The 57671-nt window shown below is 68.8% G+C and carries 53 protein-coding genes and 1 tRNA gene (2 of these 54 running past the window's edge); 21 read left to right on the top strand and 33 right to left on the bottom strand.

Annotation, left to right across the window (positions count from 1 at the left end):
- Both T333_RS06040 and T333_RS06035 read right to left on the bottom strand, forming a co-directional pair.
- Positions 1-87: the beginning of a cytochrome ubiquinol oxidase subunit I gene (locus T333_RS06040; protein WP_355000308.1), read on the bottom strand. Its footprint begins 1410 nt before the window's first position; 87 of the gene's 1497 nt are visible here — the first part of the coding sequence; the start codon lies at positions 85-87; its stop codon lies beyond the left edge, outside the window.
- Between the two features lie 130 nt (positions 88-217).
- Positions 218-1138, bottom strand: a complete 921-nt coding sequence (locus tag T333_RS06035; protein ID WP_355000309.1) for an aminodeoxychorismate lyase — start codon at positions 1136-1138, stop codon at positions 218-220.
- Positions 1139-1295: 157 nt separating this feature from the next.
- On the opposite strand from T333_RS06035, the gene ygfZ reads away from it, so the two are divergent.
- From ygfZ to T333_RS06015, 4 genes are all read left to right on the top strand, one after another.
- Positions 1296-2411: a CAF17-like 4Fe-4S cluster assembly/insertion protein YgfZ gene (gene ygfZ, locus T333_RS06030; RefSeq protein ID WP_355000310.1), complete on the top strand. Its 1116-nt coding sequence runs from the start codon at positions 1296-1298 to the stop codon at positions 2409-2411.
- 66 nt (positions 2412-2477) lie between these two features.
- The gene (locus T333_RS06025) at positions 2478-3176 is read left to right on the top strand and encodes an MOSC domain-containing protein (RefSeq protein ID WP_355000311.1); all 699 of its coding nucleotides are present in this window, start codon (positions 2478-2480) and stop codon (positions 3174-3176) included.
- Positions 3173-4123, top strand: coding sequence for an asparaginase (locus T333_RS06020; RefSeq protein ID WP_496423867.1), 951 nt, complete (start codon positions 3173-3175; stop codon positions 4121-4123). The genes T333_RS06025 and T333_RS06020 overlap by 4 nt, the downstream gene beginning before the upstream one ends.
- A 175-nt stretch (positions 4124-4298) precedes the next feature.
- Entirely contained in the window at positions 4299-4511 is a 213-nt protein-coding gene (locus T333_RS06015) for a DUF3073 domain-containing protein (RefSeq protein ID WP_068055885.1), read from the top strand.
- 287 nt (positions 4512-4798) lie between these two features.
- Here T333_RS06015 and purM read toward each other — a convergent pair whose 3' ends face one another.
- The 5 genes from purM to T333_RS05990 all read right to left on the bottom strand — a co-directional run bounded on the left by purM (position 4799) and on the right by T333_RS05990 (position 11719).
- A complete protein-coding gene (gene purM / locus T333_RS06010) occupies positions 4799-5875 on the bottom strand; it encodes a phosphoribosylformylglycinamidine cyclo-ligase (RefSeq protein WP_355000313.1) in 1077 nt (358 codons plus the stop codon).
- Positions 5876-6302: 427 nt separating this feature from the next.
- Positions 6303-7985, bottom strand: a complete 1683-nt coding sequence (locus T333_RS06005) for an ABC transporter ATP-binding protein (RefSeq protein ID WP_496423866.1) — start codon at positions 7983-7985, stop codon at positions 6303-6305.
- A complete protein-coding gene (locus tag T333_RS06000) occupies positions 7978-8976 on the bottom strand; it encodes an ABC transporter permease (protein WP_357246604.1) in 999 nt (332 codons plus the stop codon). The genes T333_RS06005 and T333_RS06000 overlap by 8 nt, the downstream gene beginning before the upstream one ends.
- An 83-nt stretch (positions 8977-9059) precedes the next feature.
- Positions 9060-10070 (bottom strand): ABC transporter permease, encoded by a 1011-nt coding sequence (locus T333_RS05995; RefSeq protein WP_496424152.1) that lies wholly within the window; start codon positions 10068-10070, stop codon positions 9060-9062.
- A 95-nt stretch (positions 10071-10165) separates the two neighbouring features.
- Positions 10166-11719 (bottom strand): ABC transporter substrate-binding protein, encoded by a 1554-nt coding sequence (locus T333_RS05990; RefSeq protein WP_355000315.1) that lies wholly within the window; start codon positions 11717-11719, stop codon positions 10166-10168.
- A 526-nt stretch (positions 11720-12245) separates the two neighbouring features.
- Here T333_RS05990 and T333_RS05985 point away from each other — a divergent pair.
- Complete coding sequence (locus T333_RS05985; protein ID WP_496423865.1) at positions 12246-12602, top strand: hypothetical protein; 357 nt, start codon at positions 12246-12248, stop codon at positions 12600-12602.
- On the opposite strand, the gene purF is transcribed toward T333_RS05985, so the two are convergent.
- Complete coding sequence (gene purF / locus T333_RS05980; RefSeq protein WP_355000317.1) at positions 12542-14122, bottom strand: amidophosphoribosyltransferase; 1581 nt, start codon at positions 14120-14122, stop codon at positions 12542-12544. The genes T333_RS05985 and purF overlap by 61 nt on opposite strands.
- Before the next feature lie 213 nt (positions 14123-14335).
- On the opposite strand from purF, the gene T333_RS05975 reads away from it, so the two are divergent.
- Positions 14336-15607 (top strand): YhgE/Pip domain-containing protein, encoded by a 1272-nt coding sequence (locus T333_RS05975; protein WP_496424151.1) that lies wholly within the window; start codon positions 14336-14338, stop codon positions 15605-15607.
- 121 nt (positions 15608-15728) lie between these two features.
- On the opposite strand, the gene T333_RS05970 is transcribed toward T333_RS05975, so the two are convergent.
- The 3 genes from T333_RS05970 to T333_RS05960 all read right to left on the bottom strand — a co-directional run bounded on the left by T333_RS05970 (position 15729) and on the right by T333_RS05960 (position 18665).
- Positions 15729-16127, bottom strand: coding sequence for a sterol carrier family protein (locus tag T333_RS05970; protein ID WP_496423864.1), 399 nt, complete (start codon positions 16125-16127; stop codon positions 15729-15731).
- 91 nt (positions 16128-16218) lie between these two features.
- On the bottom strand, positions 16219-16935 hold the full coding sequence (locus T333_RS05965; RefSeq protein WP_496423863.1) for a CPBP family intramembrane glutamic endopeptidase: 717 nt from the start codon (positions 16933-16935) through the stop codon (positions 16219-16221).
- Complete coding sequence (locus T333_RS05960; RefSeq protein ID WP_496423862.1) at positions 16932-18665, bottom strand: alpha/beta hydrolase; 1734 nt, start codon at positions 18663-18665, stop codon at positions 16932-16934. Before T333_RS05960 ends, T333_RS05965 begins: the two co-directional genes overlap by 4 nt.
- A 160-nt stretch (positions 18666-18825) precedes the next feature.
- Between T333_RS05960 and T333_RS05955 the strand changes: the two genes are divergently transcribed.
- Positions 18826-19113 (top strand): YiaA/YiaB family inner membrane protein, encoded by a 288-nt coding sequence (locus T333_RS05955; protein ID WP_355000321.1) that lies wholly within the window; start codon positions 18826-18828, stop codon positions 19111-19113.
- 72 nt (positions 19114-19185) lie between these two features.
- On the opposite strand, the gene T333_RS05950 is transcribed toward T333_RS05955, so the two are convergent.
- Positions 19186-20913, bottom strand: a complete 1728-nt coding sequence (locus T333_RS05950) for an alpha/beta hydrolase (RefSeq protein ID WP_496423861.1) — start codon at positions 20911-20913, stop codon at positions 19186-19188.
- A gap of 18 nt (positions 20914-20931) precedes the next feature.
- Positions 20932-23256, bottom strand: a complete 2325-nt coding sequence (gene purL, locus T333_RS05945) for a phosphoribosylformylglycinamidine synthase subunit PurL (protein ID WP_496423860.1) — start codon at positions 23254-23256, stop codon at positions 20932-20934.
- Positions 23257-23585: 329 nt separating this feature from the next.
- Here purL and T333_RS05940 point away from each other — a divergent pair, with 329 nt between their 5' ends.
- Entirely contained in the window at positions 23586-24914 is a 1329-nt protein-coding gene (locus T333_RS05940) for a glycosyltransferase 87 family protein (protein WP_496423859.1), read from the top strand.
- Between the two features lie 40 nt (positions 24915-24954).
- On the opposite strand, the gene T333_RS05935 is transcribed toward T333_RS05940, so the two are convergent.
- Complete coding sequence (locus tag T333_RS05935) at positions 24955-26238, bottom strand: M18 family aminopeptidase (protein WP_496423858.1); 1284 nt, start codon at positions 26236-26238, stop codon at positions 24955-24957.
- Positions 26239-26371: 133 nt separating this feature from the next.
- Between T333_RS05935 and T333_RS05930 the strand changes: the two genes are divergently transcribed.
- A complete protein-coding gene (locus tag T333_RS05930; protein WP_496423857.1) occupies positions 26372-27445 on the top strand; it encodes an ABC transporter substrate-binding protein in 1074 nt (357 codons plus the stop codon).
- 62 nt (positions 27446-27507) lie between these two features.
- Here T333_RS05930 and T333_RS05925 read toward each other — a convergent pair whose 3' ends face one another.
- Positions 27508-27933, bottom strand: a complete 426-nt coding sequence (locus T333_RS05925) for a MarR family winged helix-turn-helix transcriptional regulator (protein WP_355000327.1) — start codon at positions 27931-27933, stop codon at positions 27508-27510.
- Between the two features lie 53 nt (positions 27934-27986).
- Here T333_RS05925 and T333_RS05920 point away from each other — a divergent pair, with 53 nt between their 5' ends.
- Positions 27987-29063, top strand: a complete 1077-nt coding sequence (locus tag T333_RS05920; protein ID WP_496423856.1) for a substrate-binding domain-containing protein — start codon at positions 27987-27989, stop codon at positions 29061-29063.
- A 77-nt stretch (positions 29064-29140) separates the two neighbouring features.
- Here T333_RS05920 and purQ read toward each other — a convergent pair whose 3' ends face one another.
- On the bottom strand, positions 29141-29818 hold the full coding sequence (purQ, locus tag T333_RS05915; RefSeq protein WP_355000329.1) for a phosphoribosylformylglycinamidine synthase subunit PurQ: 678 nt from the start codon (positions 29816-29818) through the stop codon (positions 29141-29143).
- On the bottom strand, positions 29815-30051 hold the full coding sequence (gene purS, locus T333_RS05910) for a phosphoribosylformylglycinamidine synthase subunit PurS (RefSeq protein ID WP_067791321.1): 237 nt from the start codon (positions 30049-30051) through the stop codon (positions 29815-29817). Before purS ends, purQ begins: the two co-directional genes overlap by 4 nt.
- 112 nt (positions 30052-30163) lie before the next feature.
- Here purS and T333_RS05905 point away from each other — a divergent pair, with 112 nt between their 5' ends.
- Complete coding sequence (locus tag T333_RS05905) at positions 30164-30808, top strand: MBL fold metallo-hydrolase (protein ID WP_496423855.1); 645 nt, start codon at positions 30164-30166, stop codon at positions 30806-30808.
- A gap of 39 nt (positions 30809-30847) precedes the next feature.
- On the opposite strand, the gene T333_RS05900 is transcribed toward T333_RS05905, so the two are convergent.
- The gene (locus T333_RS05900) at positions 30848-32209 is read right to left on the bottom strand and encodes a dipeptidase (RefSeq protein WP_496423854.1); all 1362 of its coding nucleotides are present in this window, start codon (positions 32207-32209) and stop codon (positions 30848-30850) included.
- 332 nt (positions 32210-32541) lie between these two features.
- Here T333_RS05900 and gad point away from each other — a divergent pair, with 332 nt between their 5' ends.
- Entirely contained in the window at positions 32542-33951 is a 1410-nt protein-coding gene (gad, locus tag T333_RS05895) for a glutamate decarboxylase (protein WP_357246290.1), read from the top strand.
- Positions 33952-34032: 81 nt separating this feature from the next.
- On the opposite strand, the gene T333_RS05890 is transcribed toward gad, so the two are convergent.
- The 3 genes from T333_RS05890 to T333_RS05880 all read right to left on the bottom strand — a co-directional run bounded on the left by T333_RS05890 (position 34033) and on the right by T333_RS05880 (position 37414).
- Entirely contained in the window at positions 34033-34734 is a 702-nt protein-coding gene (locus T333_RS05890; protein ID WP_357246293.1) for a DUF2334 domain-containing protein, read from the bottom strand.
- A 108-nt stretch (positions 34735-34842) separates the two neighbouring features.
- Complete coding sequence (locus T333_RS05885) at positions 34843-36996, bottom strand: S9 family peptidase (RefSeq protein WP_355000334.1); 2154 nt, start codon at positions 36994-36996, stop codon at positions 34843-34845.
- A gap of 10 nt (positions 36997-37006) precedes the next feature.
- The gene (locus T333_RS05880; protein WP_496423853.1) at positions 37007-37414 is read right to left on the bottom strand and encodes a MerR family transcriptional regulator; all 408 of its coding nucleotides are present in this window, start codon (positions 37412-37414) and stop codon (positions 37007-37009) included.
- Positions 37415-37468: 54 nt separating this feature from the next.
- Between T333_RS05880 and T333_RS05875 the strand changes: the two genes are divergently transcribed.
- Entirely contained in the window at positions 37469-38557 is a 1089-nt protein-coding gene (locus T333_RS05875) for an alkene reductase (protein WP_496423852.1), read from the top strand.
- Positions 38558-38572: 15 nt separating this feature from the next.
- Here the strand turns inward: T333_RS05875 and T333_RS05870 are convergent, their stop codons facing one another.
- The 6 genes from T333_RS05870 to T333_RS05845 form a co-directional block, all read right to left on the bottom strand.
- Positions 38573-39529 (bottom strand): alpha/beta hydrolase, encoded by a 957-nt coding sequence (locus tag T333_RS05870; protein WP_496423851.1) that lies wholly within the window; start codon positions 39527-39529, stop codon positions 38573-38575.
- Positions 39530-39664: 135 nt separating this feature from the next.
- The gene (locus tag T333_RS05865) at positions 39665-40099 is read right to left on the bottom strand and encodes an HIT family protein (RefSeq protein WP_496423850.1); all 435 of its coding nucleotides are present in this window, start codon (positions 40097-40099) and stop codon (positions 39665-39667) included.
- A gap of 209 nt (positions 40100-40308) precedes the next feature.
- Positions 40309-40845, bottom strand: coding sequence for a hypothetical protein (locus T333_RS05860; RefSeq protein WP_355000339.1), 537 nt, complete (start codon positions 40843-40845; stop codon positions 40309-40311).
- Between the two features lie 254 nt (positions 40846-41099).
- On the bottom strand, positions 41100-42521 hold the full coding sequence (gene purB / locus T333_RS05855; RefSeq protein ID WP_357246311.1) for an adenylosuccinate lyase: 1422 nt from the start codon (positions 42519-42521) through the stop codon (positions 41100-41102).
- A 6-nt stretch (positions 42522-42527) separates the two neighbouring features.
- Positions 42528-43166, bottom strand: coding sequence for a TetR/AcrR family transcriptional regulator (locus T333_RS05850; RefSeq protein ID WP_355000341.1), 639 nt, complete (start codon positions 43164-43166; stop codon positions 42528-42530).
- Between the two features lie 129 nt (positions 43167-43295).
- The gene (locus T333_RS05845) at positions 43296-44465 is read right to left on the bottom strand and encodes a pyridoxal phosphate-dependent aminotransferase (RefSeq protein ID WP_496423849.1); all 1170 of its coding nucleotides are present in this window, start codon (positions 44463-44465) and stop codon (positions 43296-43298) included.
- Between the two features lie 128 nt (positions 44466-44593).
- On the opposite strand from T333_RS05845, the gene T333_RS05840 reads away from it, so the two are divergent.
- Positions 44594-45553: a M23 family metallopeptidase gene (locus T333_RS05840; protein ID WP_357246317.1), complete on the top strand. Its 960-nt coding sequence runs from the start codon at positions 44594-44596 to the stop codon at positions 45551-45553.
- A 34-nt stretch (positions 45554-45587) separates the two neighbouring features.
- Here T333_RS05840 and purD read toward each other — a convergent pair whose 3' ends face one another.
- Positions 45588-46868, bottom strand: coding sequence for a phosphoribosylamine--glycine ligase (gene purD, locus T333_RS05835; protein WP_357246320.1), 1281 nt, complete (start codon positions 46866-46868; stop codon positions 45588-45590).
- 224 nt (positions 46869-47092) lie between these two features.
- Between purD and T333_RS05830 the strand changes: the two genes are divergently transcribed.
- The 3 genes from T333_RS05830 (at position 47093) to T333_RS05820 (ending at position 50341) form a co-directional block, all read left to right on the top strand.
- On the top strand, positions 47093-47470 hold the full coding sequence (locus T333_RS05830) for a PH domain-containing protein (protein ID WP_355000557.1): 378 nt from the start codon (positions 47093-47095) through the stop codon (positions 47468-47470).
- Positions 47471-47501: 31 nt separating this feature from the next.
- Positions 47502-47927 (top strand): HIT family protein, encoded by a 426-nt coding sequence (locus T333_RS05825; protein WP_097247837.1) that lies wholly within the window; start codon positions 47502-47504, stop codon positions 47925-47927.
- Positions 47928-48589: 662 nt separating this feature from the next.
- The gene (locus T333_RS05820; protein WP_496423848.1) at positions 48590-50341 is read left to right on the top strand and encodes a glycoside hydrolase domain-containing protein; all 1752 of its coding nucleotides are present in this window, start codon (positions 48590-48592) and stop codon (positions 50339-50341) included.
- Between the two features lie 272 nt (positions 50342-50613).
- Here the strand turns inward: T333_RS05820 and T333_RS05815 are convergent.
- From T333_RS05815 to T333_RS05805, 3 genes are all read right to left on the bottom strand, one after another.
- Positions 50614-50685 (bottom strand) — tRNA-Thr (locus T333_RS05815).
- 111 nt (positions 50686-50796) lie between these two features.
- The gene (locus tag T333_RS05810; RefSeq protein WP_011207082.1) at positions 50797-51039 is read right to left on the bottom strand and encodes an MbtH family protein; all 243 of its coding nucleotides are present in this window, start codon (positions 51037-51039) and stop codon (positions 50797-50799) included.
- Positions 51040-51191: 152 nt separating this feature from the next.
- A complete protein-coding gene (locus T333_RS05805; protein ID WP_355000346.1) occupies positions 51192-52025 on the bottom strand; it encodes an alpha/beta fold hydrolase in 834 nt (277 codons plus the stop codon).
- A gap of 183 nt (positions 52026-52208) precedes the next feature.
- Here T333_RS05805 and T333_RS05800 point away from each other — a divergent pair, with 183 nt between their 5' ends.
- The 4 genes from T333_RS05800 to T333_RS05785 all read left to right on the top strand — a co-directional run bounded on the left by T333_RS05800 (position 52209) and on the right by T333_RS05785 (position 56513).
- Positions 52209-52400 (top strand): hypothetical protein, encoded by a 192-nt coding sequence (locus T333_RS05800; RefSeq protein WP_067791289.1) that lies wholly within the window; start codon positions 52209-52211, stop codon positions 52398-52400.
- 162 nt (positions 52401-52562) lie between these two features.
- Positions 52563-54152 carry an alpha,alpha-trehalose-phosphate synthase (UDP-forming) gene (locus tag T333_RS05795; protein WP_355000347.1) on the top strand — a complete coding sequence of 530 codons (1590 nt, stop codon included), beginning with the start codon at positions 52563-52565 and terminating at the stop codon, positions 54150-54152.
- A 64-nt stretch (positions 54153-54216) separates the two neighbouring features.
- The gene (locus T333_RS05790; protein WP_496423847.1) at positions 54217-54951 is read left to right on the top strand and encodes a response regulator transcription factor; all 735 of its coding nucleotides are present in this window, start codon (positions 54217-54219) and stop codon (positions 54949-54951) included.
- A gap of 140 nt (positions 54952-55091) precedes the next feature.
- The gene (locus T333_RS05785; RefSeq protein ID WP_496424150.1) at positions 55092-56513 is read left to right on the top strand and encodes a sensor histidine kinase; all 1422 of its coding nucleotides are present in this window, start codon (positions 55092-55094) and stop codon (positions 56511-56513) included.
- Positions 56514-56540: 27 nt separating this feature from the next.
- On the opposite strand, the gene T333_RS05780 is transcribed toward T333_RS05785, so the two are convergent.
- Together T333_RS05780 and T333_RS05775 are read right to left on the bottom strand one after the other, a co-directional pair.
- Positions 56541-57029: a h domain protein gene (locus T333_RS05780; RefSeq protein ID WP_496423846.1), complete on the bottom strand. Its 489-nt coding sequence runs from the start codon at positions 57027-57029 to the stop codon at positions 56541-56543.
- A protein-coding gene (locus T333_RS05775) for an Rv1363c family protein (RefSeq protein WP_496423845.1) crosses the window boundary here: on the bottom strand, positions 57026-57671 show its 3' portion. The gene runs 341 nt beyond the window's last position; 646 of the gene's 987 nt are visible here — the last part of the coding sequence; its start codon lies off the right edge, out of view; it ends in the stop codon at positions 57026-57028. Before T333_RS05775 ends, T333_RS05780 begins: the two co-directional genes overlap by 4 nt.

Below are 57671 nucleotides of genomic sequence, written 5' to 3'. Positions count from 1 at the left end.
GGCGAGCCCGATGGTCAGCGGGACGAACACGAAGTGGTAGACGGTCGTGATACCGAACTGCCAACGCGAGATGTCCAGCACACTCATCCGACCCTCCAGCAACCGTCTACGACATGTCGTAGTAAATGCTACGTGCCGGGGTTCGGCAATCAACGTGCGTTAGGACACGGCCCTCGACAAAGCGAAGGTCGTCCGCCCCGAAGAGGCGGACGTCACCTCACCAATCCCCGACGGCACCCGCCCGATCGATACCGCGATCGACCAGGTCGATGATCTCCTGCGCGTTGTCCGGCGCGGACATCCGCAAACCGTCCAGCGAATTCACCCGCGCGGCAAGGCTGATGCTGGACATCATCCAGACGCTGTCGCAGGTCAGCAGATCCGCGGTGAAGAGCAATTCGTAGGTGCACGTCCAGCCCGCCTTCTCCGCCTCCGCGAACAGCGCGCGTTGGGTGACGCCGGGCAGCACACCGTTCTTCGCGGGCGGGGTGATCAGCTTCTTGTCGCGCGCGATCACCACCGTGGAGCGCGGACCCTCCAGCACCCGGTTCTCGGTGCTGGTGAAGATCACGTCGTCGGCGCCCATCCGGTGCGCGAACCGCAGCGCGGCCATATTCGTCGCGTAGGACAGGGTTTTCGCGCCGAGCAGCTGCCACGGCGCGGCCTGGGCCAGATCGATGGAGATACCGCGCGGCAGCGTCACCACCGAGACGCCCTCCGTGCGCGCCTTCGCCACCCGCTCGGGCACCGGCATCACCAGCACGTAGGAGGTCGGCACCGGAACCGCCGCGGCGAGATCGCCCGACTTGACGCTGGAGCGCGCGCCGGACAGCTCGCTGTCGCGACCGCGGGTCAGCACCAGCCGCATGATGCCCTCGTCCTCGGTGCCCCACTCCTTGGCGGCGGTCTCGGCGGCCTCGCGCCAGCGGCTCAGTTCGGGTTCCGGAAGTTCCAGCGCCTGCGCCGAGCGCCGTAGCCTGCCGAGGTGGAAATCGAGCGCGCACGCGTTTCCACCGCGCACCAGCACCGTTTCGAAGACGCCGTCGCCGCGCAGCACCCCGATGTCGTCGGCGAACAGCAACGGCGCGTCCGGATCCTGGACGACGCCGTCCAGTGTGACAAGAACCCGATCTACCATGCGTCGAGCGTAGGCGGTATGCGCTGCCCTTGCCTATGTTTGCCACGCCGTGAAACCCGCGGGCGCGCGCGTCGAAACCCGCGGGCGCGCGCGTCGCGGACCTGCTGGCTTCGGCCGTGCCCGGACCGCCGTCCGGCCGTGCCACTACAGTGGAGACGTGTCCGTGGTCGATGCACCCAGCCCTGTCCTATCCGTTCCGGGCGCCGTCGCGGGTCCGCCCGGCACCCAGGACGCCGCCGTGGCGTGGCACTACGGCAATCCCTTCGGTGAACAACGGGCCGCCGCCGAACGCGTCGCGGTCATCGATCGCTCGCACCGTTTCGTCCTGTCCATCACCGGCGCCGAGCGCCTGACCTGGCTGCACACCATTTCCAGCCAGCACGTGGCGAACCTGGCCGACGGGCACTCGGCGGAGAATCTGGATCTCGATCTCAACGGTCGCGTGCAGCACCACTTCGTGCTCACCGATCTGGACGGCACGGTCTGGATCGATACCGAGGCCGACCACGGCCCGGCCCTGCTCGACTTCCTGCGCAAGATGGTGTTCTGGGCCGACGCCCAACCGCGCGAGGCCACCGACCACGCGGTGCTGAGCCTGCTCGGTCCGCGCGTGCGCGAACTGACCGCCGCCCTCGGCGTGGCCGAGCTGCCCGACACCTACGCGGCCGTTCCGCTGCCCGGCGGCGGTTTCCTGCGCCGTATGCCGTGGCCGACCGCCGACTCCTTCGACCTGGTGATCCCCCGCGAGCGGCTGACCGAATGGTGGGGCAAGCTCACCGAAGCGGGCGCCGAACCGGCGGGCATGTGGGCCTTCGAGGCGCTGCGGGTGACCGCGCTGCGTCCGCGCATCGGCCTCGACACCGACGACCGCACCATCCCGCACGAGGCGCGCTGGATCGGCGGTCCCGACGAACACGGCGCCGTGCACCTGGACAAGGGCTGCTACCGCGGCCAGGAAACCGTGGCCCGGGTGCACAACCTCGGCAAACCGCCGCGCCACCTGGTTCTGCTGCACCTGGACGGGTCCGCCGACGAGCGGCCCACACCCGGCACCGACGTCACCGCGGGCGGCCGCGCCGTCGGCAGGCTCGGCACCGTCGTCGACCACTACGAGTTCGGCCCGATCGCGCTGGCCTTGATCAAGCGCGCGATCCCCGCCGACACCGCGCTGGTCGCTGGTCCGTCCGCCGCCTCCATCGATCCCGATTCGGTCCCGCACGACGACACGCCGCAGGCCGGTCGTCTCGCCGTCGACCGGCTGCGCGGACGGTGATCCGCCCGAACTCGCTCGACGCCGAGCCTCGCGATCCCCATTCACACGACGAAGGGAGCGGCGCCGATGCGCAGCGATGACACCGCCCGCGTGCTCGCGGTCTGCGTGGTGCACGCCGATCTGGAGGTGCCGACCAGGGTCGGCCGCACCGCCATCGACAAGCGACCCGTCGCGGGCCGCGTCGGCGTGCGCGCTCTCGGCCTGGACGGCGATCACGTCTGCGACACCAAGCATCACGGCGGCGTGCACCAGGCGGTCTACGCCTACGCCGAGCACGACGCGCGGCGCTGGGGGGACGAACTCGGCAGGGAGCTGCCCGCGGGCTGGTTCGGCGAGAACCTGCGCATCAGCGGACTGGCCGTGAGCGACGCGGTGATCGGCGCCCGCTGGGCGATCGGCGACACCCTGCTCGAAGTGAGCGCGCCCCGCGTCCCGTGTGCCACTTTCCAGCACTGGTCCGGCGAGGCGCAGTGGGTCAAACGCTTCACGCTGCGCAGCGACACCGGCGCCTATCTGCGCGTTCTCACGGAGGGCACGATCGGCGCCGGTGATCCGGTCGAGGTGGTGCACGTCCCGGAGCACGGCATCACCGTGCGCGACGTGTTCACCGGCAACGACATGGAGCGGCTCGCCACCCTGCTCGAGCACGAGACCACCGTCTCCGACGACATCCGGATGCAGATCGACCGGCACGCCCGTCGATCCGCCAACGCCGCCCGCGCCGCCGAACGGCGCGGCGAACTGTCGACCGAGGGGGCGCGATGAGTGTTGAACTCGTCGAGGTCGTCCGCTCCGGGTTCCGCGAATGCGTGCACCGCGGATCCCTGGTGATCCTCGACGCCCACGGCGAGCCCACGCACCAGCTCGGCGAGGTGCACGTGCCGATCTTCCCGCGCTCGACCAACAAGCCGATGCAGGCGATCACCTTGCTGCGCAATGGTTTCGAGCCGGTCGACGAGGCCGAGCTGGCCATCGCCACCGCCTCGCACTTCGGTGAGCCCGACCACGTCGCCTTGGTCCAGCGGCTGCTCGACCGGTTCGGCTTCCCCGAGAAGGCGCTGGAGTGCCCGCCCGACCTGCCGTTCGAGGAGCGGGCCCGCGCCGCCGCGCTGACCGCAGACGAACCGCGCCGGATCTACATGAACTGCTCCGGCAAGCACGCCGCGATGCTGGCGACCTGCGCGATCAACGGCTGGCCGACGGAGGGCTACCTCGACGAGACCCACCCCTTGCAGCGGGCGGTGATCGCGAACATCACCGAACTCACCGGCGAACCGGAGACCGATCTCGGCATCGACGGCTGCGGCCTGCCCATCATCCCGGTCTCGCTGATGAACCTGGCCCGCGCCTTCGCGACCATGGCCACCGCCGAGCCCGGCACCCCGCCGCGCCGGGTCGCCGACGCCATCCGCGCCCATCCGCGAGTGATTTCGGGCACGAACGCGCCCGATTTGCTGGCCATGGCGGCTACCCCTGGCCTGGTCTGCAAGATCGGGGCCGACGGGGTGCACGCGGGCGCGTTGCCCGACGGCAGGGCTTTCGCGTACAAGATCGACGACGGGCACGACCGCGCGCGGATGCCCCTGACGCTGGCGATTCTGCAACGGATGGGCGTCGACTGGACCGAGGCGCACACCGAATTGGCGGCCCAACCGGTGCTCGGCGGCGGCGCTCGAGTCGGGGTGATCCGGACAATTCCCGGCGTACTCTAAGAGCCAGGACACACGGCGACAACCGGGCAAACGGGGTTCGTTCGGCAGCTCTTCCCCCACTCCTGGAAGCGCGACCGCCGGACACACGCTAAAGTGTCTGTCAGGAAGAGTATTAATTCGAACGGGGCCGCCAACAAACCCCAGGCCGCCCCGCAGTGACGCGAGGGGGTCAGCCATGGGCCGTGGCCGGGCTAAGGCAAAGCAGACCAAGGTCGCACGCGAGCTGAAGTACAGCTCAGCGCCGACCGACTTCGCGAGCCTTCAGCGTGAGCTCTCGGGAAGCCCTACCACCCAACGCAGTGGCGGTGTGCTGTCCGATGAGCACGACGCGGACGTACCCTCGTCCCGTTGGGACGAGGACGACGACTACGACGACTGGCGCCGCTGACTCGGATCAGGCGTGACGAAGGGGGAGGCCGTCCGGGCCTCCCCCTTCGATCGTTGCCATCGAGACACGGACATCGCCTTAGAGGCTTGCCATACAACGAGATCAGCGTCCCGCATCCATGGATGCGGGACGCTGATCTCGTGTGAGCCAGCCCCGATCCCTCACCCAGCTCCCACACATCCCGTATTCGCCTCACACAGGCGGTGGCTATGTGAGGCGTACACGGGATATGTGGCAGCACGGTTTTCCCAGGCCGGGACTCGAGTCGGGGTGCACCCCGACAGTGATCAGAACCGCGGGTGCTCGCCGAGCAACACGGCGCGGGCGGCGTCGGACTCCTTGGCCTTCTTCACGGTGCCGAGGGTCCAGCACTCGATGTGCCGGGCGGTGAGCACCGCGAGGGCGCGGTCGACGTCCTCCGGAGCGACGACGGCGACCATGCCGACGCCCATGTTGAACGTCTTCTCCATCTCGGCCCGCTCCACCCGGCCGCGCTGGGCGATCATCTTGAACACCGGCGCCGGATTCCAGGTGCCGCGGTCCAGCTCGGCCACCATGCCCGCCGGGATGACGCGGGCCAGGTTCGCCGCGAGTCCGCCACCGGTGACGTGCGCGAAGGTGCGCACGTCGGTCTCGGCGACCAGCGCAAGGCAGTCCTTGGCGTAGATGCGGGTCGGCTCGAGCAGCTCCTCGCCGAGGGTGCGGCCGAATTCCTCCACGTGCCCGGTCAGCGACATCCGGTCGATGTCGAGCAGCACCTTGCGCGCCAGGCTGTAGCCGTTGGAGTGCAGACCCGACGAACCCATGGCGATCACCACGTCGCCGGGCCGCACCCGATCCGGGCCGAGCACCGAGTCGGCCTCGACCACGCCGACGCCGGTCGCGGACAGGTCGTAGTCGTCGGGATCCATCAGACCCGGGTGCTCCGCGGTCTCGCCACCGAGCAGCGCGCAGCCCGCGCGCACGCAGCCCTCGGCGATGCCGGAGACCAGCTCGGCGACCTTCTCCGGGACGACCTTGCCGATGGCGATGTAATCCTGCAGGAACAGCGGCTCGGCGCCGCAGACGACCAAGTCGTCGACGACCATCGCGACCAAGTCGAGACCGACGGTGTCGTGCTTGTCCATAGCCTGCGCGACCGCGATCTTGGTGCCGACGCCGTCGGTCGAGGCGGCGAGCAGCGGCTCACGATAGCCGCCCTTGAGCGCGAACAATCCGGCGAAGCCGCCCAGCCCACCCTGGACCTCGGGACGGGTGGCCTTCTTCGCCAATGGCCCGAACAACTCGACTGCGCGGTCACCTGCCTCGATGTCCACGCCTGCCGCGGCGTACGAGGCACCACCAGTGGGGGTCTGTTCAGTCATTTTCGGGGAAAGCTCCAAACCGAATCGGCGGATAGATGCCTGCTCACGCTAGCTCATCCGCCTCTCCGCGTTTCTCGCCGGTCGTCGGTGCCGCGAGACTGTGACGCCGGGCCGCCGGTCGGGTTGGGGTCGAGTTCTGGGCGTACCCGACGAGTTACCCGGATCCTTGCGAAATCAGTCGTCACGTTTCGATTCTGTTCCGCTGATCATTCTGCCCGGTTCGCGGGCAACGGGCGGGTGTTCGAGGCATCGAGATGAGGCGGCTCGCTCCGTTGGCTTCGGTGCGAACAGCTCCCTTCACGCGGCGCCGAGTTGGCGCGGTGCGCTCCGGCGAGGTCGAGAGACGAACGGGCTCCCTCGCCTCGACAACGCGCGGCTCCGTCGAACAGCTGGGGTGACGAGCGGTGCGGCTTCGATGGCCGATGGCTCACTCCGCCGCCTCCGAGGCGAACAGGGTCGCGGCCTCGGTGCGGCGGCGGCGTTGTTCGACCGGGTCCGGTACCGGGACGGCGGCGACCAAGCGGCGGGTGTACTCCTCTCTCGGGTTCCGCAGGATCGCGTCGCGGTCGCCCTGCTCGACCACCGCGCCGTCGCGCAGGACCACGATGCGGTCGGCGAGCTGGTCGACGACGGCGAGGTCGTGGCTGATGAACAGGCAGGCCCAGCCGCATTCGCGTTGGAGTTGGGCGAACAGTTCCAGGACGGCGGCTTGCACCGAGACGTCCAGCGCGCTGGTCGGTTCGTCGGCGACGAGCAGGTCCGGGTCCAGCGCGAGCGCTCGGGCCAGGCTGGCACGCTGGCGTTGGCCGCCGGACAGCTCGTGTGGGTAGCGGCGTTCGACCCCTGCGGGCAGGCGGACGTCGTCGAGCAGCGAGCGCACCTTGGCGCGGATCGCCTCGGATTTGCCGACCTTGTGCACGATCATGGGTTCGGCGACGCAATCGCCCACGGTCATTCGGGGATTCAGCGAGCTGGCCGGATCCTGGAACACGAAACCGAACCGCCGCCGGATCGGCCGCAGCCGCCGCTGCGAGAGACCCGCGATGTTCTGGTCGCGCACCCGCACCGCCCCGGACGTCGGCCGCTGCAACGCCGCGACGCATCGCCCGATGGTGGACTTGCCGGAACCCGACTCCCCCACCAACCCCAGTGTCTCGCCCGCGGCGATGGACAGGCTCACCCCCTCCACCGCTCGGAACCGCGGACGTCCGATGGGTCCGGGGAACTCCACAACCAAATCGCGCACCTCGAGCACCGGCGCACGCTCCCCGAACTCGACGCTCCCACCACTTTTCCCGCCACGCGCGCCCAGGTGCGGGACCGCCGCGAGGAGGGCGCGGGTGTAGTCCGCCTTCGGTCGGGCGAAGAGGTCCTCGACGGGCGCCTCTTCGACGACCCGGCCCTCACGCATCACCACGACGCGGTCCGCCAGGTCCGCGACCACGCCCATGTTGTGGGTGATGAGGACGATCGCGCTGCCGATACGGTCGCGTAGGTCGCGCAGCAGGTTCAGGATCTCGGCCTGGACGGTGACGTCGAGTGCGGTGGTCGGCTCGTCGGCGATGATCACCTTGGGCTCGCAGGCGATGGCGATGGCGATCACCACGCGCTGCTTCTGCCCGCCGGAGAGCTGGTGCGGGTAGTAGTCGACGCGGTGTTCGGGGTCGGGCAGACCCACCAACCGCAGCAGTTCCACGGCACGCGCCTTGGCGGCGTTGCGCGACAGGTCGGTGTGCGCCCGCAGCGCCTCGGCGATCTGGAAGCCGACCGTGAACAGCGGGTCCAGCGCGAGCCCCGGTTCCTGGAACACCATCGAGATAGCCCCGCCGCGCAGCGCGGTGAGCTGGCGTTCGGACATCCCGGTGACCTGCCGCGTGCCGAGCGTCACCAGGCCGCGGACCTGCGCGGTCGACGGCAGCAGTCCCATCGCCGTCCGCGAACTCACCGATTTGCCCGAGCCGGACTCCCCCACGATGGCGAGCACCTCGCCGGGGAACACCTCGTAGGACACGTCGGTCACCGCGTGCACCGCGCCCGCGTCGGTGGCGAAGGTGACCGACAGTGCCTCGATGGACAGCGCGGGCCGCCGCTCCTCGGTCACGTCAGACATGATCGCCCTCCCGTCTACTCGAATCACTCTCTCCCGCACCTGGTTCGGCGCTTTCCTCCGCCACGGGCATCTCCGGCTCCCCCGTCGCGCCGACCACCACATCACTGCCCACCGCGACCGGCGCCGCGGTGCGCCGGGTGCGCAGCAGCGGGTTGAGCACCTCGTTCAAGCTCTCGCCGACCAGCGTCATCCCGAGAACGACGAGCACGATGGCGGTGCCGGGAAAGACCGCCGTCCACCAGATGCCGTTGGATACCGCCGCCAGCGACTTGTTCAGGTCGAATCCCCATTCCGCCGCCTGGGTGGACTCGACACCGAAGCCGAGGAAGCCGAGCCCGGCCAGCGTCAGAATCGCCTCGGCGCCGTTGAGCGTGATGATCACCGGCAGCGACTGGGTGACGTTGGCGAGGATGTGCCGGAACAGAATTCGCACCGTCGACGCGCCGGTGACCCGGGCGGCGTCCACGTACGGCTCCTGCTTCACCGCGACGGTGGCATTGCGCACCACCCGGAAGTACTGCGGCACGAAGATGGTCGTGATCGCCACGGCCGCGGAGAGCACACCACCGAACCCGCTGGACTCGCCGCCGGAGACCACGATCGACACCACGATCGCCAGCAGCAGGGTCGGGAACGCGTACAGCGCGTCCATGACGGTCACCAGCACCCGGTCCAGCCAGCGCCCCGCGTACCCGGAGACCAGCCCGAGCGGCACGCCGACGAAGAGCGAGAGCACCAGCGACACCACGATCACCCACAGCGCCGTCCGCGCTCCGTAGAGCACCCGGGAGAACACGTCCTCCTGCGCGACGGTCGTACCGAACCAGTGCTGTGCCGAAGGCGGTTGATACTGGCCGAAACCCACGCCGTTCTCGGTGGTCTGGGCCAGCCCGTAGGGCGCGAGGAAAGGCGCGAACAGCGCGACGAAGAGGAACCCCGCGATCAACACCAGTCCGAGGATCAGCGTGACGCGCTGCATTCCGGCGGTCATCGAGAACAGCCGAAGGCCGAACCGACCGCGTCGACTCGGTACCAGCGCCGCGGTGGGCTCGGTCACCAACTCCGGTGCGGTCATCAGAACCTCACCCTCGGATCGATCAGTGCGACAAGGGCATCCACCACGAAACTCATCACGGCGACGACCAGCGCGATGAACGCGACGATGCCCTGCACCGCCATGAAGTCGCGAGCCTTGAGGTATTCCGCGAGTTCGAAGCCGAGACCCTTCCACTCGAAGGTCATCTCGGTGAGCACCGCGCCGCCGAGCATCATGGCGATGTACATGCCCATCACCGTGACGATCGGAATCATGGCGTTGCGCACGGCATGTCGGCCGGTCACCACCCGCGCGGACAGTCCGCGGGCCCGCGCCGCGTCGACGTAGTCGCTGCGCAGGGTCTGGATGAGGTTGATCCGCACCAGTCGCAGGAACACCCCCGCGGTCAGCAGGCCGAGCGCGATCGCGGGCAGCACGGCGTGTTTCAGCACGTCGAGCAGATAGGCGTTGTCGCCGTAGAGGATCGCGTCGACCACCATGACGTTGGTCTTCGGCGAGACGTGCTGTAGCCGCAATTCCACGTCGGCGCTGGCCCGTCCGGACACCGGCAACCAGCCGAGCCGCACCGCGAACAACAGCTTGAGCAGCAGCCCCACGAAGAACACCGGCGCGGCGTAGGCGAGGATGGCGAACAGGCGTAGCGCGGCGTCGCTCGCCGAATCCCGATGGGTGGCAGCGTATCTGCCGAGCGGGACGCCGATCGCGAAGGCGACGAGCAGCGCCCAGCACACCAGTTCCAGGGTGGCCGCGCCGCGGGTGGCGATGATGTCGGCGACCAACCGGTGGTCCTGGGTCTGCCCGAAGTCGCCGCGCGCGAGGCCGGACAGGTACTCCCAGTACTGCACCAGGATCGGCCGGTTCAATCCGGCGGCCTCCCGCCGCTGCTCGATCTGATCCGGTGGCAGCCGCCCGCCCAGCGCGGCTTCGATCGGATCACCGATCACCCGCATCATGAAGAACACCGCGGTCACCAGAATCCAAGCCGTCACCGGGATGAGCAGCAGCCGCACCGCCAGATACCTGGCCAGGGCGAGCCCGCGCGAATCCCCGCCCGCCGCCCGCCGGGGCAGCGCGAACCGCCGGGCCCGCGGCGCGATCGCCGCGGGCCCGGTCCCCTCCGACTTCACTTGCTCAGGACCGTGTAGCGGAACTTGAACGACAGGTCCAGCGTCTGCTCCATGCCCTGGACGTCCGTGCCCGCGACGCCGATCTGCTTGCCGGACAACAGCGGAACGATCGGCAGGAAGTTCTGCGCCAGGTCGCGCTGCACCTGCTGGATCTGCTGGAGCCTGCGGTCCTTGTCCGGCTGGGTCGACTCACCGACGAGTTGCGCGGTGATGCCCGGATCCTCGAAGTGCGACTGGAGGAAGTTGTTCGGGCCGAAGAACGGCGAGAGGTAGTTGTCCGGGTCCGGGAAGTCGGGGAACCAGCCGAACTGGTACAGCGGGTAGGCGTCGCGCGCCCGTTCCCTCTGGTAGCTCACCCATTCGGTGGACTGCAGATTCACCCGGAACAGACCCGTGCTTTCCAGTTGCGTCTTGATCGCCTTGTATTCCTCGGCGCTGCTGGAGCCGTAGTGGTCGGGGTTGTACTGAAGATTGAGTTCCACCGGCGTCGCGACGCCCGCGTCGGCGAGGAACTTCGCGGCCGCGTCCTTGTTCGGACCCGCGCCGTAGATGTCCTTGAACGGTTCCGCCGCGCCCGGAATACCCTGCGGGACGGACGAATACGCCGGGACGTAGGTGTCCTTGTAGACGTCGCGGGCGAGCGCGGCCCGGTCCAGCGATGACGCGAACGCTTTGCGCACCGCCAGCTTCTGCTCCGGCGTACCGCCGGGCATGGTGTTCAAGTTGAAGACGATGTAGCGCAACTCGCCGCCGGGACCGTCGAGCACCTTGACCTTGTCGCTGGCGCGCAGCCCCTCGATATCGGTCGGCGTCAGCGAGCGGTAGCCCGCGTCGATCGCGCCGCTCTGCAGATCCAGCTTCAGGTTGTCGGTGGTGGCGTAGTACTTCGCCGAGATGCGTGGCGTCTTCGGGGTGCCGAGGATGCCGCGATAGTCCGGATACGCCTGGTACTCGACGAGCTTGTTCTTGTCGTAGCTGGTGATCGTGTACGGGCCGGAGTAGCCCTTGGCGCGCACCACGTCCTCGTCGGCCATCACCTTGTCGGCGGGGAACACCCGCTCGTCCACGATCGGCCCCGCCTGCGTGGGCAGGATGGCCGGGAAGGTCTGGTCGTTGGCGACCTTCAGCGTGAAGGCGACGGTGCGATCGTCGACCACATCGGTCTTCTCCAGATTGCCGAGCAGCGAGGCCGGACCGTTCGGGTCGTTGATACCGAGCATGCGGTCGAAGGAGAACTTGACACTCTTGGCGGTCAACGGGTTTCCGTTGGCGAACTTCAATCCCGCCTGCAAGGTGCAGGTGTAGACCGTCGGCGAGGTGAACTCGCACTTCTCGGCGGCGTCCGGTTTCGGGGTCGGGTCGCCGGGCGCGAAATTCAGCAGGTACTGGTAGATCTGCGTCTCGGCGACCAGCGATCCGTTGTCGTAGGCGGCGGCCGGATCCAGCGAGAAGATCTTGTCGGTGGTGCCGACGATCAACCCGTCGCCGTCACCGCCCTCGCCCGTCCGTCCGGAACCGCAACCCGCGAGCACCGACGCGACCAGCGCCATGAGTCCGACCGCCGCAATGCCTTTCGCTCGTCTACGCCCGCCCGGCGTCCTCGAAACCCTCATCATCAGGCCCCACTTCTTCGAGCGCGCCGCACCGCGATACCTGGATCACAGGCCCGGTCCGGACGCGGTGAACTTTCGATATAGCTGGCGACCGTACCCACGAACCATTTCCGGCACATTGCGTTTTCAAAGAAAAATCACCGGGCTGTCATCGTCCGTCGCGAACCATGCACGGCCGCACCGGCGTCGCCCGGTCAAATGTCCAGGTGCGCGGGAAGATCGAGGTCGTGGCGTCTCGAGCAGGCCAAGTCACGCCCACGGACACCGTTGCGGCGCTACCCATTTCGGCGCTGCGCCAAACCACCGAGCGCCAAACCCTCGCGCGCCAAACCACCCGGCATACCGGGTGCCCGTCACGACGCGCCCCGCGTGGGAATCGAACACGACGCACGGGAGGTACCTCGCACCGAAGCAGTGCGGGCCGCGAACCGATCAGCGCGAGTTCGCCGAAAACCTCGCCACCATGATCGACGCCCGCGTCCTCCGATTCGTCGCCGCCGCAACCGAACTCGGAATCGGTACCGAGACAGCGATGTTCGGCCGGCACTGGGCGGTCGAGCTACGACTGGCGTCCACGATGCCCGCCGCACTGGAGGTGCGAAAGAACGGCACCTGGCAGTTCATCCGCTATGTCTACGACCAACTTGGCGCAGGTGGACATCCCGAAGGTGAACCGGTCTTCACCGCGGCCTCAACGAAGTGGAGTTGGATGCCGCGTTCGCCCGATGGCTCGCCGACCACCTCCCGCGCCGAGCGGACTTACGGCCTGCTCAGCGCGCTCGCGTTGGCGTTCTCGCCCAGCAGCACCGACTCCGGCTGACCCGTCAGCATGCCCTCCAGCAGGTTCTTGCCGATCGATGCCTCCTGCGGCAGCGGGATCGGGTAGCTGCCGTCGAAGCACGCGGAGCACAGGCGGGTGCGCGGCTGCTCGGTGGCGGCGATCATGCCCTCGGTGGAGATGTAACCGAGGCTGTCGGCGCCGATCGAGCGGCGCACGTTCTCGACCATGTCGTCGTAGCTGTCGTCGGCGCCCGCGCCGTTGGCGATCAGCTCCGCGCGCGAGGCGAAGTCGATGCCGTAGAAGCAGGGCCACTTCACCGGCGGCGAGGCGATCCGCACGTGGATCTCCAGCGCGCCCGCCTCGCGCAGCATCCGCACAAGGGCGCGCTGGGTGTTGCCGCGCACGATCGAGTCGTCCACCACGATCAGTCGCTTGCCGCGGATCACCTCGCGCAGCGGGTTCAGCTTGAGCCGGATGCCCAGCTGACGAATCGTCTGACTCGGCTGGATGAAGGTGCGGCCCACGTAGGCGTTCTTCATCAGGCCCTGCCCGTAGGGCACACCGGAACCCTGCGCGTAACCGACTGCGGCGGGCGTGCCCGATTCCGGCACCGGGATCACCAGGTCGGCGTCGACCGGACGCTCCTTGGCCAGCCTGCGGCCGATCTCGACGCGGGTGGCGTGCACCGAGCGGCCCGCGATGGTGGAGTCGGGCCTGGCCAGGTACACGTACTCGAAGACGCAGCCCTTGGGCTCGGGGTTGGCGAAGCGCATGGAGCGAACGCCCTCGGCGTCGATCGCCAGCAGTTCGCCCGGTTCGATCTCGCGCACGAAGGCCGCGCCGACGATGTCCAGGGCGGCCGTCTCACTGGCAACGACCCAGCCACGCTCGAGCCTGCCCAGACACAGCGGACGGACGCCGTGCGGGTCGCGCGCCGCGTACAGGGTGTGCTCGTCCATGAAGGTCAGGCAGAAGGCGCCCTTCAGCGTCGGAAGCAGCTTCATGGCGGCCTGCTCGATGCTGGAATCCGCGGCGGCGTGCGCCAGCAGCGCGGTCATCACGTCGGAGTCCGAGGTCGCGCCGACCGGCTGCGGGCGGCCGCCGGAGACCGGGTTGCCGATCAGTCCGAGTTCCCGTGCCCGGCTTGCCAATTCGGCGGTGTTGACCAGATTGCCGTTGTGTCCCAGCGCGAGTCCGGAGCCGACCGCGGTGGTGCGGAAGATCGGCTGCGCGTTCTCCCACGTCACACCGCCGGTGGTGGAGTAGCGACAGTGGCCGACGGCGATATGGCCCGGCATGGCGGCCAGCGTCTGCTCGTCGAACACCTGCGAGACCAGCCCGAGATCCTTGAAGACCAAGATCTGCTGACCGTCCGAGACCGCGATGCCCGCCGCCTCCTGACCGCGGTGTTGCAGCGCATAGAGGCCGTAGTACGTGAGCTTCGCCACGTCCTCGCTCGGCGCCCAGACACCGAAGACACCACACTCCTCGCGTGGCTCGTTCTCGTCCTCATCGGGGGTGGCTGCGAGGTTGTCGACCGATACTTCGGCGTTGGTCACCGTTTGCTCCCTGTTCGGGCGGGCTGGGGGCACCAGTCATTCTACGGGTGAAAATTCGATCGCGATCACGGCCACCGCATCCCCGGAGCAATCCCGTGTCGATTCCCCGAAATCGCGCGGCCGCGGCGGTACCGTCCATTAGTGGCGACTACGGACAGCACCCGCGGGACGGATCCGAACGCTCGGCGGCTCGACCGCCGTTCGCTACTGCGTATGGTCGGCGCACCCATGATCGTGCTCACCCTGCTGACCACGCTGCTCGGGATCATGTACCTGGCCTACGTGGTCGATCCCGAAGAGAATCTGCACGACTTCCCGATCGCGCTGGTCAACCAGGATGTCGGCGAGACGTTCGGCTCGCCGGGTCAGGAACGGCGGGTGAACTTCGGCGACCAGGTGGCCGACGGGCTGCGCAAGTCCGTGCCCGCCGATCAGATCGATCTGCGGGTCATCGGGATCAGCGAGGCCGAGCGGCAGATGCAGTCCGGCAAGGTCTACGGCGCGATCATCATCCCCAGCGACTTCAGCAAGCGGCTCGGCATCCTGGGCGTCGGCAGCGTGGTGCCGGGCGATATCGAGCAGCCCATCATCACGCTCCAGACCAACCCGCGCGCGGGCACCTACGCGTCCTCGATCGTCGTCCGCGTCGGCGACACGGCGTTCCCCCAGGTGAACAAGCAGGTAGGCCAGGAGCTGACCCGGCAGGTGGAGGCTCAGCTCACACCGCCCGAAGGCGGACAGGCGCCCGAGCTCAGCGGAGCCACCCGTATCGCGCTGGCCAGTCCGCTGCAACTGATCGTCGAGCAGTACCGCCCGCTGCCGAGCAACACCGGGCAGGGTCTCACCGCGTTCTTCTATGCCCTGTTGCTGCTGCTCGCGGGCGTGATCGGCTCGATGACGATCCACACCATGGTGGACGCCAACCTCGGCTTCGTGCCCACCGAGTACGGCCCGTGGTACGTGCATTTCCCGCCCACTCCGATCTCTCGGTTCAAGACCCTGCTGCTCAAGTGGGGCGTGATGATTCTCATGGGCACCGTCGTCTCGCTGATCTACATGCTGGTGGCCAAGGCGCTCGGCATGCCGCTCGACAATCCGCTGGCACTGTTCCTCTACGGCGCGTTCGCGATCATCGCGGTCGGCATCACCGGCCTGTCGATCCTCGCGGCCATCGGCTCGGCGGGATTGCTGGTGAACCTTGTCCTGTTCATCGTGCTCGGCTTGCCTTCGTCGGGCGGCACGGTGCCGATCGAGGCGACGCCCAAATACTTCGGCTGGCTGGCCCATTTCGAGCCGATGCACCAGGTGTTCCTGGCCGTTCGGTCGATCCTGTACTTCGACGCCAGCGGACCGGCGGGGTTGACGCGGGGCTTCTGGATGACGCTGGCCGGGCTCGTCATCGGGCTCGTGCTCGGGGCGGTCATCACCCGCTACTACGACTACAAGGGTCTGCATCGCGGTCGGCCCGCGCCCGCGGCGGCCTGATCCTCCCGCGGTGACGGGGCGGCATTCGCCCGGCGGATGGTCGACGGCCTACCCCGCGCGCCGAGGCGAATTCGGTGTCCACACGCAGCGACGCCGACCAGGACGAGCCGCCTGGGTCCCGTCACATCTCATCGGCCGGACGCAGGATCGGCAGCCAATGCGCGACCTCGGCGGCGCGGCTGCCGGAGGCGGTGAGCGCTCCCGAGCGGACGGCGGTGTCGAAATCGAGCAGTCCGGTGGCGAGCAGCAGCCAGGTGCGCGGGTCGGTCTCGACGACGTTGGGCGGGGTGCCGCGAGTGTGGCGGGGCCCTTCGATGCACTGCACCGCGACGAACGGCGGCACCCGCACCTCGACGGAATGGCCGGGCGCGTTCGCGGCCAGCGTGCGCACGGTCGTCTTGACCGCCGCCGCCAGCTCGGGCCGCGCGGGCTGCTCCGCTGCTTCATCACGCAACCAAACACTCACCGCCGCCACCGCCGCCCGGGTCTCCGCCGGGTCCACCGTCGCTCGTCGTCCCACCCGGCCGAGGTTACCCAGCGGCCCCGACCGACGAGACACCGAAGCGTCGCCGCCTGGCACACACCTTTCGCACGCCTCACATAGGCGGTGGCTATGTGAGGCGCATGGGGGATGTGTGGGACGTCAAGCGCGGTACTGCGGAGCCGGCCGGGGAGGCGCGGCGATCCGGCCGCTCCCGGAACAGCGACTCGAGAGCGGTCCGGCGCGCGACTACGCCGCCCGCATTGATCGCGTAGTGCACGAGGGCCGGCGCGGTCGTGCTTCCGGTGCTGCGGCGCAGCTGACCGAAGAGCGCGCCGCCGACCGCGGTGAGCAGCACTGTCGGCACAACGGGTTCGGAACCCGCGCGGGCGGAATGGATGTGCCACAGACCGAAAGTAGCGGCGCCGAGCAGTCGGCCGAGGCGCGCGCCGAAAGCGTTGTCCAGCAGCGGTTCCAGCGTGGAGCGGAAGATCAGCTCCTCGCTGTAGACGGTGCCGATCGGGATGTGCACGGCGACCCACTCGACATCCGAAACCTCTTGTTCCGGTGCGGCGAACTCACGCAGACTCTCGCGCAGCGCCGGAATCGCCACGGCCGCACCGTAACCGGCCAGGACCAGCGAACCGGCCGCAGCACCAACCCGCGCACCTTTGCCCGACCACCAGTGGGATCGCCCGCCGAGCGCGAGCCCGTAACCGGTAGCGAAGCAGGCGTTTACCGCCGTTCGCCCACGCTGATCCAGTTCGAGCCCCGGCAGGACCAGGTTGCTCCACACCAAGGCGAGGCCGGTTCCCGCGAGCGCCTTCAGAACCGGCCCGGCGCTCACTTGGTCTCCCGCTCGAACTCCTCCGCCGCTTCCAGCTGGAACCGAACCCGCTCCGCCAGTTCGGCGTTCCAACCGGGCGGTGCCGCGATGGCGGCCCAACCGTCCAGCACCAGGCTGCCGTAGCGGTGCCCGTGCCCGTCCGAAACACCCTGCGCGTTGGTGAGATCCGCGGCGACCTGCCAGAACGTGACGAACGGCGCCCAGCGCATCTGCGAGGACACGTCCGAGCCGCGCGGCTCCGACAACCAATCCGGTTGGGAGAAGATCAGATCCGTCGACCACCAGACGATCGGGTCGGAGGCGTGCATGAGATAGGCGATGCGCGGCGCCCGCCATTCGCTGTCGGGACGCGCGAGATCGGCGGCGTCGTCGGCGAATCGGACCACAAGCCCGTCGGCGTACACCGGCTCCACCTCCCGGGAACCGGGGTCGCGCCGCTGTACGAATTGCTGCCACAGCCGGTTGGAATTCGGCGGACCGACCCACAGCGCGCCGTCCACCTTGGCGCGCAGATCGGCGAGACCGTCGAAGGCGGCCTCCGAACCCTGCGAGCCCAGGCTCTCGCCGTACACCAGCAGTTTCGGCCGCGACTCCGGCGGGCGCGCCGACCAGTGCTCGTACACCGCGTCGAAGAGCCGCTCGCTCGCCGCGGCCGCTTTGCCGCGGTCCGCGAGGAACGAGAGCACACTCGGCAGATACGAGTACTGCGTCGCGACTATGGCGCTGTCGCCGCCGTACATGTACTCGATCGCGCCCACCGCCAGGGAATTGACCCAGCCGGTGCCCGTGGTGGTGACCACGACGAGCACCTTCCGGTCGAAGGCTCCGGTGCGCTCCAACTCCTCGACCGCGAGCGCGGCCTGCTCCGCGCCGCCGTCGGCCGACTCCAGCCCGACGTAGGCCCGGATCGGTTCGCGCGCCGGTTTCCCGGTGACCGCCGCGATGCGGCTCGCCGACGGTCCGTGCGAGACGAACCAGCGACCCTCGAAGCCGAGCGTCTCCCATTTCGCCAGCGACGCCGAGCTGCCCGAGCGCTCGGGCAGCTGCGGCTGCACCGCGTTGGGCGAGGTGTGGTCGTTGCGCACGCTGAACGCCGAGTTCGCGGCGGCGAAGAACGCCCGGTAGGCGACGCCGTTGAACAGCGTCACCACCAGTACCACGAGCACCAGTGCTCCCGCGGCGGGCGCCAGCTCGCGCGGTACCCGGACCCACCGGTTGAGCTGGCGGGCCAGGAACAGGATGATCTCGCGCACGGTCCGGTAACCCGCGACCACCGCGGCGCCCACCGCCACACTCAACAATCCGGTGCGCAGGTAGGCGGGCGTCGTCGTGCCCTCCATGCCCATCAGCGCGGTGATCTCGCGCTGCCAGCGCGCCGACTGCACCAGCATCAGGGCGGCGGCCAGTGCGGAGGTGAGCAGTATCGCGGTCTTGAGCGCGTAGCGCACCCAGGTGGGCGGTCCGGGAATCTTCAGCCGCGGCCGCACCCAGATCCGGAACAGCCATTCGAGCACGCAGCCGAGGCCGTAGCCGAGCGCCGCGTTGATGCCCGAGATCAGGCCCTGGAACAGCCAGTCCCTCGGCACCAGCGACGGCGTCACCGACAGCGCGAAGAAGATGGTCGCGACGACCAGCCCGACGTAGTTGAGGTCGATGATGTCCTCGGCCCGGCGCACCGCGACGACGCCGCGGGCACGCAGCTTCGTCAGGGTGTCTGCCTTCTCGAGCACTCGAACAGTATGGCGCTCCGCACCGACGGCCGGGCGGGTTGCCCGTGCCGCCCCCGGCGGCGCGGGCGCACATCACAGCCGGGTCGCGCGGCAATTACCCACCGTGCTCGAGTAGTTGTACGGGGCCGCGCGGGCCTCCCAACCCGCAGACTCGTTACCCATGAGCACTCCAAACGCAGCGCCGAAAGCCACCTCGGCCTACGTCGCGCAGGCCGCGATCGCGTTCGGCATCAGCTTGTTCGGGGCGGGCGTCGGCATCTTCTACCTTCCACTGGACGTCTGGCAGCGCGGCTTCCTCGGCATGACCGTGCTGTTCCTGGTGACCAGCACCTTCACCCTGGCCAAGGTGGTGCGCGACCAGCACGAGGCCAACTCGACCACCAACCGCATCGACGCGGCACGGATGGAAAAGCTGATGGCCGAACACGATCCGTTCAAACCACTCTGACCGGCGACGGACGGCGCCCACTCGGGCGAGCCCGGCGACGAGGGGTTCGGGCCCGCACCGGGTGGGCGTTCGCTATTTCAGCTCGCGTTCCCGGTCGGCGGATTCCTCCAGATACCGGCGGACCCGGTCGGAGAGTTCCGCCGTCCAGTCCGGCGGTTGGGCGATGGCTACCCAGGCGTCGAGCACCAGCGTGCCGTAGCGGTGGCCGTGGCCGTCGCTGACCCGCTGCGCGTTCGGCAGGTCGGCGGCGACCTGCCAGAACGTGACGATCGGATACCAGCCCATGCGCGGCGACACGTCCGGCCCGGGCGGCTCGCGCAGCCAATCCGGTTCGTCGAACAGCAGATCCGGCGACCACCACACCACCGGATCCGTGGCGTGCTGGAGGTAGAGCACGCGCGGGTCGAGCCAGGTCGCGCCCGCCTGCCACAGGTTGGCGCGTTCGTCGGCGAATCGGACGACGAGACCATCGGCGTAGGTGGGCAGGATCTCCGGCGAACCCGGATCGCGCCGGGTGACGAACTCGCGCCAGATCCGGTTGGAATTGGGCGGTCCGACCCAGAGCACGCCGTCGGTGCGCGTCCGCAGGTCGGCGAGACCGCTGAAGGCGCCCTCCGAACCCTGCGAGCCCAGACTCTCGCCGTAGACCAACAGCTTCGGGCGCAATTCCGCTGGACGCGCCGACCAGTGCTCGTAGACCTTGTCGAACAACAGCTTTCCGGCCTCGGTGGCCTTGGCCCGGTCCGAGAGGAACGAAAGCACGCTCGGCAGATAGGAATACTGCGTCGCGACCACGGCGGTGTCGCCGCCGAACATCATCTCGATCGATTCCACGCTGGTGGAGTCGACCCAGCCGGTGCCGGTGGTTGTCACCACGACGAGCACCTTGCGTTCGAACGCCTTGGTGCGCTCGAGTTCGTCGATCGCCAATTCCGCCTGCGCCTCGGGGTCCTCGGCCGACTCCAGGCCGGTGTAGACGCGAATCGGTTCGCGCGCAGGCTTCTCCGTGACCCGCTCGATCGCCGCGGCGTCGGGTCCGTAGGACACGAACCAGCGTCCCTCCGAGCCCAGTGTGTCCCACGCCGCCAACGATGCTGGGCTGCCGGACCTTTCGGGCAGTTGCGGCTGAGTGGCGTTCGGCGAGGTGTTGCTGTTGCGCACGCTGAACGCCGAATTCGCCGCGTCGAAGAAGACGCGCACCAGCACGCCGTTGCCGAGCAGCACGGCGACCACGGCCACGGTGACGAACCCGATCGGCAGCGCGATCCGGCGCGGGACGCGCACCCACTTCACCAATTCGCCTGCCACCCAGCGGACCAACCAGCGCGCCGCGCGGAACAGCCCGATCACCACGGCGACCACCGCCGCGCTCAACGCGCCCGTGCGCAGATAGCCGGAGGTGGTGGTCTGATCCATGCCCATCAGCGCGGTGATCTCGCGCTGCCAGCGCGCCGACTGCACCAGCATGACGATCGCGACCACCACGCACGCGAGCACGACGAGCGTCTTGACAACACCGGCGAGCCATCCCGGCAGTGCCAGCGCCGCGGGCAACTGCACCCGCGGCGCGATCCACTTGCCGTAGGCCAGGTCGAGCAGACAGCCGACGCCGTAGCCGATCGCGGCGTTGACGCCGCTGACCAAGCCCTGGAACAACCAGTCGCGCGGCAGCAGCGACGGCGTCAGCGACCAGCAGAAGAACAGGGTGGCGACGACGAGACCGACGTAGTTCGGATGGAAGAAACGCTCGACGAGACCGACCACTCGGCCGGCCCCGTCGCGTAGCTCAGCGGTAACCATCCGAGCCTCCCGGTGGGGTCAGATCGCGCTGGCTCCGAAGAGTTTCGGCAGCGTGCCCTCGTAGGCGTCGCGCAATTCGGCCATGGTAACCGAGAATTGGCCCTGCACCTCGACGGAATCCGACCCCTGGTCGACCACGCCGATGCGCACCCACGGCAGCTCACGCGCGTCGCACATCTTGGTGAACCGGGTCTCCTCCGAGCGCGGCACCGCGACGAGCACCCGGCCCGCCGATTCGGAGAACAGCGTGACGAACGGGTCGGCGCCCTCGGGAAGCAAGATGCGGCAACCGGTCTCGCCCGCCAGCGCGGCCTCCACCACGGCCTGCGCGAGGCCGCCCTCCGACAGGTCGTGCGCGGCGCTGATCATGCCGTCGCGCGAGCCCGAGGTCAGGATCTCGGCAAGCAGCTGTTCGCGCGCGAAGTCGACCTTGGGCGGTTCGCCGCCGAGGTGATCGTGGGCGACCTGCGACCAGATGGAACCGCCGAACTCGTCGCGGGTCTCGCCGAGCAGGATCAGCGTCTCGCCCGGCTCGAGGCCGAGGCCGGTGGGGATGCGGCGGTGCACGTCGTCGATGACGCCGAGCACGCCGACGACCGGCGTCGGCAGGATGGCGTCCTGGCCGGTCTGGTTGTAGAAGCTGACGTTGCCGCCGGTGACCGGAATGCCAAGGGCCACACAGCCGTCCGCGAGGCCGCGCACGGCCTGCTGGAACTGCCACATCACGCCGGGGTCCTCCGGCGAGCCGAAGTTCAGGCAGTTGGTGACGGCCTTCGGGGTGGCGCCGGTGGTGGCGACGTTGCGGAAGGCCTCGGCGAGCGCGAGCTGCGCGCCGGTGTACGGGTCCAGCTTGGTGTAGCGGCCGGAGGCGTCGGTGGCCAGCGCGATACCGCGGCCGGTCTGCTCGTCGATCCGGATGACGCCCGCGTCGGCGTGCTCGGCGAGCACGGTGTTGCCGCGCACGTAGCGGTCGTACTGCTCGGTGATCCACTTGCGGCTGCACAGCTGCGGGCTGGAGATCATCTGGAGCAGCGTCGCGCGCAGCTCCTCCGGGGTCTTCGGACGCGAAAGCTTGTCCGGGGTGTCGGCGATCAGCGCGTCCTGGTAGTCCGGGCGCTGCACCGGGCGCTCGTACACCGGGCCCTCGTGCGCGACGGTGCGCGGCGGCACGTCCACCACGGTCTCGCCGTGCCAGGTGACGACCAGGCGGTCGCCGTCGGTGACCTCACCGATGACGGTGGCGAGCACGTCCCACTTGTGGCACACCGCCATGAACGCCTCGACGTTCTCGGGGGTGACCACGGCGCACATGCGCTCCTGGGATTCGCTGGAGAGGATCTCCGCGGGCGTCATGTTGGCCGCGCGCAGCGGGACCTTGGTCAGATCGATGTGCATGCCGCCGTCGCCCGCCGCCGCGAGTTCGGAGGTGGCGCAGGACAGTCCGGCGCCGCCGAGGTCCTGGATGCCGACGACCAGCTTGGCCGCGTACAGCTCGAGACAGCACTCGATGAGCACCTTCTCGGTGAACGGGTCGCCCACCTGGACGCTGGGCAGCTTCTTGCGTCCGGTGCCGGACTCGTCGCCGGAGAAGGTGTCCGAGGCGAGGACGGAGACGCCGCCGATGCCGTCGAGGCCGGTGCGCGCGCCGAACAGGATGATCTTGTTGCCGGTGCCGGAGGCGAAGGCCAAGTGCAGGTCCTCGACCCGCATCACGCCCGCGCACAGCGCGTTGACCAGCGGATTGCCCTGGTAGGAGGCGTCGAACACGGTTTCGCCGCCGACGTTCGGCAGGCCGAGCGAGTTGCCGTAGCCGCCGACGCCGCGCACCACGCCGTCGACGACGCGGCGGGTGTCGGCCGCGTCCGCCGCGCCGAAGCGCAGCTGGTCCATCACCGCGATCGGGCGCGCGCCCATCGCCATGATGTCGCGCACGATGCCGCCGACGCCGGTGGCCGCGCCCTGGTACGGCTCGACGTAGGACGGGTGGTTGTGGCTCTCCACCTTGAAGGTGACCGCCCAGCCGTCGCCAACGTCGACCACGCCGGCGTTCTCGCCGATGCCCGCGAGCATGGACTCGCGCATCTCGTCGGTGGTGGTCTGCCCGAAGTAGCGCAGGTGCACCTTGGAGGACTTGTAGGAGCAGTGCTCGCTCCACATCACCGAGTACATCGCCAGCTCGGCGTCGGTGGGCCGACGACCGAGGATCTCCTTGATGCGGGCGTACTCGTCGTCCTTGAGACCCAGCTCTTTGTAGGGTTGCGCGACATCTGGGGTCGCTGCGGCTGCGCTGACGGTGTCGACCTGCGGAGTCACGGAGTACCAGGGTCCTTTCGGCCGGGCCATCGGGGTGGGCGAACGCGCGCGGTGCAGCGGCGAACGTCGGCACTGAAATTGCGGCGAGATGCCTGGGGTCAGTTTAGAGGGCGGGTGGTGTGGGCCCGCAGGTGAGGGGCACGGCCGCGTCCGGCGCCGCGCGTACCTCCGCCTTCTTCCGGCCGTGCCGGTCCCGGAGTCCGGCCGGATGCCGCCGCGGACGGAGATCGGTCGCCCGTCGAGGCGGAGCCGACACCGGGTTGTCTCGGCGACGGTCTCGGGCGTAGCGGCGACGGAGGGGACGTCGAGACAGGCCTAGCGACCGGACCGGGGTCGGGGGTGTTTATTACTCTGTCCGGGTGAGCGAACGATCGGGGGTTGCGAATTCGGCCGAGGTTGCCAGAGCGGATGCGCAACCGGGTGACGCCGAATCCACTGCCGACTCGTCGCCGCGTTCGCCGTTGGCATCGAAGCAGTTGCGCTGGCTCGGCGCCGCGCTCGCGTTGTTCCTGGTCTCCGCGGTGGTCTCGCTGCTGGTGCACTGGTGGGGCGGGTACATCGATCTGCGGGTCTATCGCAACGGCGCGCGCGTCTGGCTGGACGGCGGCGAGCTGTACGGCCCGATGCCGCCGGTGTTCGGCATCGGCCTTCCGTTCACCTATCCCCCGCTGGCCGCGCTGTTCTTCGCTCCGCTCGCGCTGATGCCGCTGCCGCTGGCCGAGGTGCTCGTGCTGGCCACCTCGATCGGCAGCCTGGGCATCACGCTGTGGCTGGTGCTGGCCAGGATTCGGCCGGAACTCGACCGGACGGCCATGCTGCCCTTGGTGATCGCCGCTGTCGCGGCGGCGGGGTTCCTGGAACCGGTGCGCCAGACCTACGGCTTCGGCCAGATCAACCTGGTGCTGATGGCCGCGGTCGCGCTGGACTGCCTGGTGCGCAAGCCCTTCTGGCCGCGCGGCATGCTCATCGGGATCGCGGTGTCGATCAAGCTGATTCCCGCGGGCTATCTGCTGTACTTCCTGCTGCGCAGAGACTGGAAAGCCGCGGGCACCCTGGTCGTCTCGGCGATCGGCGCGGTCGGAATCGGATTCCTGCTTTTCCCAAGCGATTCGGTGGACTACTGGTTCCACACGCTCTCCGACACCGGCCGCATCGGCCCGCCGTACTTCGCGGGCAACCAGTCGCTCAAGGGCATGGCCTTCCGGCTCGGCGTCTCCGATTCGGCGGCCACCTTGATCTGGATCACCCTCTCGGTGGTCGCGGTCGCGCTGGCCGCGATCTGGATGCACCGGCTCATCGCCGCGGGCAACACCGTGGCCGCGCTACTGGTGAACGCCGCCGCGGTTCTGCTCGTCTCGCCGGTCTCCTGGTCACACCACTGGATCTGGGTAGCGCCCGCCCTCGTCGTCGCCGCCGACGCCATCGCCCGAACCCGCGAAGGCCGCGCCCGAACCCCGCGCGGACGCTGGTTCACCACAACCGTCGCCGCCTTGACCATCCTGTTCCTCATCGGCCCCCACTGGTTGCTCCCCCATTCCAAAGACCGCGAACTGGACTGGGCTTGGTGGCAACAACTCCTCGGCAGCAGCTACGTCCTCGTGACCTTCACCATCTTCGTCTTCGCGGTGATCACCTACCGCCCCGTCGTGACCCGCACCACCGAAGCCGCCCCGGCCAACGTGACGTGACCGCCGAAGAAGTCCTCGGGCGGCCGGTAGCCCGAGCGCCCTACTCCACCGGCGTGAGGAACGCCGCGAGAGCCGCCGCGTAGGCGGGAACGTCGTTGGCGCCCATCAGTTCTCGGGCCGAGTGCATCGCGAGTTGAGGGGCGCCGACGTCGACGGTGGGCATGCCGGTGCGGGCGGCGGTCATCGGGCCGATGGTGGAACCGCAGGGCAGGTCGGCGCGGTGGACGTAGCGCTGCAACGGGACCGCCGCCTGGTCGCAGGCGAGGGCGAAGGCGCCCGCGCCGGTGGCGTCGGTGGCGTAGCGCAGGTTCTGGTTGACCTTGAGCACCGGTCCGCCGTTGATCTCGATGCGGTGCGCGGGCTCGTGCCGCTCGGGGTAGTTGGGGTGGGTGGCGTGCGCCATGTCGCCGGATGCGCAGATCGAACCGGCAAGGGCCGCAAGGTATTCGGCGCGACCGCCACCGCGCGCCAGCACGATCCGCTCCAGCACGGCGGGCAGCAGGTCGGACTGGGCGCCGCGATCGGACTGGCTGCCGACCTCTTCGTGATCGAACATGGCGAGCACCGGCGTCGACGCGCCCGGATCCTCCACCGCGGCGAGGAACGCGTGCAGTCCGGCGTAGCAGGTGCCCTGATTGTCCAGCCGGGGCGCGCTGACCAGATCGCGGTCCCGTCCGACCAGCCTGCTCGGCTCGAGATCGTGCGTCATCAGCTCCCAGCCGAGCACCGCGGCCGGATCCACCTCCACGGTCTCGGCGACGAAGGCCAGGAACGAGCGCGGCAGGTCGCCGACACCCCACACCGCGTTCACGTGGCGCTGCGGGTCGAGCGTGACGCCGCGCCGGTCCTCGGAGAGGTGGATGGCCAGCTGCGGCACCCGCAGGATCGGCTCATCGATGCGAATCAGCTGCTCGCGCACCTTGTTTCCGACGCGCACCGTCAGCCTGCCCGAAATGCCGAGCTCGCGGTCCAACCACGAGTTCAGCCACGCGCCGCCGTAGGGCTCGAGCCCGACCAGCTGCCACCCGGCGGAGGCCAGATCCGGGTGCTGCTTCACCCGCAGGTTCGGGCTGTCGGTGTGCGCGCCGACGACGCGGAACGGGGCGTCCGGGCCCGTCCCCGACCAGGCGACCAGGGAACCACCGCGCACCACGTAACGGCGTCCGATCGCCTCGCCGGGCCAGACCGACGCCTCCTCGAGCCGGGTGAAGCCGTGCGTGTCCAGCTCCCGCGCGACCGTGCGGACCACGTGGAACGGCGAGGGTGAATCATCGATGAACGCGCACAGACCATCGGCCGTGGCGGCGGTCGCGGAAACGGGCATGGGAGCGATCCTAGGGGCCGACCACCGCCGCGGCCGTCCGAGGCGCGTGGCAACTTCCGCCACCGCCGCTAAACTGACGCCCAGGCTGCGAACGAGAACATTCAGCAATCTCGCGTGAAGGGCAGGGGTTCGCATGACACTGCCGAGCGGGCGGCACCACGACGCCGTCGAAATCGTCAACATCGCACCTTTGCACGGCGCGGGCGCCATCATCGGGCCGTCCTGCGTCGCGGCCGCGAATCTGGCCGTGGCCGAGATCAACAGCGGCACCGGCATTCTCGGTCGCGAGGTATGCGTGACCACGATCGACGGCGGCGGTCCGCCGCAGCGCGTCTACGACGAGGTCTCGGCCCTGCTGGCGACCGGCATGGTGCACGCCGTCACCGGCATCCCGATGCCGGAGAACCGCGTCGCGATCATGCGCGCGGCGGCCGGTCGCGCGCCGTGCCTGTTCGGCGTCGGCCACGACGGACTCGCGGGCGAAGAACCGGGCGTCTTCATGATCGGCGAGCATCCAGGCATCCAGACGCTGGTCGCGGTGGACTGGCTCTACCGGGAGTTCGGCGCCCGGCGCTGGGCCGTGGTGGCCAGCGACTATCTCTGGTCGCGCCGCATCGCGCCCACGCTGCGCGAAGTCCTCGCGCCGCGGCACACGGTGGTCGCCGAACATTTCGTGCCGATCGGCGCCGAGAATTTCGACGCCGTGCTCGACGATCCCCGGCTGGACGCGGCCGACGGGGTGATCCTGCTGCTGATCGGCGCCGACGCGGCCCGCTTCAACCGGGCGTTCACCGCGGCGGGACGCGCCGGCCGCCAGTTCCGCACCGGCCCGACCATCGACGAAAACGTCTTGCTGGCAGGCGGACTCGACGCCAACCGTGATATCTACGTGCCCTCCAGCGTGATTCCCGATCGGCGCAGCGCGGACCACCGCGATCTGCTCGACCGATACCTGCGGCTGCACCACGGATTCGCCCCCGCCTTCAGCCGATTCGCCAACGGCGCCTACCGCGCGCTGCACGCGCTGCGCACCGCGGTCGACACCGCGGGCTCGTTCGAGACGGCACGCATCCACGGCGCGCTGGCCGACCGCCCGGTGCTCGAAGGCCCGTCCGGCGAGTTCACCTTCCGCGGCGATCAGATCGTCCAGCCGACGTTGGTCGCGCGCGCGACGGGCGTCGACTTCGAGACGCTCACCGTGGTGTGAGCAACCCCCCTTGACGTTTCTCCGCCGCCGCGACGCCCGCGCACGGCCAACGACAGCGCCGACTACGCCTCGGCGACCAGCTCCAGCAGCCGCTTCAGCTCGGCGTAGCGCCGCGCGCCGATTTTGTTCTGCAACTGACGCTCGGCGATTTCCTCCTCGGCCCGCACCGACGCGACCAGCTCGGCCCCCAGCCTGCTCAGCCCGATCAGAATGCGCCGCCGGTCCTCCTCCGCGGCCACCCGGAAGATCAGTCCGCGCTCGGCGAGGAAGTCGGCGTGCCTGGTCGCCGAGGACGGCGCCAATTGCGAGCGGTTGGCCAATTCGCTCATCGTGATGCCGTTTTCGGTCGACAGATTGCACAGCATCGACCACTGATCCGGCGAAAGCTGCCTCGCGCACAAAGCGGCATCGAGGTTACGCAGCCACCGTCGTTCCGCGGCACGCAGCGCCCCATGCAGCGTGACATATCCGCTTAGAATGGTCGTCATTGATTTTCCCCGCCTGCTTTTGTATTTCGTTCGAACCAGAAGAAGAGTACCGAATGTCAGCGGTCGGCGAGAGCCCAGACGGCACGATAGAGATCCTGAACATAGTTCCCATGCAGGGACCTGGCGGGATCTTCGCGCCTTCCTGCGACGCTGCCATTTCGCTCGCGGCGTCCGAAATCAACCGGGGCGCCGGAATTCTGGGGCGCGAAATTCGTACCACGAATATCGATGGCGGCAGGCCGCCCGCCGAGGTCGCGACCGAGGTGGCCGCGCTGCTGGCCACCGGCATGGTGCACGCGATCACCGGCTGGCACACCTCCGCGGTGCGGCGGGCCGTGGCCAAGGCGAACGACGGTCGCGTGCCGTACCTGTTCGCGGTCAGTCACGAGGGCCTGCCCGACGAACTGCCCGGTGTGCTGCTGGTCGGCGAGCACCCGGCGGGCCACACCGTCGCCGCGGTGCGCTGGCTCGGCAAGGAACTCGGCGTGCGACGCTGGGCCATCATCGGCAACGACTACATCTGGCCGCGCGAGACGGCGAAAGCGGTGCGGCGCAGCCTGATCGACCCGGACGCCATCGTGCTGGAACGCTTCGTCCCGCTCGGCACGCCGAGCTTCGGCGAGTTCCTGCTGCACCCCGATCTGGATCGGGCCGAGGGCGTCATCATCCTGATGGTCGGCGCGGACGTCGCGCGGTTCAACCGCCAGTTCTGCGCCATGGGGCGGGCCGCCGACCAGGTGCGAGTCAGCCCGGCCGCCGACGAGAACGTGCTGCTCGCGGGCGGCGCCGAGGCCAATCACAATCTCTACGTGCCGTCCAGCTTCTTCCTGAACGAGAAGCTCACCGACGGCCGAGATCGCAAGGCCCGATATCGCAGGATGCACGGCAGCTTCGCGCCCGCGCTCACCACCTTCAGCAACGCCACCTACGAGGCCATCCACGCGCTGCGCGGGTTGGCCGAGACCGTCGGCTCGCTGGACGTGCCGAGCCTGCAATGCGCGCTCGCCGACGGCGTGCACTTCCAAACCCCGGGCGGGCCACGGGGATTCGTCGGCAACCAGGCGATCCAGCCCGGCTATCTGGCGCGGGCCGATGGCGTCGAATTCGACATCATCGACCGCATCTGGTGACCCACGAAACGCGAAACGGCCCGGACCGACCGGCTCCCGATGCGGGAGCGCGGAACGATCCGGGCCGGGGTGTCGCGTCAGGCCGAGACCAGGGTGTCCAGCACCGAGAGGAACAGTCCGAGACCGTCGTCGCTCGGGCCGGTCAGCGGCTCGGTGGCGTGCTCGGGGTGCGGCATCAGACCGACCACCCGTCCGTTGGCCGAGGCGATGCCCGCGATGCCACGCTGCGAGCCGTTCGGGTTGTCGCCCGAGTAGCGGAAGACCACCCGGCCCTCGCCTTCGAGCTCGTCGAGCACGGCGGCCGAGGCCTGGTAGCGGCCCTCGCCGGACTTCAGCGGGACCAGGATCTGCGCGCCCGGCTCGTAGCGGGACGTCCACGCGGTGGAGACCGAATCGACGGTCAGCCACTCGTCGCGGCAGATGAAGTGCAGACCCTCGTTGCGGGTGAGCGCGCCGGGCAGCAGACCGGCCTCGCACAGCACCTGGAAGCCGTTGCAGATGCCGAGCACCGGCATGCCCTGGCCCGCGGCCTGCACGACCTTGCCCATCACCGGCGCGAACCGGGCGATGGCGCCCGCGCGCAGGTAGTCGCCGTAGGAGAAGCCGCCGGGCACGACGACCGCGTCGACCTGCTTCAGATCGGCGTCGGCGTGCCACAGGCTGACCGCCTCGGCGCCCGCGAGGCGCACCGCGCGCGCGGCGTCGACGTCGTCGAGCGTGCCGGGAAAGGTGATGACCCCGATGCGCGCCGTCATGGGAGGCGAACCACCTTCCACTCCTCGATCACGGTGTTGGCGAGCAGGCCTTCGGCGATCTGCTCGAGCTCGGCGTCGCTGACGCTCTCGTCCACTTCGAGCTCGAATCGCTTGCCCTGCCGCACATCACCGATCCCGGCGAATCCCAGGCGCGGGAGCGCGCCGACAATGGCCTGCCCCTGCGGATCCAGGATTTCGGCCTTCGGCATCACCTCGACCACGACTCGTGCCACGCGTTGCTCCTCAGGTGGTGTGGGGGGTTACCTGAGCAGCCTAGTTGTTCCGGTCGCGCGAGCTACCTGCGGGGTCGGGTGAAAATCGACACCCTGCCAATAGCATGGCGGAATGCGCATAGCCCATTTCGGCCACTCCTGCATCCTCGTCGAGCTGCACGGCACGAAGGTGCTCTTCGATCCGGGCACGTTCTCGCACGGCTTCGAGGGCATCACCGGCCTGGACGCCATCGCCGTCACCCACCAGCACCCCGATCACATCGACCCGAACCGCATCGACGCGCTGCTCGAGGCCAACCCGCAGGCCAGGGTGCTGTCCGATCCGCAGACCGCCGCCCAGCGCGGCGGACGGTGGGAGGCCGTGCACGCGGGCAACGTGCTGCGGCTCGGCGACCTCCAGATCACCGGTGGCGGCGGCAGGCACGCGGTGATCCACCCGGACATCCCGGTCATCGACAACACGGTCTTCCAGCTCGGCACCGCCGACGACCCCGCCCAGCTCGTGCACCCCGGCGACTCGCTCTGGGTCCCGCCGGTCCCGGTCGGCGTGCTCGCCATCCCCGCCGCCGCGCCGTGGATGCGGATCAGCGAGGCGGTCGACTACTTGCGCGCCGTCGCCCCGCGCACCGCGCTGCCCATCCACTTCGGCATCATCCACGAGGAGGCCCGCGGCATCTACTTCGGCAGGCTCGCCGAAATGGGTCCGGACGGAACCGAATTCACCGTGCTGGAACCGGAGAACCAGCGCGAATTCTGAACGAGCGCCGTCGACCGGCTTCAGGGGTGAATACGACCTTCAGCCGCGACCGTAGCTGGTCAGGAAAAGCGCCTCCGCCAGTGCCATGTGTTCGATTTCGGACGGGTCCACGCTTTCGTTGGGCGCGTGGATGAGGCACTTCGGCTCCTCGACGCCGATCAGCATGATCTCGGCGTCGGGGTAGGTGTCGGCGAAGACGTTGCACAGCGGGATGGAACCGCCCTGGCCCTGGGTGGTGGTCGGCCAGCCGTAGGAGGCGACCAGCGCGGCGTCCATGGCCGCGCGCGCGGGGCCGCCGCTGGCGGAGCGGAACGGCGCTCCCTCGCCCTCCAGCTCGATGGTGAGCTTCGCGTGCAGCGGGGTGTTCGCCTCCAAGTGGGCGACGAGGGCGCGGTGCGCGTGTTCCGGCGTGATGCCCGGGGGAATGCGCAGGTTCAGCCGGGCGCGGGCGGCGGGCTGAATCGACGCCGTCGAGCCGACCACCCGCGGCGCATCGATGCCGAGCACGGTGAGAGCCGGTCGGGCCCAGAGCATTTCGGCGACCGTACCGTCGCCGGCGAGCGCGACTCCGCCGAGCACGCCCGCGTCGTTGCGGAAGCGGTCGGGGTCGTAGTGCACGCCGTCCCAGGTCTGCCGGTTGTCCAGCCCCGCGACGGTGGTGTTGCCGTCGGCGTCGCGCAGCGTGGCGAGCACCTGGATCAGCGCGGCGAGCGCGTCCGGCGCCGCACCGCCGAACATGCCCGAATGCAGCGGTCCGGCAAGGGTTTCCACGGTGACGAGCACGTTGACGTTGCCGCGCAGGGTTTCGGTGAAGGTCGGCACGCCCGCGGCGAAGTTGCCGCAGTCGCCGATCACGATGGCGTCGGCGCGCAGCAGATCCGGGTTGGCCACGACGAATTTCTCCAGCCCCCCGGTCCCCTGCTCCTCCGAGCCCTCGGCGACCAGCGTGACGCCCACCGGTAGCTCGGATCCGACAGCGCGCAGGGCCGTCAGGTGCATGACGATGTTGCCCTTGCAGTCCGCCGCGCCGCGCCCGTACCAGCGACCGTCCTTCTCGGTGAGCTCCCAGGCGGGCGTCCGCCACGCGGCCTCGTCCAGCGGCGGCTGCACGTCGTAGTGGCAGTAGAGCAGCACAGTCGGCGCCCCGGGAGGCGCGGGACGCGAGGCGATGACGGCCTTGCTACCGTCCGGCGTCTCGTGCAACCCGACCTTGGTCAGCCCGACCGCGGCGAACGCGTCGGCCACCCACTGCGCGGCGCGCTCGCACTCCTCGGCGGGGAACTGCCGCGCGTCGGCCACGGACTTGAACGAAACCAGTTGCGCGAGATCGCGTTCGGCTTGCGGCATCAGCCCCGCGACGCGCGAGCGCAGCTCGGCGGTATGCGGATCGTCGGAAGTCATGGGCAGCTCACTTCGTCGTGTCGTCGAGCGTCGATTCGCACCTCGTCGAGGTGGATGCCGAGCCGGTCCACACGGCGCTGAAGCGATTCGCGCACAGTGCTGGCGCCGATTCGACGGCGATCACCGTATCGCGATCGCCGGTCGCCGAGCGGTTGCCGGGGCCGGGCCGCGTCGGTCGTGATGTCGTCGACGGAACGCCGGACCGAGCACCAGTAGCCGCTCAGCATCCACCCTCTCGGGGCGAAACTACCGCTTGTACAAGCAATTCATTGCAGAATGAGGGCAGAAACCAATCCGTGGCAATCTTTGAGCAGCATTGCTGGGAGGCCCCGATGCCCGCCGCACCGGATTTCGACGATCTGTTCGCACTGCCCGCGATCGACCATCCCGCGCCGAAAGAGAGTTTCCCGGACAAGGAAGTCCTTCCACAGGTCGCCTACCAGATCGTGCACGACGAGCTGCTGCTCGACGGCGTCTCCCGGATGAACCTCGCCACCTTCTGCACCACCTGGGTCGACGACCAAGCGCGCAGGTTGATGAACGAGTCGCTCGACAAGAACATCGTCGACAAGGACGAATACCCGCAGACCGCGGAACTGGAGCGCCGCTGCGCGCGGATGCTCGCCGACCTCTGGCACGCCCCGGATCCCGCGACCACGCTCGGCACCTCGACCACCGGGTCCAGCGAGGCCGCGATGCTGGGTGGGCTCGCCGCCAAGTTCCGCTGGCGCGAGCGGGGCGGCTCGGGCACGCCGAACTTCGTCTGCGGACCCGTGCAGGTCTGCTGGGAGAAGTTCGCCCGCTACTTCGACGTCGAGATTCGCCAGGTGCCGTTGCGCGGCGACCGGCTCACCATGCACCCCGACGACGTCGCCGCGCACTGCGACGAGAACACCATCATGGTGGTCGCCAATTTCGGGCAGACCTACACGGGACTTTTCGAGGACGTCGCGGGCATGGCGCGTGCGCTCGACGATCTCCAGTCCGCGAAGGGCCTGGACATCCCGCTGCACGTGGACGCGGCGAGCGGCGGTTTCCTCGCCCCGTTCACCGCCCCCGACGTGGTGTGGGACTTCCGCCTGGAGCGGGTGAAATCGATCAACTCCTCCGGCCACAAGACCGGTCTCGCCCCGCTCGGCGCGGGCTGGGCCATTTGGCGCACGGCCGACGACCTGCCCGCGGAGCTGATCTTCGACGTCGACTATCTCGGCGGCAGCATGGCCACCTTCAACCTGAACTTCTCCCGGCCCGGCGGGCAGGTGATCACGCAGTACTACGACTTCATCCGGCTCGGCAGGCTCGGCTACACGCGGTTGCAGGAGGCGATCTACCGGGTCGCGGGACATCTGGCGGACGGGTTGCGGAAGTTCGACGGGTTCGAGCTGATCCACGACGGCGATCCGGGTCGCGGCATCGCCGCGGTGTGCTGGCGACTGACCGGCTCGCCCGGTTTCAACCTCTACGACCTGTCCGATCGGCTACGCACCCGCGGCTGGCTGATCGCCGCGTACCCACTGCCGCCCGATCGCGGATCGGAGACGATCATGCGCGCGGTGATCCGGCACGGCTTCACCCACGACATGGTGGACCTGTTGCTCGCCGACATCGAACGCAGCGTGCGGCAGCTGGCCGACCATCCGCTGACGGTCTCGCTGACCAGGGCGGAAGCGGGCGGCTTCACGCACAACGCGACGCCGAAAGTTCCCACCGCGCAACCGAAGACCACCGCCGAACAAGCCTAGTCCCGCGGCCGAGTACGCGAAGGTGCGCCCGCCGCCACCGATCGCCATTCCCGGCGGCGGGCGTACCTCCGCCCGCGACCCTCAGGCCGCGCGCATCAGGTCGATCGGCTCCCACCGATACACATCGCTGACCGCGCCGTGGAACAGCGCCAGATCCACCGCGTCCAGCATCGCCTGGCGCGGACCCGAACGCTGTAACTGCGCCGCGGAGATCGCCAAGCGCAGCACGCCGCCGCGCCGCGCGGTCCGCGCCGCACCCATCACCAAGGCGCGGCACCACCACGGCTCGGCGCGGAAACCTTCGCCGATGCCGTAGACGCGCGACTTCTGCGCCGCGTTGCGCTCCAGATCGAGGATCGAGGTGAGCCCGAGCGCCAGCCGGAACCCCGTCTCGGGCAGCGCGGCGATGGCCCCCGCCGAGGCGTCCCAGCGCGGCGCGGCGAACAGCCGGGTGCGCAGTTCCGCCTGCTCCAGCACCCGGTCGGCCGCGGTGAGCCGCAGCTTGGCCTCGTGCTTGGGCAGCGTCGCGAACTCGGCCCTGCGCCGCTTGGTCGCCGCTTGGTCGTAGCCGTGCAGCACGATGGCGTCGCCGCGGGCCCGCCTGCCGCGCAGCCATGCCTGCGTCGCCAGGTCGTCGACCAGCCGGTACTTGCCCTTCAACCGCGGCGCCACCAGCAGCGACAACCGCACGTCGCGGCGATCCATCTCCGCGGCGAATTCGATCGCGGCGTCTCGAGTGGTGTCCCGGATACCCGACACGGACACGATCAGCTCAGCGTTCATGAATCAACGGTGCCGGACGCAGGTGTCATTCATGTGCAGCGAGCATGACCAGGGGACGAACAACCGAAGCACCGTCGGCGACCAGCCCGGGCCGCCGACGGTCGGTCTTTATTCGTCGGCCAGGCCGACGGTGTCGAGCACCCAGGCGTGCTCGAACGCCACTTCCTTCCACTTCTCGTAGCGCCCGCTGACGCCGCCGTGGCCCGCGCTCATCTCCGTCTTGAGCAGCAGCGGCGCGTCACCGGTCTTGGTCGCGCGCAGCTTGGCGACCCACTTGGCGGGCTCGACGTAGAGCACCCTGGTGTCGTTCAGGCTGGTGACGGCGAGGATCGCCGGGTAGTCCTTGGCCTCGACGTTCTCGTACGGCGAATAGGACTTCATGTACTGGTAGACGTCCTTGTCCGCCAACGGGTTACCCCACTCGTCCCACTCGATGACGGTGAGCGGCAGCGACGGGTCGAGGATCGAGGTCAGCGGGTCGACGAACGGCACGTTGGCGAGAATGCCCTGGAACAGCTCCGGCGCCAGGTTCGCCACGGCGCCCATGAGCAGCCCGCCCGCGCTGCCGCCGTCGGCGACCAGCCGATCGGGCGCGGTCCTTCCGGTGTCGATCAGGTGCCGCGCGCAGGCGACGAAGTCGGTGAAGGTGTTCTTCTTGGTGAGCGTCTTGCCGTTCTCGTACCAGAGCCTGCCCATCTCGCCGCCGCCGCGCACGTGCGCGACCGCGAACACCATGCCGCGATCGAGCAGCGACAGCCGCGCGACCGAGAAGGACGGATCCATGCTCGCCTCGTACGAGCCGTACCCGTAGAGCAGCAGCGGGTTGGGCTGGCCCTCGGCCACCGCGCCCTTCTTCCACACCAGCGAGATCGGGATCCGGGTGCCGTCCTCCGCGATCGCCCAATCCCGGTGCTGCGCATAGTCGTTCGCGTCGTAGCCGCCGAGCACCGGCTGCTCCTTGCGCAGCAGCAGCGCGCCGGTGGCCGGAACGTAGTCGAAGACCTGCATCGGGGTGATGAACGAGGTCAGGCCGATGCGCAGGGTCGGCTGGGTCCATTCCGGGTTCGCGCCGGAGCCGACCGCGAAGAGCTCCAGATCGAACTCGAGTTCGCGCCGCTCGCCGTAGCCGGAGTCGGTCAGCGACCAGACCGCGACCCTGGTCAGCGCCTCGCGCCGGTAACTGAGCACCAGGTGATCGGCGAACGCGTCGACGTCCTCGAGCCGCACGTCGTCGCGGTGGCCGATCAGCAGCGTCAGGTTGGACGGATCGGCGACGGGCGCCTCGGCGAGCACGAAGTTCTCCGCCTTCACCCCGTCCACGACGTCGTTGTGCAGGATGAGGAAGCGGTCCTCGCCGCCGATCACCGCGTGCTCGGCCGAGTATTCGACGCCCTCGCGCCGCGGCATGATGATCCGGAAATCGCCCTCGGGGTTGTCGGATTCCAGCACCCAGCCCTCGGTGGTGATCTTGGAGCCGACCCAGATCATCAGGTACTTCTCCGAGCGGGTGGAGCCGATGCTCACCCAGTAGCGCTCGTCGGGCTCGTGGAAGACCTTCACGTCGGCTTCGGTGGCGGTGCCGAGCCGGTGCCGCCACACGGTGTCGGGGCGCCAGGACTCGTCGACCGTCTGATAGAAGACGTGGCTGCCGTCCAGCGACCAGGTCGCGCCCGGTGCGGTGCCCGCGATCTCGTCGGCGAGCGGTTCGCCGGTGCGCAGGTCCTTGAAGCGCAGGGTGTAGCGCTCGTCGCCGACGGTGTCGACCGAGTAGGCCAGCAGATTGCCGTCGTGGCTCACCGAGAACGCGCCGAGGGCGAAGTAGGCGTGGCCCGCGGCCAGCTCGTTGCTGTCGAGCAGCACCTGTTCACCGGGGATCTCGCTGTCGACCTCGAGCCGCGGCGGAGTCCACGCGTCGATGCCCTCGGCGGCGCCGCTGGCGATCGGGCAGCGGCAGTGCACGCCGTACTGCTTGCCCTCGTAGCTGCGCGAGTAGTACCAGAACTCGCCCATCCGGGTCGGCACCGAGAGGTCGGTCTCCTGGGTGCGCGACTTGATCTCCTCGAAGATCTTCTCGCGCAGGCCCTGCAGGTGCGCGGTCTGCGCCTCGGTGTAGGCGTTCTCCGCCTGGAGGTGGGAGATGACCTCGGGATCCTCCTTGTCCCGCAGCCACTCGTACTCGTCGACGAAGACGTCGCCGTGATGCACCCGCTCGGTCGGCACCGTCTTGGCGATCGGGGCCGCCACCGCACTTTCGACAGACATGCGGTCCACCCTACTTGCGGGTCGTCGAATCCCCCGCGCGTTGGAACTCCGCGGGCGGCGCCTCGCCGCCCGCCGCGCGGATGACGTCGTCGAGCACCTCGCAGGTGCGGTGCAGATCGCGCAGCGCGCGGTCGATCCTGGCCCGCTCCTCGGTCAGTTTCTCCACCAGGAACGGGGTCGCTTCGGCGCTGGGTGAGCCGTCGGTGTCGTGGATGCACGGGAGCAGTTCGGCGATGGTGTCGCTGGTCAGTCCGGCCGCGAACATCTCCTGGATCCGGCGCACCCGCTCGACGGCCGCCTCCGGATACTCACGCTGCCCGCCGGAGCTGCGGGCGGCGGCGAGCATGCCCTTGTCCTCGTAGTACCGCAGCGACCGGACGCTCACGCCGGTTCGCTCGGCAAGTTCACCGATGCGCACGTCACTCCCCGAGCCCTTGACCTGACATTGATGTCAGCTTCTAGCGTACGCCTCATGAAACTTCTGACGCCCTACCGCGACCACGAACTCGCCCTGCCGAACCGCATCGTCATGTCTCCCATGACCCGCTTGCGTTCGCTACCGGACGGCTCCCCGACCCCCGACGTCGTCGACTACTACGCGCAACGCGCCACCGCCGGATTGATCATCACCGAGGGCATCTGGCCGCATTCGACCGGTCAGAGCGAGGCGTGGGCGCCCGGCCTGCAGACCGAAGCCCACGTCGACGCTTGGCGCCGGGTCACCGAAGCGGTGCACGCGAAGGGCGGGCGGATCTTCGCGCAGCTGATGCACGGCGGCCGCAAGAACCATCCGCTCGGCCGCATCGACGGAACCTGGCCCGCCGGTCCTTCCGCGGTGGTCGATCCCGATCGCGTGCACCTGATCGAGGGCGGCAAGGCCGATCCGATCACGCCGGGCGAGCTGAGCCGCGCCGACATCGCGGCGGTGATCGGTCACTACGCCGCCTCCGCCCGCAATGCGATGGCCGCGGGCTTCGACGGCGTCGAAATCCACGGCGCCAACAGCTATTTGCCCCACCAGTTCCTCGCCGACAACACCAACCTGCGCACGGACGAATACGGCGGTTCGATCGACAACCGGATGCGGGCGCCGCTGGCGATCGTGGACGCCGTGGCCGAGGCGATCGGATCGCGCCGCACCGCCATCCGGCTCTCGCCGGGCAATCCGCAGTTCAACATGTACGAGGCCGATCCGGCGCCGCTGTACCGAAAGCTGGTGTCCGAGTTGGATCGTCGCCAGCTGGCCTATCTGCACCTCGTCGACAACGACGACTATCCGGCGTTGACCGATCTGCGTCCGCGCTGGCGCGGCACTCTGATCGCCAACATCGGCGAGAACCGCGAACCGACCACCGCCGCGGGTGCGGAAGCGGTATTGCGCGCGGGCACAGCGGATCTCGTCTCGTTCGGGCGTGCGTTCATCGCCAATCCCGATCTGGTGGAACGGATCGCGCGCGATCTGCCGCTGAACTCGATCCGCGAGGACGGGCTGTACGGACGAGACGCGAAGGGCTACACTGACTATCCGGCTTGGTCGGAGAGCGCGTTGTCCCGATCGTAGGTGTGTTGCGCCGGGTCAGGCGCCGATGGCCGAGCCGATGGTCGGCCACGAGGCGTGCAGTGTGTCCTGCCAGTAGGACCAGGAGTGGGTGCCGACCGGGCTGTAGTCGATGCGGGCCGGAATGGCCAGACTGCGCAGGCGCCGCTCGAAGGCGATCACGCAGGTGTTGATACCCACCTCGACCGGGCCGCCGAGGACGATGTTCTCGGCGAGCTGCGGCTTGATCTCCGTCTCGTGCGGGCCGGGGACGCCGGTGCCGGTGGACAGGTAGATCGTCTTGCCGCGCAGGCGTTCCGCCAGCAACGAGGGGTCGTGCTCGGCCCAGGCGTGGGTGCCCGGCGCGCCCCACATATTGATCGGGTTGCCGCCGCGGTTGGCGATCGAGAACATCACGCCACCCGTGGCCAGGCCGGTATCCGGGCAGGCGCTGTAGCCCGCGATCGCCGTGTACAGCTGCGGGTTGCGCGCGGACAGGACGAACGCGGCGGTGCCGCCCATGGAGAGTCCGCCGATCGCGTTGACGCCGTTGCCGTCGAAGTTCGCGTCGATCAGCGGCGGCAGTTCCCTGGTCAGGAAGGTCTCCCACTTGTAGCGGCCGAAGCGCGGGTCGTCCTGCTGCCAGTCCGTGTAGTAGCTGGCCTGGCCGCCGACGGGCAACACCACATTGACGTTCTTGCTCCGGAAGAACGCCTCGGCGTCGGTCGCGTTGGTCCAGGTGCTCTGGCCTACGCCGGGGTCGAGCCCGTCCAGCAGGTAGTAGGTCGGCCGGGCGCCGCCGCCCGCCGGATGCAGCACTTGAACATGAACCGTTCGGCCCATCGCCGGGGAATCGATGAAGACCGAGGATCGGGTCGGGCTCAACGGATCGATCCGCACGATCTGCGCGGCGGAGGCCGGGGCTCGTGCGATCAGCGGGCCGAGCATGGCGATCGCGACCGCAAGCACTGCCACAGCAACTCCGGTACGCCGCACGTCTCGCCCTCCATCACCGCATGAGAGTGGGCTCCAACGTAACTCACTCCATGGAGTTGCGGAAGGGATCCGAGATCTCGGCTCTTCTACAGCAAACTGCCCAGTGCGTAATGGGTTTCACGCTGACCCCACCGGTCACCGACCTTCGGCGCGCTCCAACGCCCCACGAATGGATCCGGCGAGATAGTCCAGATCGGCACGGGGCGGGGTCGTCGGACGGCCACGCAGCCCGAACCCGTCACCCGGCGTCCGCGGGATGACGTGCAGGTGCACGTGAAACACCTCTTGCCCCGCCGTCACGCCATCGGCGAGAAAGAAATTGACCCCGTCACACCCCACCTCACTCGCCCGCAACGCCCCCGCCAGCCGCTGCCCCACCTGAAACAGCTTCCCCCCGATCACCGGATCCAGCTCCGCCAAACACCGCGCCGCCACCCGCGGCACCACCAGCATATGCCCCGGCGTCATCGGCCGAATGTCCATGAACGCGACCACGTCGTCGTCCTCGTACACCTTGGAAGCCGGCGCCCGCCCGGCAATGATGTCGGCGAAAATCGAGTACGGATCCACACCGCACCTTAACCTGCCAGCGGCCACGATCGAACCGATGCAGGCTCGCGCGCTCGAGACGCGCCGCGTCGGTTCGAGAACAGGCAGATTCGATAGGTGAAATTGCGTTGCATGCGTGCAGTAAGGCAGTAAGCTGTTCTCAGCCCCTGGCACTAGCTGGGGGAAGTGGACCCGACTCTTCACCGGACGGTGGGCAGTCGGGTTTCGCGCTATTGGGGCCGCTTGTCGACATCGATGACGACACGTACGAGCGGCATCACGATCTCCTTCCACCGGCCTCCCGCTCCGAACGCCCAGGCGACTGCGTCGGGCCACCACAGTGCAGGCTCACTGTGCGGAGCTACATGGACATACGGGATCTCAACCGACGCTTTGCGCAAGACTTCCGCGATGCAGTGCCGATCACGGTGATCTTGGCTCTCACGCGACTCGATGACCAGTCGGCCAGCATTGGCCACGATGAGATCGGACACCAAGGCGGCCAGGCATTCACGACGGGTAGGAACCTCGGCGCCTCTGCCTTCGTAGATCGATACTTCGACACCCGGGAATCGCGCCATAGCCGTCAAGATTTGGCGTCGCCGCTGATCCGGCTCGTGATTGAAGTGCCACCGCCGCTGCCCTGGCAGCAGGAATCCTCGGCCGAGACCACGTGCTCCGGCCAGTTGATCGCAGCGAATCAGCGCGGCGCACAGCAGGTACCGATCTCGACGGACCGATTCGTCGACGAAGGCGTGAATGGGCACCGATGGACGATACCGTTCCGCTATCGAACAGGTAGTCGAATCAGCCCCGAGCTCCACCGAAGTTGCCCGGTGAGAGGAAGTTTCAGCGAAAAAGATGGTCGCAGACCACTACCAGCGGTCCGTACACTCCTTCAGCTTCTGGCACTAGCCGGAGGAAGTGGGCGCAGGTCCTGGCCGGACGACCAGCAGCCGGGTTCCGCGTGAACCCGGCTCCTCTCCGGACGGGTGGGCAGCCGGGTTTCGCGTTTGCGCCGTCAGAGGATTGGCGACGGGGTGTAGCGGGCGGCTTCGGGGTAGGTGTCGACGAGTTTTTGGACCTGGGCGATGACGTCGGCGGCCTGGGCGCCCGCGGCGCCGATGAAGGCGGACTTGTCGGCGAGAGCGGTGTCGAGGGCCGGGCGGTCCAGGGGGAGGCGGTGGTCGGCGGCGAGGCGGTCGAGCAGGTCGGGCTCGCGGCCCTGTTCGCGCATGGCGAGGGCGACGGCGACGGCGTGCTCCTTGATGACCTCGTGCGCGGTCTCCCGGCCGACGCCCGCGCGCACCGCCGCCATCAGGATGCGGGTGGTGGCGAGGAACGGCAGATAGCGGTCGAGCTCGCGGGAGATGACGGCCGGGTAGGCGCCGAACTCGGCGAGCACGGTGAGGAAGGTTTCCATCATGCCGTCGATGGCGAAGAACGCGTCCGGCAGCGCGACCCGGCGCACCACCGAACAGAACACGTCGCCCTCGTTCCACTGCGCGCCCGACAGTTCGGCGGCCATCGAGGCGTACCCACGCAGCACCACCTGCAGACCGTTGACGCGCTCGCAGGAACGGGTGTTCATCTTGTGCGGCATGGCCGAACTGCCCACCTGCCCGGGCTGGAAGCCCTCGGTGACCAGCTCGTGCCCCGCCATCAGGCGAATGGTGTGCGCGAACGAGGACGGACCCGCGCCCACCTGTACCAGGGCGGAGAGCACGTCGTGATCCAGCGAGCGCGGATACACCTGACCGACGCTGGTGAACACCGTCGCGAAGCCGAGATGCCGGGCGACCTGCTGTTCCAGCGTGGCCAGCTTGGCCGAATCGCCGCCGAGCAGGTCGAGCATGTCCTGCGCGGTGCCCATCGGCCCCTTGATGCCGCGCAGCGGGTAGCGGTCGATGAGCTCGCGCAGCCGGGTCAGCGCGATCAGCAGCTCGTCGGCGGCCGAGGCGAAACGCTTGCCGAGGGTGGTGGCCTGCGCCGCCACGTTGTGCGAGCGGCCGGCCATCACCAGCGTCTGGTACTCGGCAGCCCGCTCGGCCAGCCGCGCCGCGATGGCGACGCCGTGCGCGTGCACGTGCTCGAGCGAGAGCCGGATCTGCAGCTGCTCGACGTTCTCGGTGAGGTCGCGGCTGGTCATGCCCTTGTGCACGTGCTCGTGCCCCGCCAGCGCGTTGAATTCCTCGATGCGCGCCTTCACGTCGTGGCGGGTGACCCGCTCGCGCTCGGCGATGGAGGCGAGATCGACGTGGTCGATCACCCGCTCGTAGTCGGCGATCACTCCCGCCGGGATGTCGATGCCGAGCTCCGACTGTGCCCGCAGCACCTCCAGCCACAGCCGCCGTTCCAGCACGATCTTGTGCTCCGGCGACCACAGGTGCACCAGCTCGGGGCTGGCGTAACGGGTGGCGAGGACATTCGGGACGAGACTCACGTCTGGTCAGTCTAGTGCTCGGAACCTGTCCGCTTGCTGCGGCGTCGCCGGGGCGACGATATCGATCACCTCGAGCAGCGCGCCGCGCGCCATCCGCCGGGGTTCCGGGTTGCTTTCGCTCAGCGCCGCGACCACCGCGCCGTCCACCACCGCGACCACCCTGCGTAGCTGTTCGGGACGCACCATCCGGTCCGAACGCCGCAGCACGTCGGCGAGCAGCTCGTCGAGCTGGGCGCGCAGCCGTAGCTGGACCTCGCGTAGCTCTGGATGTCGCGCCGAGGCCACCGAACGCTCGTAGCGGGCGATCAGCTGACCACGCGCGCCTTCGTCGGGCCCGTCGGCGCCGACCAACAGGTCCAGCACCAGGTCGACGGTCGCCTCGGCGCCGCGGCGGCGGTGACTCACCTCGCCGACCCTGCGGCGCATCGCGTCCAGCTCCGCGTTCCCACTGAACTCGACCGCGCGGGCGATCAGGTCTTCCAGGGACTCGAAGTAGTACGTGGTCGAGGCGAGCGGTAGATCCGCGCGCGTGGCAACCGAGCGATGCCGCACCGCATCGAATCCGCCTTCGAGTAACAACTCGGCGGCGGCCGCTACCAGAGCCTGGCGACGCCGTTCGCCTTTCGGGGTCGTCGCGGTTATCACCGTGCCATCGTGCCAGTCGTCATCAGTTCATCCGTGCGAAATCGAGAGTCGAAAGCCAGCAATCGTTGTTTTACCTCATCTGGGCGTTCCCGGTGCCGAACTGTGGAAACTTGTTGTCGGACTTGAGGTTCAGGCGCCCAGATAGTAGCCGAGCCGGAGCAGCGCCGCTTCGATATCCGCGGTAGCGCCCGCAAACGAGAAGCGAACGGTGCGATGCCCGGCCACGGTGTCGAAGTCGATGCCGGGCGCCAAGGCCACTCCGGTGTGCTCGAGCACTTCGGCGCACCACTTGCGCGAATCGTCGGTCAGGTGGCCGATGTCGGCGTAGGCGTAGAACGCGCCGTCGGCGGGCGCCAGCTCGGTGATGCCCAGCCTCGGCAGGCCGTCCAGCAGCAGCCGCCGGTTCACCGCGTAACGCTGGACGTGGCCGTCGAGCTCGGTTTTGGCCTCCGCGCCGAAGGCGTGCAGCGCCGCGTACTGGGAGACGGCGGGCGGGCACACCGTCATGTTGGAGGCCAGCCGTTGCAGAGCGGGCCGCAGCCTGCTCGGCGCGAGCATCCAGCCGAGCCGCCAGCCGGTCATCGAGAAGTACTTGGACACCGAGCCGATAACCACGGATTCGCGAGAGGTCTCCCACGCGGAGGAGGTCTGCGCCGCCGAGCCCGGGGTCTCGTAGGTGATGCCGTGATAGATCTCATCGGAGATCAGCAACGTCCCGTGCGTGTCGCACCAGCGGGCGAGTGCGGCGAGTTCGGCCGGGGTGATCATGGTGCCGGTGGGGTTGGCCGGGCTGGCGACGACCAGACCGGCGGGCGGCTCGGGCAGCGCTTCGAGCATGGCGACGGTCGGCTGGAAGCGAGTCTCGGGGCCGCAGTCCAATTCGACCACCCGGCAACCCAGCGCGGTGAGCGTGTTGCGGTAGGCCGGGTAGCCGGGCCGGGCCACCACTACGGTGTCGCCCGCGTCGAAGGCGGCGAGGAAGATCAGGGTGAACGCGCCGGACGACCCGGTCGTCACCACCACCTCGTCGGGGTCCACGTGGTAGCCGTAGGTGTCCATGTGGTGCTCGGCGATCGCCTCGCGCAGCTGCAGGATGCCGAAAGTCTCTGTGTAGCCGAGCAATTCGGCGTCGATCGCGGCTTTGGTCGCGCGCAGCACCGGGGCGGGAGCGGGCGTCGAGGGCTGACCGGCCGCGAGCACGAGCACGTCGCCGTGTGTTCGGGCGCGCTCCGCGGCGGCTTTCCAGACATCCATCACGTAGAAAGGTGGAATGGTCGACCGGCGAGATTCTCCTGACACCCGACAGACGGTAGACCCTCGGGCTCGGCGGCAGGTCGCCAACGCTCGGCTTTCGTCGAAGAGCTTTCTCGGCCGACACCTGCCCACAACCGTGCTTGCGTCGCGCGCGCACGGCTAAGGTCGGCGTAATGCTGGAAAAGGCTCGCCGCGCGGGGCTCGAGCGGGTACGCGGAGTGGGAGGCATCGGCGTCATTCCGCCGGATTGGCGTGCCAAGGTGCGGGAGCGGTCCGATCGCGACCCGCGCCGCCTGCTACGCCGCGCCCGCGCCGAATTCGCCGAACTGCGCCGCCGCCCCCTGCCCGACCCGCGGGACCTGTGGACCGAACAGAAACGGCAGGACTACCGAGCGCTGCTGCGCAAACATCGGGTGCTGATCGCGGGGCTGGCGGTGACACTGCTGGTGGCCGGGGCCGATTCACCGTTCGACTGGGGCGTCGGCCACCGCGATCCCGGCCCGAACGAGGCCATGCGGGTGTTCTTCGCCCATCCCCAGGAAATGCAATCGACCCCGCCCTCGGTGCGCCGCTACCTCAACGCCATCGCGAGCGGCGAACGGCGCCGCGAACAGGCCGTGGTCGCCGCCGCGGCGCGAGCGACTCTGGAGCGGGCCAAGGCCGAAGCCGCCGCGGCCGCCGCGGGCGAATGGCAACCCTGGATGGGGGGCACCGCACCGCTGCCGCCCGGCTCGATCCTGCCGGGCGTCGGCGGATTCGTACTACCGACCCGTGGCACCTTCACCTCCGGATTCGGTTCGCGCTGGGGCACTTTCCACAACGGCATCGACATCGCCGCGCCCATCGGCACCCCGATCTACGCCGTCGCCAACGGCACCGTGATCGACGCGGGCCCCGCCCAGGGTTTCGGCTTGTGGGTGCGCATCCGCCACGACGACGGCTCGATCACCGTCTACGGGCACATGTACGACTTCTTCGTCTCCGTCGGCGAACGCGTCCCGGCGGGCATGCAGATCGCCCGCATGGGCAACCGCGGCGATTCCACCGGCCCCCACCTGCACTTCGAGGTGATCGTCGGCGGTCGCCACGTCGACCCGCGCGCCTGGCTGGCGCTGCACGGTCTCAGCTTCTAGTGCTGCGTCCAGATTCACCCCGCGACGCGGGCGGTTACTTCGTGGGGACGGCGATCCGGTCCTCGACGGCGGCGAGGCCGATGTCGGTGCGGTAGTGGCTGCCGGGCAGCTTGATCGAGGCGATGCGGTCGTAGGCCTTGGCGCGGGCCTCGGCCAGATCGGCGCCGACGCCGACGACACTCAGCACGCGTCCACCCGAGGAGACCAGCGCACCGTCCTCACGCTGCGCCGTCCCGGCGTGCAGCACGGCGGCGGCGTCGTCCGGAGCGCCTTCGCCCGCACCGGTGATCACGTCGCCGAGGCGCGGACGGCCAGGGTAGTTCTCGGCGGCGACCACCACGGTGATGGCCGAACCGTCCCGCCAGCGCGGCGCGGCGACCTCGGCGAGGGTGCCGGTCGCGGTGGCGTTCAGCAGCTCGCCGAGCGGGCTCTCCAGCAGGGCGAGCACCGCCTGCGTCTCGGGATCGCCGAAGCGGCAATTGAATTCGACCACCGCGGGTCCGTCCGCGCCGATCGCGAGACCGGCGTAGAGCAGACCGGAGAACGGGCAGCCGCGGCGCACCATCTCGGCGGCGACCGGCTTCACCACGTCCTCGACGATGGCGGTAGCGATCTTCTCCGGCAGCCAGGGCAGCGGCGTGTACGCGCCCATGCCGCCGGTGTTCGGGCCGGTGTCGCCGTCGCCGACGCGCTTGTGATCCTGCGCGGGCAGCAGCGGCACCACGGTCTCACCGTCGACCAGGCAGAACAGCGAGACCTCCGGCCCGTCGAGGAACGACTCCAACAGCACCGGGTGACCCTGTTCGAGCAGTTCGGCGCCGTGATCGCGGGCCGCGAGCCGGTCGGCGGTCACCACGACGCCCTTGCCCGCGGCGAGACCGTCGTCCTTGACCACCCAGGTGGGGCCGAAACGATCCAGCGCCGCGTCCAGCTCGGCGGGGTTGTCGACGACCTCGCTGTGCGCGGTCCGCACACCGGCGGCCGTCATCACGTCCTTGGCGAAGGCCTTCGAACCCTCGATCCTGGCGGCGGCGGCCGACGGGCCGAAGCAGGCGATGCCCGCGGCGCGCACCGCGTCGGCCACACCGAGCACCAGCGGCACCTCGGGGCCGATCACCACGAGGTCGGCGGCCAGCTCGGTGGCCAGCGCGACGACCGCCTCGGCCGAGGACGGGTCCACCGGACGCACCTGCGCGTGCTGCGCGATGCCCGCGTTGCCCGGCGCGGCGTAGAGCGCGCTCACCGCGGGATCGCGGCGCAGGCTGAGGACGAGGGCATGTTCACGGGCTCCGGAACCGATGACGAGTACGCGCACGGCCAACAGCTTAGGTGAAGCGACTACCCGCCTCGTCGGGCATCGGCCTTCTGGTCGGCTCGCGTTCGGCATCCGTTCGCCCAGCGTTCGGCGACCGCTCGCCGTCCCCGCACGAATTCGATTGTCGCCTTTCGCCCCTCGCGGCCTCGCCCCGTGGATCATGGGTGGGGAGGGTTCGGACCATCCGCCGAACCGTCTCCCCCACCGCGAAGGACGTACAGATCATGGGTCTGATCGACGGACTGATGGGCAACGCCGGGCGCATAGATCCCGGCCAGGCACAGCAGGAGTACGGGAAGCTGCTCGGCAACGGCGAGCAGATCTACTCCGCCTACCTGCTGGTGCGCGACGCCCTCCTGTTCACCAACCGCCGCCTGATCTTGGTGGACAAGCAGGGCCTGTCCGGCAGGAAGGTGAGTTACCACAGCATCCCCTACCGCTCGATCACGCACTTCGCGGTGGAGACGGCGGGCACCTTCGATCTGGACGCCGAGCTCGTCATCTGGATCGCGGGCACGCACGAGCCGGTGCAGAAGCGGTTCAACCGGCAGGTCGACATCTACGAGGTGCAGGGCATCCTTTCCCACTTCGTCGCTGTGTAGCGCGCGGCCGTCCGCGGACTACGCTGCGGATATGGCTTCCGTCTTCAGTGCGATCATCGCAGGTCAGATCCCTGGTCGATTCGTATGGCAGGACGACGAATTCGTCGCCTTCCTGACCATCGCGCCGGTCACCCAGGGCCACACGCTGGTGGTGCCGCGCAAGGAAATCGACCACTGGCAGGACATCGACGCCGAGACCTTCGCGCGGCTCAACGGTGTCGCGCAGCAGATCGGCAAGGCGGTGCGCGCCGCGTTCGACGCGCCGCGCGCCGGTCTGCTCATCGCGGGCCTCGAGGTGCCGCACCTGCACGTGCACGTCTTTCCGGCCTACAGCCTCGGCGATTTCGACATCTCCGGAGCGGACCCCAACCCGTCGCCCGAGTCGCTGGACGAGGCGCAGGCCAAGATCAAGCAGGCGCTGCGGGATCTGGGTCACGGGGCCAACGTGCCGGACTGAACGGGTCGGCGCGAGGCACGCGCGGCGATGCGGGCAGTCGGCCGACGAGCAGCTGGACGGCTGGGCCGCAACGACACAGGGCGACGGCTCGCCCACAACCACACAGGGCGGCTCGCCCACAACGACACAGGGCGCTCGGTTTTCGAAACCGAGCGCCCTTTCCATTTTCATGACTGTTCAACGAACTGCTCTGTCCCGCAGGCGCACTGCTCTACACTTCTATGGGTAACCGTTCCGTTGCTCGAAGACGGCGTTCAGACTTTGCAGGTCCGCACGAAACGAGTGGTGTCATGGCCGATAACCACGGGCAGTTCCCCTCTCCGGCAACACCTTCGCGTCTTCTCCATAGGATCCTTCCCGGTCGCAGAAGACCCCTCGTCGCCGACCGACTATCGCCCGTCGGCGAAACGCACCGCGCGGAGCGCTGTTGATCCAGCGCCGAAGGTGCCTTCACTCCCCGCACTTTCGAATCTCCGCACGCCGCCCGGCCGCTCAGCGGTAGCCCTCCGTGACACAGGCACGCTCGGCTCCGCACCGAAACGGCGATCCACCGTCCGCGCCCGGACGATCGACGCACGTCGCAGTATGTCGACTTGCCGAATCGCAGGGTCCGCCGCGCACTTCTCGAGTTCCGGATTTCCCAACCGCCGTGGAGGGCAACGATGGTCACAGCAGTGGATTTCGCAGCACGACAGATCGACCCGCGAGCCATCCGGGACGCCGGACACGTCGCGGTGCTCTCCTACGTCTCCACCTCGCGCCCCGGCTCGAACTTCGGGGCCAAACCGCTCACCCGCGAGTACGCCGACCGCATCCGCGCCGCGGGACTCGACATCGTCTCGATCTGGCAGTACGGCAAACCCGGCAATCCCGAGGCTCCTTCCGACTACACCCTCGGCTTCGAGGGCGGCGCGCGGATGGGCCACGAGGCGAGGGAACGGCACTTCGCCGCGGGCGGGCCCGGCTACTGCCCGATCTACTTCGCCGTCGACGAGGACATCGACGAGCACACCTGGAACACCAAGGCGGTGCACTTCTTTCGCGGCGTGAACAACGCCATCGGCCAGGAGTGGACCGGAGTCTACGGTCACGACGAGGTGTGCCTGTGGGCGATTCGCGACGGCGTCGTCGGGCGGTCGACCACGCCGGGCCGGTATTGGGCCTGGCAGACCAAAGCGTGGTCGGAAGGCGATATCGCCGAGGGAATTTCGCTGTATCAGCGCATCGTCGACACCCCGTCGACACCCGGTCCCAAGATCGACGGCACCTCCGTCGACGTGAACGACATCTACGCCGCGGACTACGGGCAGTGGTCGATCGACCGCGCACCGAGGCCGGTGGCCAAACCCGAGTACGTCGAGCTCGATCGGATGGGCAACTCGCGCAGCAGCCGCCACGGCGCACGCGTCACGAACTTCCTGCTGCACACGCAGGAGGGCAACGGCACCGCGGAGTCGCTGGCGAACTACCTGAACAACACCGCGAACGGTGTCTCCTACCACTACACCGTGCGCGACGGCATCGTGTGCGACGTCGTCGACACCGACTACGCCAGCTGGAGCGTGCTCGACGCCAACCCGTTCACGATCAACCTGTGCTTCGCCGGATCCCGCGCCGGGTGGAGCAGGGCGCAGTGGCTGGAACGCGAGGACGATGTCCGGATCGCGGCGTGGCTCGCCGTCCAGGACGCACGCAAGTACGACTTCGAGCCGATCGTCATCCCGCCGCCGTACTGGCGCGGCGAGGGCATCTCGGACCACAAGTACGTCACCGAGGAATTGGGGATCGGCACGCACACCGACGTCGGCTACAACTTCATCTGGGACCGGCTGGAAACCTTCGTCAACGAGTACGCGGGCGGCGGACCCCCGCCCGGCCAAGCCAACGCCATCAACGACGCGGCCGCTGCCGCACCGTGGCTCGGCAGGCGGCTCACCCCGGGCGAGATCCCGACCCCGGACGGCGTCGGCCGCCGCGCCGAATTCGAGAACGGCCAGGTGTATTGGCACCCGAACACCGGCGCGCACGCCATCCCCACGCGGTTGTTCGACAAGTTCGCCGAACTCGGCTGGGAGACGGGCCCGCTCGGCTGGCCGATCACCGACCTGACCATCCTGACCGACGCCGCGGGCGCGCGCCTCGGCGAAGTCCAGGGCTTCCAGGGCGGCGCCCTCTACCTGCGGTACGGCGCCGACCGCCCGCCGGTCTGGGTGCACGGCGCGATCCGCGACCGCTGGAATCGCTCCGGTTTCGAAAAGGGCGCTCTCGGGTGGCCCCTCGCCGACGAGCAGTCCTTCGACGGCGGCGCCTTCCAGCGCTTCGAGCACGGAACCATCTACTGGCCCGGCCGCCGCGACACCCTCGCCCTGCTCGGCAACGACGGACCGGACACCCCTCTCCCCGACCGCGATTGAGAGAGCGCAGGGCACGCGCCGCACAGGATCGAACTGACGGCCTTTCGCTTACAACAACGACCGAGCCTCTACCACTGAGCTCAGCCGCGCAGCGGCTGCAAAAAGGGCGCCCGGTCCGGAGACCGAGCGCCCTCTGTTCGACGAGCCCCCTGTCAGGATTGAACTGACGACCTTTCGCTTACAACAACGACCGAGCCTCTACCACTGAGCTCAGCCGCGCAGCGGCTGCAAAAAGGGCGCCCGGTCCGAAACCGAGCGCCCTCTGTTCGACGAGCCCCCTGTCAGGATTGAACTGACGACCTTTCGCTTACAAGGCGAGTGCTCTACCACTGAGCTAAGGAGGCGAGAAGCGGTGCCAATCATAGCCGGGCTCGCCCGCCGCGTGACACCGGCTTTACGGTGTCACGCGGTGGCGGCTCAACGAGATGTCCCGGCGCAGTATCGGATACCGCGGGTCAGGACTGGGCGCCCTGCCGGGCCGCGTCATCGGCGGCCATCGCATCGCGCAGACTCTTCGGACGCATATCCGTCCAGTTCTTCTCTACGTACTCGACGCAGGCAGCGCGGCTGTCCTCACCGAACACGACTCGCCATCCGGCCGGAACCTCGGCGAACGCGGGCCACAGGGAATGCTGTTCCTCGTCGTTGACCAGGACGAAGAAGCGGCCGTCTTCGTCATCGAAGGGGTTGGTGCTCAATTTCACCTCACTGGATACTGGCGCTGTGTACGGGATCTGCTCCAGGGTCCGTCCGGCGCGGCGACCGTGCTGATCACGAGTCGTACACCGGAAGAACTCCCCGAGCGTTGTGTCGACCCTAGCAAGGGAGACGTTACGTGTAGGTGGTTACCTCAGGCGGCGAAGAAATCCAGGAGGATCTTGTTGACCGCCTCCGGCCGCTCCAGGTAGCCGAAATGCCCCGCGTCGGGGATCTCCTGGTAGCGGGCGCCGGGAATGGCGTCGGCCACCTCCCTCGTGAGGTACGGGGGGATCATCCGGTCGTCGGCGAATCCGACGCCGAGGCACGGCACCGAGATCGCGCGGTAGGCCTGCACCCGGTCGAAATCGTGGTCCATCTTGCGCTGGGCGCGGATGCCAGGGGTGACCGGTCCGCCGGTGAATTCGAACAGGTCGAGCCAGTCGCGCGCGGAGTTGGTGTTGGCCATGGTGGCGGGCGAAAGGTTCATCACGGCGGTCACCGCGGCCTCGTACTTCGCGGGCAGTTTGACGCCGCTGGCGTCGAGATCGTGTTCGCCGAGCGAGAGCGTCTTCTGGAACTGGTCGAGCCGCCCGTGCCCGGCCATGAAGACGGCCTTGCGCACCAGGTCGGGACGGGCGAGGGCCAGCTCCTGGGCGACGCGCGCGCCCATCGAGGTGCCGACGACCAGCGCGGGTCCCTCGTCCAGCAGTTCGATGAGACCGGCGGTGTCGGCGACCAAGTCATCGATGGTCATGCCCGAAGCCGCCTCGAAGGACGGCGCGATGCCGCGGTTGTCGAACGTGCAGACCCGGTATCCGGCGGCGACCAACGCGGGCACCTGGTGCAGTTCCCAGACCCGGCCGGGGCTGCCGGTGCCCATGATCATCACGACGAGCGGGCCGCCGCCCTTGACGTCGGTGCCCTTCGCCCGGTCGCCCTTGACCTGGTAATTGAGGGAGATTCCGTTCACCGTCGCCAGCGGCATTTGTGGACCCTTTCGTGTGGTTTATGCTGCGCCCCACGGTATAGGCATGGGGGTGAGGGTGCACCAGGCACTCGGGATAAGCGACATACTGGTGCGGCGGCGCCGATTCCATACCGTGAAGTGGCTCCGAGGCCTCGGGGGTCCAGCGTCGCTTACCATTGACTATTCGTACGCACGAGCGTAATGAGCCGGGAGGACAAGAAGATGGCCGCGAAGGGCAGCGCGAACGATATCGCGGACGACGAACTGGAACCACTCGCCGACGAGACCGCACGTCAGGCGCAGCGGGTCGTCGCGGCCTACGCAGAGGACGCCGACGAATGCCGGATGCTGCTGTCGATGCTCGGCATCGGCCCCAGCGGCCGCGGCGAGTAACGCCCGACCCCTCGCTCGACGACAACGGCGCCGTCGACTCGACAGATCAACTCCAACGCCGAATCAGCGACGCGTGACCGCGGCGAGAGCGACGGGCCCCGACCGGGAACCGCGTGACCGCGAAGACACCGCGAACGCCGCCAACCAAATAAGGATGCGTGAGTGGACCAGATGACCGAACAGCTGTCCGACGACTCCGAACACGCCCCCGAACTACCCGAACCCGAACCACAGGAGTCCGGCGCCCCGCGCGCCGTATCGATCGCTCCGGAGGGCGCCGGTTCGGGTTTTGTCGTTGTGGCCAACCGTCTGCCCGTCGATCTGGAGAAACTGCCCGACGGCAGCACCCGCTGGAAGCGCAGCCCCGGCGGCCTGGTGACCGCGCTGGAGCCGGTGTTGCGCAACAACAAGGGCGCGTGGGTCGGCTGGGCGGGCGTGCCCGACGTCGAGGTCGAGCCGATCATCGAGGACGGACTGGAGCTGCATCCGGTGCCGCTGTCGGCGCAGGAGGTGACCGACTACTACGAGGGCTTCTCCAACGGCACGCTGTGGCCGCTGTACCACGACGTGATCGTCCGGCCGACCTACGACCGCAGGTGGTGGGCCGCCTACGTCAACGTGAACCGCCGGTTCGCCGAGGAGACCGCCAAGGTCGCCGCCGAGGGCGCGACCGTCTGGGTGCAGGACTACCAGCTCCAGCTGGTGCCCAAGATGCTGCGCATGCTGCGGCCGGACCTGACCATCGGCTTCTTCCTGCACATCCCGTTCCCGCCGGTCGAGCTGTTCATGCAGATGCCGTGGCGGACCGAGATCATCGAGGGTCTGCTCGGCGCCGATCTGATCGGATTCCACCTGCCGGGCGGTGCGCAGAACTTCCTGTATCTGGCGCGGCGGCTCGCCGGGCAGCCGACCTCGCGCGGCACCGTCGGCGTGCGCTCGAAGCTCGGCGTGGTGCAGGTCGGTTTCCGCACCGTGCGGGTCGGCGCGTTTCCGATCTCGATCGCCTCGGCCGAGCTGGACGAGCACTCGCGTCGCCGCTCGATCCGGGAGCGGGCGGCCAAGATCCGCGCCGAGCTGGGCAATCCGAAGAACATCCTGCTCGGCGTCGACCGCCTCGACTACACCAAGGGCATCGACATCCGGCTCAACGCGCTGGAGGAGCTGCTGATCGACGGCCGGGTCGATCCCACCGAGACCGTGATGGTTCAGCTGGCGACCCCGAGCCGTGAGCGCGTCGAGAGCTACATCCAGATGCGCGGCGACATCGAGCGCCAGGTGGGCCGGATCAACGGCGAGTTCGCCAGGGTCGGCTATCCGGTGGTGCACTACCTGCACCGTCCCATCCCGCGCGACGAGCTGATCGCCTTCTTCGTGGCCGCGGACGTCATGCTGGTGACGCCGCTGCGCGACGGCATGAACCTGGTCGCGAAGGAGTACGTGGCCTGTCACAGCGGACTCAACGGCGCCCTGGTGCTCAGCGAGTTCACCGGCGCGGCCGCCGAACTTCGGCAGTCCTACCTGTGCAACCCGCACGACCTGGACAGCGTGAAGGACGCCATCGTCTCCGCACTGGAAGACAACCGCGACACCAAACGTCGCCGCATGCGCTCCCTGCGCCGCCAGGTCCTGGCCCACGACGTGGACCGCTGGGCCCGTGCCTTCCTGGACGCCCTCGCCCAGGACCAGGTGGCGGGCAGCGCTCTGCTGACCGACGAGGACGTCTACCCGGAGTCGGACAACCCCACCCGCTGACGCCCACAGCTAGTTCCCAGGAATCCTCCAGCGTCCTCGCAGACACGTGGCGCACCATGAACCCATGACTGGTGCGCCCGCGGAGCGGTCCCCCGAGGCCAGGGTGCTGGTGGTGGACGACGAGCCGATGATCCTCGAGCTGCTGTCGGTGAGCCTGCGCTACCAAGGCTTCGAGGTGGAGACGGCGACCGATGGCGCGCAGGCGCTGGACCGGGCGCGGAGCTTCCGGCCGCAGGCGATGATCGTCGACGTGATGATGCCCGGCATCGACGGCTTCGGTCTGCTGCCGCGGCTGCGCGCCGACGGCATCGACGCGCCGGTCCTTTTCCTCACCGCCCGCGACGACGTGCAGGACAAGGTGGCGGGGCTGACACTCGGGGCCGACGACTACATCACCAAGCCGTTCAGCTTGGAGGAGGTGGTGGCCCGGCTGCGGGTGGTGTTGCGCCGTGCCGGGCACAGCGCGCCCGCGAAGGAGAGTTCGCGCCTGCGCTTCGAGGACATCGAGCTCGACGACGACACCCACGAGGTGTGGAAGGCGGGCGAGCCGGTCGCCTTGTCCCCCACCGAGTTCACCTTGCTGCGGTACTTCATGGTCAATGCCGGAACCGTGCTGAGCAAGCCGCGCATCCTGGATCACGTGTGGCGCTACGACTTCGGCGGTGAGGTCGGCGTGGTGGAGACCTACGTGTCGTATCTGCGCAAGAAGGTGGACACCGGCGAGCAGCGCCTGATCCACACGTTGCGCGGCGTCGGCTACGTCATGCGGACGCCGCAGCGCGGGCGTCCGGGGCAGTGAGCGCGGATTCGGTGCACACCGAGGACGATCGGAAAGCGCCAGCCGCCAGCCGAACTCGGCCGTCGGAGCAGCGCCGCGCCGCCCGCGAGGCAGACCGCGCGAAACGGGCACGGGAAGCTCTTGGGCAGCGGCTTGCCGCGATTCCGCTGCGGGTCACGCTGGTACTCGCACTCGTGGCGCTGGCTGGGCTCGGCCTGGTGGCTTCCGGGATGGCGGTCACGTCGTCGCTGGAGATGTCGCTGCTGAACCGCACCGATCAGCAGCTGCGCGACGCCGCGATGACTCGTGTCCGGATGACCCGCCCGCCGCTGCCGCCGCCGAGTCCGCCGTCGGATCAGCGCAGCGCGCCGAGCTCGTTCTACATCTTCACCGAGAACCACGACGGCACCGGCTCTTTCGTGTTGCAGCCCTTCGACGTCGAAGCCGCCCCCGCGCTGCCGGATCCGCCGTCCCCGCGTCCGGTGACGGTGGGCTCGGCGGGCGACGCCGACGTCCAGTGGCGCGTGATAACCGTGCACAGCCACGAAACGACCACGACCATCGCGCTGCCGCTCACCCAGAACCAGGAGACCGTGCGGCGACTGGTGATGCTGCAACTGGTGATCGGCGCCGCCGTGCTCGCCGCCCTGGCGCTGGCCGCCTATTTCGTGATCCGGCGCAGCCTGCGCCCGCTACGCCGGGTGGAGAACATCGCGGCGGCCATCGCCAGGGGCGACCTGCACCGCCGAGTTCCGGTGCGCGGCACCAACACCGAGGTCGACCGGCTGTCCCGCTCGTTGAACGGCATGCTGGCGCAGATCCAGTCCGCCTTCGCCGCGACCGAGGCATCGGAGGCGGCGGCCAAGCGTTCCGAGGCGAAGATGCGCCGCTTCGTCGCCGACGCGAGCCACGAACTGCGCACCCCGCTCACCACCATTCGCGGTTTCGCCGAGCTCTACCGGCAGGGCGCGAACACCGATCCCGCGATGTTCATGGACCGGATCGAACGCGAGGCGCAGCGGATGGGTCTGCTCGTGGAAGACCTGCTGATGCTGGCCAGGCTGGACGCGCAGCGCCCGCTGGAAACCGGCACGGTGGATCTCCTCGCGGTCGCCAGCGACGCGGTGCACAACGCGCGCGCCGTCGCCGCGGCCGCCGACCCGGATGGTCCGCGCCGCCCGATCGCGCTCGAAGTGAGTTCCGGTTCAGGCACTTTGGAAATCCAGGGCGACGAGACCAGATTGCGCCAGGTGCTGGCGAACCTGCTGAACAACGCGCTCACGCACACTCCGCCGGACGCCTCGGTGACGGTCCGCCTCACCCCCGCCGACGACGAGGTGCTGCTCGAGGTGTCCGACACCGGTCCGGGCCTGCCACAGGAGGAAGCCGACCGCGTCTTCGAACGCTTCTACCGCACCGACACCTCACGCGCCCGCGCCAGCGGCGGCACCGGCCTCGGTCTCTCCATCGTGCAGGCGCTGGTCGTCGCGCACGGCGGTACGGTCCGCGTCACGAGCGTTCCCGGCGAAGGCGCCACCTTCACGGTGCGGTTGCCGCGCGAAGACGGTGCCCGCGACAGCTAGACGTGCCCGCGCGTAGCCCACAGGGCTCTAGATCGGCGTCACCGCATCGACGAGCCAGCGGTCGTCGGTCTTGTCCAGCGTGACGCGCACGCGGCTGCCGGTGGTCGTGCCCTGCGGCGACTCCTTGCTGGTGGTCACCTGGTTCAGGTAGAGCAGCACCACCGCGTGGTCGCGGTCGGCGGAGACGACGCCGCTCGCCTGGGTGGTGGCCTGCACGGTGAGCTGCTTCTCCTTGGCGCCCGGCGCGATGGCCTGGTTGATCAGCTTGAGGTAGTCCTCGCGGAAGTCGGCGGACAAGTTGTCCGCGGCCTTCGGCAGCTCGGTGTCCACATTGGTGAAGTTGTAGCTGAACATGGCCGAGACGGCTCGGTCGGCCGCGGTGACCGCGTCCTGCCGTGCCCGCTCTTCCTCCCAGACCGACCAGTACCGGTGTCCGTTGATGAACATTACGATCACCGCCGCCAGCGCCACCGCCCCCGCGACGCGCGCCGCGATCGAACCTCTTGTTCCACTCATGGCACGAACTCCACATTCGAGGCGGTCAGGCCGGAATCGGTGCGACTCACGGTGACCCGGAACCGGTAATACCGCGTCTGCGGCTCGGCCTGGCCCGCATTGGTCAGGGTTTGTTTGGCGGCGACGAGCACCTTCGCTGACTCGTCGGTGTCGCTTTCCACCGCCGCTTCGACGATCTCGCCGTTGGAGACGACCTTGGCCTGCTGCACGATGCTCAGGAACGGGTCGACCCGGCCGTCGAATTCGGTCTTGAACGGGCCGGAAGCCAGCGAGAGGATCCGATCGATGTCCTCCTTGGCGGAGTCGGCCCGGATGGTGGTCAGGTTCAGGATCGCCTGCCGCGCGGTCTGCACGTATTCGGTACGGCGCTCGGCGCGCTCCTCGGCGGCGTTCGCAGTAAAGGTCGTGTAGACGGCGCCCGTCCCCAGCACGAGTATCAATACGCTCGCGGCCGCCACTGCCAAGACGCGAGCGCGGCGCACCACGGTATTTACCACTGCGACGTCGTCCGAGTCGCCGGAATCGGCGGCGGTCTCGTCGGCATCTGCCTGCTTCGCCGCCTCCGACTTAACGAGGTCGACCGAGGGCGAACCGGCGGAATCCGAATCCTTCGCCGAGTCAGCCGAACCGGCATCCGAAGCC

The sequence above is a fragment of the Nocardia sp. CNS-044 genome (assembly GCF_059570515.1).
The sequence above is the reverse complement of the archived record's forward strand: the minus strand, read 5'-3'. Positions and strand labels throughout refer to the sequence as shown.

Bases quoted from the DNA above. Each gene is read 5' to 3' on its own strand.
- T333_RS05875 (WP_496423852.1), top strand. From the start codon at position 37,469: ATGAAACTTCTGACGCCCTACCGCGACCACGAACTCGCCCTGCCGAAC.
- T333_RS05800 (WP_067791289.1), top strand. From the start codon at position 52,209: ATGAGCCGGGAGGACAAGAAGATGGCCGCGAAGGGCAGCGCGAACGAT.
- T333_RS05900 (WP_496423854.1), bottom strand. From the start codon at position 32,209: ATGACTTCCGACGATCCGCATACCGCCGAGCTGCGCTCGCGCGTCGCG.
- gad (WP_357246290.1), top strand. From the start codon at position 32,542: ATGCCCGCCGCACCGGATTTCGACGATCTGTTCGCACTGCCCGCGATC.
- T333_RS05930 (WP_496423857.1), top strand. From the start codon at position 26,372: ATGACACTGCCGAGCGGGCGGCACCACGACGCCGTCGAAATCGTCAAC.
- T333_RS05830 (WP_355000557.1), top strand. From the start codon at position 47,093: ATGGGTCTGATCGACGGACTGATGGGCAACGCCGGGCGCATAGATCCC.
- purM (WP_355000313.1), bottom strand. From the start codon at position 5,875: ATGACTGAACAGACCCCCACTGGTGGTGCCTCGTACGCCGCGGCAGGC.
- T333_RS05890 (WP_357246293.1), bottom strand. From the start codon at position 34,734: ATGAACGCTGAGCTGATCGTGTCCGTGTCGGGTATCCGGGACACCACT.
- T333_RS05985 (WP_496423865.1), top strand. From the start codon at position 12,246: ATGATCGACGCCCGCGTCCTCCGATTCGTCGCCGCCGCAACCGAACTC.
- T333_RS06020 (WP_496423867.1), top strand. From the start codon at position 3,173: ATGAGTGTTGAACTCGTCGAGGTCGTCCGCTCCGGGTTCCGCGAATGC.
- T333_RS05975 (WP_496424151.1), top strand. From the start codon at position 14,336: ATGGTCGGCGCACCCATGATCGTGCTCACCCTGCTGACCACGCTGCTC.
- T333_RS06025 (WP_355000311.1), top strand. From the start codon at position 2,478: ATGCGCAGCGATGACACCGCCCGCGTGCTCGCGGTCTGCGTGGTGCAC.
- purL (WP_496423860.1), bottom strand. From the start codon at position 23,256: ATGGCCCGGCCGAAAGGACCCTGGTACTCCGTGACTCCGCAGGTCGAC.
- T333_RS06035 (WP_355000309.1), bottom strand. From the start codon at position 1,138: ATGGTAGATCGGGTTCTTGTCACACTGGACGGCGTCGTCCAGGATCCG.
- T333_RS05935 (WP_496423858.1), bottom strand. From the start codon at position 26,238: ATGCCCGTTTCCGCGACCGCCGCCACGGCCGATGGTCTGTGCGCGTTC.
- T333_RS05790 (WP_496423847.1), top strand. From the start codon at position 54,217: ATGACTGGTGCGCCCGCGGAGCGGTCCCCCGAGGCCAGGGTGCTGGTG.
- T333_RS05955 (WP_355000321.1), top strand. From the start codon at position 18,826: ATGAGCACTCCAAACGCAGCGCCGAAAGCCACCTCGGCCTACGTCGCG.
- T333_RS05840 (WP_357246317.1), top strand. From the start codon at position 44,594: ATGCTGGAAAAGGCTCGCCGCGCGGGGCTCGAGCGGGTACGCGGAGTG.
- T333_RS05990 (WP_355000315.1), bottom strand. From the start codon at position 11,719: ATGGCGCTGGTCGCGTCGGTGCTCGCGGGTTGCGGTTCCGGACGGACG.
- T333_RS05780 (WP_496423846.1), bottom strand. From the start codon at position 57,029: ATGAGTGGAACAAGAGGTTCGATCGCGGCGCGCGTCGCGGGGGCGGTG.
- T333_RS05925 (WP_355000327.1), bottom strand. From the start codon at position 27,933: ATGACGACCATTCTAAGCGGATATGTCACGCTGCATGGGGCGCTGCGT.
- T333_RS05920 (WP_496423856.1), top strand. From the start codon at position 27,987: ATGTCAGCGGTCGGCGAGAGCCCAGACGGCACGATAGAGATCCTGAAC.
- T333_RS05805 (WP_355000346.1), bottom strand. From the start codon at position 52,025: ATGCCGCTGGCGACGGTGAACGGAATCTCCCTCAATTACCAGGTCAAG.
- T333_RS05905 (WP_496423855.1), top strand. From the start codon at position 30,164: ATGCGCATAGCCCATTTCGGCCACTCCTGCATCCTCGTCGAGCTGCAC.
- T333_RS06015 (WP_068055885.1), top strand. From the start codon at position 4,299: ATGGGCCGTGGCCGGGCTAAGGCAAAGCAGACCAAGGTCGCACGCGAG.
- T333_RS06000 (WP_357246604.1), bottom strand. From the start codon at position 8,976: ATGACCGCCGGAATGCAGCGCGTCACGCTGATCCTCGGACTGGTGTTG.
- T333_RS05950 (WP_496423861.1), bottom strand. From the start codon at position 20,913: ATGGTTACCGCTGAGCTACGCGACGGGGCCGGCCGAGTGGTCGGTCTC.
- T333_RS05820 (WP_496423848.1), top strand. From the start codon at position 48,590: ATGGTCACAGCAGTGGATTTCGCAGCACGACAGATCGACCCGCGAGCC.
- T333_RS06005 (WP_496423866.1), bottom strand. From the start codon at position 7,985: ATGTCTGACGTGACCGAGGAGCGGCGGCCCGCGCTGTCCATCGAGGCA.
- T333_RS05885 (WP_355000334.1), bottom strand. From the start codon at position 36,996: ATGTCTGTCGAAAGTGCGGTGGCGGCCCCGATCGCCAAGACGGTGCCG.
- T333_RS05825 (WP_097247837.1), top strand. From the start codon at position 47,502: ATGGCTTCCGTCTTCAGTGCGATCATCGCAGGTCAGATCCCTGGTCGA.
- purQ (WP_355000329.1), bottom strand. From the start codon at position 29,818: ATGACGGCGCGCATCGGGGTCATCACCTTTCCCGGCACGCTCGACGAC.